This window comes from Rhizobium sp. AN5, from assembly GCF_900215255.1.
Taxonomy (GTDB): Bacteria; Pseudomonadota; Alphaproteobacteria; order Rhizobiales; family Rhizobiaceae; genus Agrobacterium; species Agrobacterium tumefaciens.
On record NZ_OCMJ01000003.1, the window covers coordinates 1,801,237 to 1,856,960 of the forward strand.

Sequence of the window (55,724 nt, forward strand, 5' to 3'; positions counted from 1 at the left end):
ACAGCCATGTTGCTTAATCACACCGACGAAAAACTGGTGAGAATGGCGAACCAGATCGCGACTTTTTTCCTTTCCCAGCCGGAGGATATCCGCGTTGAGGGTGTCGCCACCCACATTAACAAATTCTGGGAACCCCGTATGCGAAAACGGTTTTTCGAGATGGTGGACGCCGGTGCCGGCGAGTTTCTGCCGCTGGTGCTCGCGGCAGCGCTCAAGATCAAGAGGCCCGGGGTGCCCGCCGCCGATGCGGTCGGGCTTGGCGAGGATGCCACGGGAACGCCGGAGGGCAAGGGCGTTGCTGCCGGCGAGTCCTTGTCTGAACCGAGCATTCCCGAAACCACGTAAAGCCAGGCGGTAACACGCCGCAAACAGGTATTGCCGGATGGGGGACATCCGGCGATCTCGGTAACGCCCGGTCGATGCGGCCAATGGGGGCGTATCATGGTTGTCCAGACATTCACGAGGGAGGTAGTGTCGATGGCAGTAGCAGGCGTATCTGCGGGAGGGCCGGCGCAAGCCGGGCTTCTGGACCGCGAACGGATTATAGCGAAACCGGGCTTCAACCGCTGGCTGGTGCCGCCGGCGGCTTTGGCCATTCACTTGTGTATCGGCATGGCCTACGGCTTCAGCGTCTTCTGGCTGCCGCTGTCGAAGGCATTGCCGGCAACGGACCCCAGTTGCTCCAGCCTCACCCTTGTCGGGGCGCTGTTCACCACCGAGTGCAACTGGCGTGTGGCCGATCTTGGCTGGATCTATACGCTCTTCTTCGTCCTGCTCGGATGCTCGGCGGCGATCTGGGGCGGTTGGTTGGAAAGGGTCGGGCCGCGCAAGGCCGGCTTCGTTTCCGCCTGCTGCTGGTGCGGCGGCATTCTGGTTGCAGCGCTTGGCGTGATGACGCACCAGCTCTGGCTGATGTGGGTCGGGGCAGGTGTCATCGGCGGTGTTGGTCTTGGCCTCGGTTACATCTCGCCGGTCTCGACATTGATCAAATGGTTTCCGGACCGGCGCGGCATGGCGACCGGCATGGCCATCATGGGCTTCGGCGGCGGCGCTATGATCGGCGCACCGCTTGCCAATCTGCTCATGAATACCTTCAAGACGGATACATCAGTCGGCGTCTGGCAAACTTTCGTCGTCATGGCATTGATCTATTTCGTCTTCATGATGGCGGGTGCCTTCGGCTACCGTATTCCACCGGCGGGCTGGCGTCCGGAAGGCTGGACGGCCCCGGCGGCCAAAAGTGCCATGATCACCAATCGTCACGTTCATCTGCGTGATGCGCACAAGACGAAGCAGTTCTGGCTCATCTGGGCGGTTCTGTGCCTCAACGTGTCAGCGGGTATAGGCGTGATCGGCATGGCATCGCCAATGTTGCAGGAGATTTTCGCCGGTTCGTTGATCGGTCTGCCCGGCGTTGGCTTTGCGGACCTCAATATCGAACAGAAAGCATCGATCGCCGCCATCGCGGCCGGGTTCACGGGCCTGCTGTCGCTGTTTAACATCGGTGGCCGCTTCTTCTGGGCTTCCATGTCCGACAAGATCGGCCGCAAGAACACTTACTTCTGCTTCTTCGTGCTTGGCATCATTCTTTATGCGCTGGCCCCGACGCTGGCGACGATGGGTTCCAAGGCGTTCTTCGTTCTTGCCCTCGGCATCATCCTGTCGATGTATGGCGGTGGCTTTGCAACCATTCCCGCCTATCTTGCCGACATCTTCGGCACGCAGTTCGTTGGCGCGATCCATGGCCGTCTGCTGACGGCATGGGCAACGGCGGGTATCGCCGGACCTGTTGTCGTCAACTACATCCGCGAAGCACAGATTGCGGCCGGTGTCGCGCCGGGTCCCGCACTCTATACCAGCACCATGTACATCCTGGCGGGGATGCTCGCGATCGGCCTCATCGCCAACGCGTTTGTCCAGCCGTTGCCGGAGAAATGGTTCATGTCGGATGCGGAGGTTGCAGCACTTCAGGCCAAGACCGCCGCCGCCAATGCAGGGCCCACCGGTTCCTTCGGCATCGGCAGGGGCGGCTTGGATGCCAAAGCCGCACTCGCCTGGGCAGCGGTCGGTATACCGCTTCTCTGGGGCGTGTGGGTCACGGTCAAAAGCAGCCTTGTGCTGTTTGGCTGATTGCAACAAGCATCAGATCGTCCGGGCAGCCCTGTGGCTGCCCGGATTTGTTTTCAGGCCTTGAGTGACAGGCGGGCATTCTCGAAGGGCAGGCCGCCATCGTCAGTCGACCTGCGCGAGACTTCGAGGAAGCCGAGCGAACGGTAAAACCGCATCGCCTGTTCATTGGCGGTATAGACCTCAAGCGACAATTCACCCTTGAGACCAAGCGCGTGGGCGATGAGCCTGCGCCCGATACCCTTGCCCTGTTGTGCGGGTGCGACGAACAGACCTCCGATGAAACTGTCGAGCAGGCTGATGAAGCCGACGGGGTCACCGGCCTGCGTCGCGACGAAAGTCTCCGATAGCGGCAGATAGGTATCTTCGATCAGTCTTTGCTGCTCGCGCAAACGCTGCGTACCGATAAAGGGATGCGCCAGCAGCGAGGCATCGAGCCAGATGCGTGACAGGTTTTGCGTATCCGCTGCCGCGTCAAACGGCCGGATGTCGATAGATTTGATATTCATGGAAATTCCGCAGAATTAGACATGCCAAAAGGTCAGCTCCGTTTTCAGAGCCGGCTGAAACCGCGATGGGCGGTCAGATTTTCAACCTCTGCGCATAAATCTCCCTGCTTCGAAACCTGTATTTACCGCTGCTGCGCAGCAGGGTCAACAAAGGGAAAGGCGGGCTTTCCTCAAGCTCCTGCCGGCAGGTTCAGCGAACAGGTAAGCCCGCCATTTTCGCCCCGCTCCAGCCTGATGCTGCCGCCATGAAGCTCGACAAGTTCCTTGACGATGGTAAGACCGAAGCCGTCACCCGGAACGGTCTCGTCCATGCGTCTGCCCGGCTGGAAAGCCTCCGAAATACGGTCGTCCTCGATGCCCGGTCCATCGTCCGAGATCACGATCCAGACGTCGCGCCCGGTCTTTTTCGCGGAAATACGAACCGCGCTTTTGGCCCATTTGAATGCGTTGTCGATGATATTGCCAACGATCTCGTCCATATCCTCAGGCGTGACCAGCAATAGCAACTTGGCGTCCACATCGACTGTAGCGACAATCCCCCGGTCGGCATGAATACGCGACATGATATCAACGATATCGTCGATCCTCGGTTTGACTGCGGTCACCGTGGCCGTGCCGCCTGCTGCGGTCTTGCGGGCTCTTGCCAGATGGTGGCGGATGCGCTGGTCGATCCTGTCCACCAGCGCACGCATTTCGCGATCCGGGTCGTTGGTTTCGTTGAGCGCAAGGTAGAGGCTTGTCACAGGGGTTTTCAGACCATGGGCGAGATTTGCGAAGTGCAGACGTGTTTCCGCAAGCCTCTCGCTATTCTGCTCCACGAGACGGTTGATTTCGCCCGAGGCGGGACGCAGTTCCTCGACATCTGCCTCCGGCAACCTGTCAAGTGTGCCTGCCGAAATCGAGGAAATATCGGCGGTGAGTTGCCGCAGTGGTCGCAGACCATATCGGACCTGCAGGAAAATGCCGCCGACGAGGCTCGCGCCCAAGAGGGTCATGGCGGGTATCAACCACAGAAGCGCGCTGCGGGCGGGTGCAACCAGCGCGAATTGCGGCGCCGTGGCAGTGATTTCGACGAGGCGTTGTCCGACCATGGTTTGAATGGATCTGAGATAGAGCTCCTCGCCATGAAAATCGGCATTCGCGCCGGGACGAGGGCCGTGGCCCATCATTTTCCGCCATTCGAACGGGGAGGGCGGGTTGGTTATGGTTTGCCCCGCGAGCGACCGAGAGGCGATCGCTACACCCTCGCCGGTGATCTGCCAGTACCAGCCGGAGCCGCGCCTGTCGAATGGCGGGCCGTCCAGCGCGGCGTTGAGTGTCACGCCGCCGCTTACGCTGCCGGAGAGCGCGCTCCGCAATCCCTCTATCTGCGTGTCGAGCCGCTGGTCGATCTGTTCACGCACCACGCCGGCAACGATGAGATAGAGTATGATCGAGGCGACGATCACGGTCGCGGTGACGAAAACCACGGAAAAAACCGTGAGGCGGCGCGAGATCGACGAACCCGGAATGGCCGAAAACTCCCTCATGGCTCTGCCTTCAGCATGTAACCGCGCCCGCGAACGGTCTCTATATGCCCGGCGCCGATCTTGCGTCGCAGGCGGGCAATGATCACTTCGATGGAATTGGAATCCACTTCCGCATCGCCCTCATAGACCCGTTCGATGAGTTCACGGCGGTCGACCACCACTTCCTTGCGCAGGATGAGGCAGGAGAGGACCCGCCACTCCAGCGCGGTCAGCTTCAACGGCAAGCCATCCTGTTCGAAAGTTCCGAGCTGCGCATCGAAGATGAGCGAACCGCAGGTGATGGCGGAGGCGGCGTGGCCGGTGGCGCGGCGAACGAGTGCACGCAGCCGCAGCACCAGTTCTTCTACCTTGAACGGCTTGGTGAGAAAATCGTCTGCTCCCGCTTTGAAACTCGCCACCTTGTCCGGCCATCCATCACGCGCGGTCAAAACGAGCACGGGCAGGTTCCGCTGCGCCGCCCGCCATGATTTCAGAACCGATACGCCATCAATTTTCGGTAATCCCAGATCGAGAACGGCCACGTCGTAGAGTTCGGTAAGCCCGGCATGTTCGGCATCCTCGCCATTCTGCGCGATGTCGACGACAAAATTTTCCGCCCGCAGGCTGGTTGCGATGCGCCGGGAAAGATCGGTATCGTCTTCAACGAGAAGTATGCGCATGGTCCTGCCGTTTCGGTTTCGTGGGCGGTGTTTTAACTAGGCCCGGAAGGCTTAACTCAACCTGAACCACAAGGTTCAGGCTGCTGGTGGTGCCTGGCAGGTAAAAAGGCCCTGTCAATCAAACAGGAGACCACCATGTCCCACTCTGAAGAGAATAACGAAATGGCAGCACCGAAGGCCGCTTCTGACACTCCCGTGCCGCCGCACCGGAAACATCGCCGCAAAACCGCAGCGTTCGCCTTTGCGGCCGTTGCCATGCTGGCCGTTGGGGCAGCTGCCGGAGCCGGTGCGGTGAAGCTGACGCGGCCGACGCCCGAGATGGCGCCGATGACACCCGTTGCCATTTCCACCGTCAAGGAAGGAAATCTCGTGACCCTGAAGGGCAAGGTCGCCGAGATTTTCGGCAACAAGTTCATCGTTCAGGATGACAGCGGCCGCGCACTCATCGATACCGGCCCCGAGGGCGATAATGGCAAGGTCGTGACTGTCGATGAGGCGGTCAGCGTTCAGGGCCGTTTCGACAGGGGTGTCCTGCGGGCAAGCTATGTCGTCCGTCAGGATGGTAGTATCGAGGCACTAGGACCGGCAGGCCGTCCGCCGCATCATGGTCCTAAAGAGGATATGATGCGCGGGCCAAAAGGCGACGGCCCGATGGGTGAGATTATGCCTCACCCCAAACCCTGATATCGGGGCCTGATCTGCGCCAGACGGCGCGGGCTAAAAGACGATAACCGTCCCGAGCCCGCGCCGCCGTTTTTTAAGGTTTAGCCCGCACGCTTCAACTGCAGACGCGAGACACCCGCAGCGATGTTAACGCCGGTGCCGACTTCGGCGCTGATCGGCTGAAGCGCGAAGTTCTTGGCATTGCCGCCGATCAGTGCATTGGCGCCCAAGCCTACGCCGACCGATGCGGCAGCGGAGGCACCAACATAGTTGCCGCTCAACGCACCGTCACCCACGCGGCTGGCTGCGGTGTTCAGCACGATCCAGCTCATATAGGTCTTGCCGGTTACGCCGATGTCGAGACCGAGCTTGCCGATCGTGCCGGTATAACGCTCGGTCTTGCCGGAGCGCTGGCGAAACTCGCAGGCCACGCTCTTGCTGGAGCCGACCACAAGGCCGATGCCGCCGGCAATTTCGCACGACAGGGTGCCGACGCGTTCTTTCTGCGCGGTTTCCATGGGGCGCTTTGCATTGTGCTTCGTTTCGGCTGAAGCAATCGGGGCAAGGGCCAGGGTTGCAATCGCGGTTGCGAGAACGAATGTCTTCATTGTTTTTCACTCCTGTTGTTATTCGCTAGATGGATGCGCCGGGACGGCGTTTCCAGATAGATGCAGGGCCGCTGCCGTATCGCCAGATCGGCGATGATGGGCCGCGACGCGAAACATTCTGCGATGATGACCGCATGTTCGAAGGCAGAGAGTGTTTCCACCTCGCCGGAGAGCACGATACGGCCCTCAAAGGAGGTGACGGAGATCGAGCTTTTTTCCTGCCCGTCCGCATAGGCGATCACGGCTTGCAACGCGGCGCACAGGCTGACCTCCTGGGGATCGCAGCTTGACACCGGGTTTGCACCGCACGAGAGCATCATCGTGAAACCTCCTGCCTTGAACATAGACGGTTCACTTGAGAACTTTGTTGACGGCGTCCTTTGCCTGTCCGAGCTTCTCCTGCGCCTGGCCAGCCAGTTTCTCGGCCTTGCCTTCTGCCTGAAGCTTGTCGTTGCCAGTGATCTTGCCGGCTGCTTCCTTGATGGTGCCCTTGGCTTGACGGGCGATACCTTCGATACGGTTATTGTCCATGACGAACTCCTTCCATCGTTAGCGGGTGCCGCTGTTGGTAACGGCATGATGGTAAGGTAGTTCGGGAAAATCACGGTTTGCAGAGCATTAGCTACTAGTTGAACTGGTACAAACTGACCTATTTTCGCGTTCGGCTGCGGTTATTTTTCCCTATGGCCGGTAAAACCGCGCTCGCGTGCCCAGATCACGGCGGCAGTGCGGCGGTTGACGCCGATCTTGCCGTAGAGCGAGGCGATGTGGTTGCGGATCGTATGCTTGGAGAGGTTCAGCCTGTCGCTCATTTCCTTGTCGCTGCATCCATCGCAGATCAGTGACAGGATTTGCTCCTCGCGCTCGGTCAGATCCTTGAGGGAGGCGGAAGGCGTTGTGCCGCGGGAGTTCTGGCGCAGCCCCGCCAGCCGCTCGACAACCGTCCGGCTAAACCAGGATGTATCGGTCATGACGCTTTCGATCGCTTCAATCAGTTCGTTTTCGGTTCTGCGCCGCTCAGTCACATCCTGTATCGCCCAGATGACACAGATCTGGTCGTTGATCTCGGCGCGTTCGGCGGAAACGATGCATTCGGCCAAACCGCCACCGGAAAGATTCATGCGCATGTTCTCATCGCGGATGGGGATGTTGTCCTTCAGCCGCTTTTCGAGATCGCGGCGCGCGCCCGCGTCCTCCCATAGCCGCAATTCGCTGGCGGTCTTGCCCACGACTTCGGCCTCGTTGCGCCCGCACAGGACCAGAAACGCGTCATTGACTTCCATCAGCACGAAGTCGTCCAGCCTCGAAATCGCTGCCGGGACAGGCGACAGGCGAAAGGACTTGAAGAAGCGCTCCTCGCTCTGTCGCAGAGCGTTCTGGGCTTTGCGGCGGCCGTCCAGATCGGCGAAGGTGAACAGCATGCAGGGTTCTTCGGCAACGGCGATCGTTTCGCCGGCCACGATAACCAGCCTGTCGCCGCCGGGGATGGGAATGAGCGCCTCGCGCTGACGGATGAGCCGGCCATCCTCCAGCTTTTTCAGGGCGTCCTCACCTGTGTCGCACTCGGAAAACAGGCCGAGTTCCTCGACACTGATGCCGATGATCTCTTCACGGCTGAATCCGGTCATCTCAAGGAAACCCTGATTGACGCGGATGAAACGCTTGTCCTCCAGCCGGCATATCAGCCCCGGCGCCGGATTGGCATTGAAGGCGCTTTCGAAGCGCGCCTCCGCCTCGAAACGCGGCGTTTCGTCCCGGATGATCAGGACCAGAACATCCGGTTTTGCGCCAGCATCTTCAAGAACGAGGCCGCGCACCGTGTGGACCCAGCATTCCGCCTCATCGCCGCTCGGCGATATCTCTACCGTCACATCTTCGAAGGTCTCGCCCGCCAGAAGCCGTTCAAGCGGATATTGCCCCTCGTCGAGCAGATGGTTGTTGCGGTATCGAAGCGTGAAATTTCGCCGATAGGCAGCGGCATCCTCCCCAAGCTCAGGCATCGCTTCTATACGGTGCATCTGAAGGGCGGCCTTGTTGGCCCAGGCTATCGTTCCGTCGTTTTCGAGCAGGATCAACCCGTCGCTGAGGCCCGCTATGAGGTTTTGCAACACGAGCCGGTTGATCTTGGGAATGTTTACGCTGTCGTCCATGTCGCCCCCGGTATTTCAATGCTTTGTGCCCGCTATAACGCGCGGTTCCGCCAAGCGTTGCAGGGCCGGCGTGTCGCGTGGCCTTCCCGCATGGTTTGCGATGCCGGTTGCTTGCTCTCAGGTCCATTTGAGCTACTATGCGCGGATGGCGGGGAGGCCATTCTACAGGAGGGTTCATGAATTACCGGTCTTTGAAACGGCGTATGGTGTTGAAACTTGCGGCTACGGCTGCTTCTTTTTGCATGATGGGACTGACGGCGAGCGCGCAGGGTTTTCCTGATCGAACGATCACGCTGGTCGTTCCCTTCGCGGCAGGTGGCTCAACCGACGTGGTTGCGCGCGTCATCGCACAGAAAATGGGTGATGAGCTTGGTCACCAGATCGTCGTTGAAAATGTTGCCGGCGCTGGCGGCAATCTCGGTGCCGACCGTGTCGCACGCGCAGAGCCTGACGGTTACACAATCCTGATGGGCACCGTTGCGACACATGCCTTGAACCCGCTCATTCTCAAGACAAAGCCTTACGATCCGCAAAAGGACTTTGCCCCGGTCTCGCTTCTGGTCGTGGTTCCCAATGTGCTTGTTGTCAATCCGAAGCTGAACGTCAACAGCGTCGCGGAATTGATCGCGCTTCTGAAAGCCGAGCCGGACAAATATGCCTATGCCTCTTCCGGCAATGGCACGCCGCTGCATCTTTCAGGGGAATTGTTCAAGAGCATGACCGGTGTGAGCATGCAGCACGTTCCCTATAAAGGTGCCGGCCCCGCGCTCAACGATCTTCTCGGCAACCAGATTTCGATCATGTTCGACAATCTGCCGTCGTCGTCCGGCCACATCAAATCCGGCACATTGCGGGCGCTTGGCGTAACAACTGCCGAGCGCGCGTCATCATTCCCGGATCTGCCGACCATTGCCGAAACCGTACCTGGTTATGAAACCTACACGTGGAACGCGCTGTTTGCGCCTGCCGGCACGCCGGCCGATGTGGTGGATACACTGAATGCGGCGGCCAAGAAAGCGCTTGCCGATCCGGGTGTGGCGGCCCGCATGGCCGAATTCAGCGCCAAGATCGTCGGTTCTTCGCCCGATGAGCTGAAAAGCCACGTTGCGGCCGAAATCGCCAAATGGGAACCGGTCGTCAAGAACGCAAACGTCCAGATGGATTGACCAGATATGTTCTCGCCGCGCACCGGAGCCTGGGTGCGGCGGGAAGCGCCACCACGCAAAAACCGTGGCCGAAGCTTTCATTGGCATCGGCCACGTTCTTTACCGTCACACCAGCTGATGTGTCGTTTTCGCATCACTTGCCATAAGGTTGCAATTACCCGGTTGGCAACGGCGAACAGCTCAGGTACAAATTTCTCACCGCGTCAGATCGAACATAGGGAGGCGTTGCATGACATCATCATTCATCAAGTTCCTCCCGCGTGGAATGAACCGACACTAGGTCATTTACATTCGTGGCCCGCCCCGAGCGCGCCCCACATGCGGTTTTGTTTTCCTTCATAGCCCGATTGATCTGACGGGATCATTTTGTTTCCCGCCCGGGCTGTGCCATCCAACTTCCGTTTTTGAGGACCGGTTGCCGAACGCATGGCGCCGTGCTGGTTAAAATGTCTCGCAAGAAGCTCGATTTCCGCGCCGATGCCTATCGCCATGTGCTCGGCTTTGTTTTCCACCATTGGACCCACCGGCGGGCATTGGTGGGCTTTATTGTCGTGCTGGTGATTGCCAGCACGCTGGCCGAAGTTATGGTGCCGGTTTTCTCCGGCCAGATTGTCGATGCCATTGCCGGCGGCAACGGGGCTGACCGGGCGCTGCGCGCCTTTGTCGTCGTTGTGGCGCTGGGCTTGACCAGCGTAGTCCTGCGCTGGTTCGTGTTCAACGGCATCATCAGGCTGACGCTGAAAACCATGGCGGATGTGGCGAATAACGGTTTCTACCGGGTGCAGCGGTTCTCGACCGACTGGCACGCCAACAGCTTTGCCGGTTCCACGGTTCGCAAGATCACGCGTGGCATGTGGGCGCTTGATTCACTCAATGACGTGCTACTTATCGCCCTGTTGCCCTCCATCGTCATGCTGGTGGGCGCAACCGTCGTGCTGGGTAGTTACTGGCCGATCATGGGCTTAATCGTGGGCACGGGGTCGCTGATCTATGTCGGCGTCACCGTGGTGCTCTCCATGGGCTTCGTATCGCCGGCGGCAAGACTTGCAAACGCCTGGGATACCAAGCTCGGTGGCGCGCTGGCGGATGCCGTCAGCTGCAATTCGGTGGTCAAGGCTTTTGGCGCCGAGAACCGTGAAGAGGCGCGGTTGCGCCATGTGCTGGCCAAATGGGACAACCGTACGCGAAGGACGTGGAAACGCGGCACGCTGAATGGCACGATCCAGGGCTTCATGATGGTGTCCATGCAGGCCGGTATTCTGGGAACAGGCCTTGTCATGTGGCAGCAGGGACTGGCGACGCCGGGCGACATCACCTTCGTGCTGGCGATGTTCTTCGTCCTGCAGGGCTATCTGCGCGATGTCGGTCAACACATCCGTAACCTGCAACGTGCCGTCAACGATATGGAAGAGTTGGTGCTGCTCGACAAGATGCCTTTGGGTGTCGAAGACAGGCCGGATGCCAGGCCGATCAGGATAGAGAAGGGCGAAATCGTTTTTGACAACGTTACTTTTCAATATGGCGCGCATCCCAGCCCGCTCTATGAGGACTTTTCAGTCACCATCAGGTCGGGTGAGCGTGTGGGGCTGGTCGGGCATTCGGGTTCGGGAAAGACGACCTTCGTCAAGCTTATCCAGCGGCTTTACGATGTGAATTCCGGCTCGATCCGCATTGACGGCCAGGACATCGCCAAGGCCAGGCAGGCAAACCTGCGCAGCCAGATCGCCATCGTGCAGCAGGAACCCATCCTGTTCCACCGCACGCTGGCGGAAAACATCGCCTATGGCCGGCCGAGCGCCTCGCGGCGTGAGATCGAGCAGGCGGCGAGGCAGGCGAGCGCCCATGACTTCATCATGTCCCTTCCCAAGGGCTATGAGACGATGGTGGGTGAGCGCGGCGTTAAATTGTCTGGCGGGGAGCGGCAGCGTGTCGCTATTGCCCGTGCCTTCCTCGCGGATGCGCCGGTGCTGATTCTGGACGAGGCGACATCGAGCCTCGACAGCGAAAGCGAAGTGCAGATCCAGGAGGCCATGGAACGCCTGATGGATGGCCGCACCACGCTGGTCATTGCGCACCGGCTTTCCACCGTGCGGGCGCTTGACCGTCTGCTGGTGTTCGACAAGGGCAAGATTGTCGAAGAGGGCGACCACCAGGCGCTGATCCGTCTGAACGACGGCATCTATCGCCGGCTGTTCGAGCGGCAGGCGCTGGAACTGACCAAGGGTCTGGTGGCTTAAAAAATGAAACGCCGGGGCAACGCTCCGGCGTTTTCTTTTGCGCGGACGGCCAACAAATGCTCATGGCCAAACACTTAGCTAATCGACGAAGTTTTCCTTGCGTTAGAGCCGTGCTGCATGATAGTTAGCATTATGACTAAGCATTCGCCCGAACTATCGCTGATCTTTCAGGCTCTGGCCGATCCGACGCGCCGGTCTATTCTGACAAAGCTTGCGGAAGGGCCTGCCCGCGTCATGGAATTGTCCGCTCCCACGGGGCTGCGTCTGCCGACCGTGATGCGGCATCTGTCAGTACTGGAGGAGGCGGGGCTTATCCGCACCTCCAAGGATGGGCGGGTGCGCACCTGCGCTATCGTGCCCGAGGCTCTGGAGCCGGTGCGGACATGGCTCGATGAACAGCGGGCCATTTGGGAGAGCCGGCTCGACCGGTTGGAAGCATTTGCAATGCAGGCTGCGAAGGAGCGCCCGGAATGATGTCGACACTCAATCAGGACGGCACCCGTGCCGAACCCCATCTTGGCGATGGCCGCTTTGCGACATTGAGCTTCGAAAGGGTGGTCGCTGTTCCATTACCGGTCCTCTGGCAAGTGTGGACGTCGCCTGCCGCGCGGGCTGTGTGGGCAGCTCCCACGCCCGCCGTGACCGTGGAGTTTCTGGAGGCCAATACCAGAGTTGGTGGACGCGAAGTTTCGCTCTGCAAGGTCGATGGGCAGCCGGATATTCGCTGCGAATGCGGGTGGCTGGAATTGCAGCCAGCCTTGCGCAGCGTCAATTACGAGGTGGTGTCGTCCGGTGACGTGACGCAGTCTGCGGCGCTGGTGACCGCTGATTTTTCGGAGGCGGAGCAGGGCAGTCGCGTTGTCGTAACCGTGCAGCTTTCCTCATTGGCTGCGGATATGCAGGCGGGTTACCGGCAGGGCTTCGGTGCCGGTCTTAACAATCTGGCCGAGGTGGCCAGACGAACAACGGTGCTGGAGCGAACGATAAGCGCGCCGCGCAACATCGTCTGGAACGCCTGGATGAATTCCGAGACGCTGCCGCAATGGTGGGGTCCGGAAGGGTTTTCGTGTCGCACGAAGAGGATCGATCTGCGAACCGGCGGCGAATGGGTGTTCGACATGATCGGACCTGATGGCACGGTCTTCCCGAACCATCATCGATATATCGAGGTCAGGCCTGAGGAGAGGATTGGCTACACGCTGCTCTGGGGCGAAAACGGGCCGAAACATGCCGACGCCTGGGCTTCGTTCGAGGATCGGGACGGCGCGACGAAGGTCGTGCTCGGCATGGTGTTCAGCACGGAAGCCGAGTTCCAGGACGCGAAGGGTTTTGGGGCTATCGAACTGGGTCAGCAGACGCTCGGCAAACTGGAACGCTTTGTTTTCGCATCGTAATCGCACCGGGACTGAACTTCGACAGGGACGTGATGTCTTCTTGGGGGTAACCGGATTATCACCCCCGCGTTCCTGCCGTCACGGTGATTTTCAGATTGCGTCGACGACAGAAATCATAATTTGCATCACCCGGTTTTCACCGTTCCGCACACAGCAAAAATTAAGGAGATTGCGACACTGATGTCTCGACTACCTTTTGGAGAGTGATGATGCAGTCACGACGTTGGCGTGTGATAACCGTGGGGATATTTCTGGCCATAGTCGGCGCAGCGTTGCCCATTGCCGCCATGGCCTGGACGTCCTGGCGTGTCGCCATTCAAAAAGAACTCTTCATTCTCGACCTCGTCGCCGAAAGATCGCTTGTGCGTGCCGGTAATACGTTCAGGCAAGCGCAAGGGGCATTGGAAGCAATTGAAACCGCGCACCTTCCCGCGTGTTCGGATCAGCATATTGCACAAATGCGGATGGTGACGATCAACGTCCCCTCAATCGAGGAGATTGGCTATTTCGAAAACGGCTTCATCAAATGCACCTCCTGGGGCCGCGCCGCTGGCGACGTAGCCAAATCCCATGTCGACTACGTCACACCGGAGGGCCTTGAAGTGACGTTGCGTATCCAGCCCGGCATCAGCCACGGCGACCAGATGACGAGCCTGCATCTCGGCCACCACAACGCGCTCGTCGCACCTTCCAGATTTGCTGATATTGTGCTTCGGGACGGGATGTCTCTCGCGATCCTCAACGATAAAGCTGCGGTCATCAGCACGCAGAACCTTCCCGACACAGGGGTTCTCGCCACGTTGCCGACAAAAGAGGGGCAGGGCACGACGGACGCATGGCTTTATTCGGTGGTAAAGGAGAACGCGCTGACGGCGGTGGTTCTCGAGCCAAGGGCGGCCTTGCGAACGAGGCTGGTGCGGGAGTTGACTATCCTTTTGCCAATCGGCGCATTCATTGCGCTCTTTATCGTCGGCATCGTCATCTGGATGTCGCGCAAGCGGTTGTCGCCGGAAACGGAACTGGGAATCGCAGTGCAGAACCGTGAATTCATCGTCCACTATCAACCGATCGTCGAACTCAAGACCAATATATGCGTTGGCGCCGAAGCGCTTGTCCGCTGGCGGCGGCCTGATGGCACGCTGGTGAGGCCAGACCTCTTCATTCCGCTGGCGGAAGAAACAGGGCTGATAGAGCCCATCACCGATCAGGTCGTCGAAGCCATTATTGCAGATCTTGGTACCATGCTCGTTGGGGATCGCAGCGCACATATCGCCATCAATCTCTGCGCCGAAGATGTAAAATCAGGCCGGATACTGGACTTCATCGATCAACGCCTTGCCCGCGCGGATATACGCAAGGAGCAGATATGGCTTGAAGCGACCGAGCGCGGTTTCATCGACATCGACGCGGCGCGCGTGACGCTGGATAGAGCACGCAAGGCCGGGCATTCCGTGGCAATTGACGATTTCGGAACCGGCTATTCCAGCCTTCAGTATTTGCAAGGACTGCCGTTGGACGCCCTGAAAATCGACAAGTCCTTCGTTGATACGATCGGCAGGAACACGGCAACCAGCACCGTGACGCTCCATATTATCGAGATGGCGCGCGAGCTTGGATTGTCTTCCGTTGCGGAAGGTATCGAGAGGCCGGAGCAGGCGGCCTATCTGCGGGAACATGGTGTGGATTTTGGTCAGGGCTGGCTGTTTTCCAAGCCGCTTCCAGCCGAGGAATTCATCGTCTTTCACCGTCAGAACAAGGCGACATACGGTTCCGCTCCCGAGGTCATTCAGGTCGCCTCCGTCTAGGTCGAGCGAGACCGGTGCGCCTTGACGCTACCCGTCGTTATCCGGCCAGTTCTTCCGTAATGACTTCGAACCGCTTCAGGATAGCCGGCCCGAAAGCGGTGGACAGGGCGACGTCCGTCGCATCTCGTCCTGTCGCCATCAAGATGCGTCCGATGCGGGGCCTGTTGTGACGGGCATCGACCGTATACCAGCGGCCGCTGAGATAGACCTCGAACCAGGCGCTGAAATCCATCGGATTGGGGTCTTTCGGCACGCCGATATCACCGAGATAGCCGGTGCAATAGCGAGCGGGGATATTCATGCAACGGCAGAGTGTGATCGCAAGATGTGCGAAATCGCGGCAAACCCCGGTCCGGTCGGTGAAGCCGCCATATGCCGTCCTGAGCGGATCGGCTTTCTCGTAGTTGAAGACAATATGGGAATGCACAAAATCGAGTATCGCCTGCACACGGGGCCAGCCGAGCGGTGTTGCCGAGAAGTTTTTCCAGGCGAAGTCTGCCAGGCGGTCGGTATCGCAGTAACGGCTGCCCAGCAGGAACACTAGAACATCGTCTGGTAAATCCTTGATATCGTGCTGGAAAGCGTTTTCAGGAACGGGATCGGGCAGGCCGCCGTCATATATGTCGAACCGCGTCGAGATCGTCGTCACGCCAGGCGGTGCGGTTATGCGGCTGCAGGCGTTTCCGAAGATATCCATATAACCCCAGGCCTCGATCGGCCTGTCGAAGGTCAGCACCTGTTCGGTGAGCAGATCAGCGCGCCGGCTGGGGTGGACGTTGAGAACAAGCAGCATTGCCGTCTCATTCTCGCATTCATAAGCAATATCGAACCCGGCGCGTATCTTCATTCAATACCATCCTGTGTGAGCCATCTTGATGTTGTTCAGGCTGAAACGCTTTCACGCCCTCGGGCGGGCGATCATGCATCATCAAGGCGCGGCATTATTGCCGCGCCCGCCGGTGATTTCATTTTACTGGCGGTGAAGCCTTGCCGAGTTTTACGGAAGGTTCCCGTCCCCAGACACGCAGCTTGCCAAGGTTCGACACGAAGCCAGCGAGGCCTTCCTCACCTGGGAGGATAATCGTGCCCTCGTCAAGGTCGCCTGCGATACCGGCCTTTTCCAGCAATGGCAGCGCCGACTGGTCGTAACCGATGAACTTGCAGTGCTGGAAAGCATCGGCCACGAAGTCACGCGCCGTCGCCTCGTTGACCAGATCGTCTATCCCCTCGGCAGAAGTCAACAGTGCAACCGCATCGAAGAGAACCGATGGCCCGCCGTCGATCATGTGATGGGCCGCAAACCAGCTCCCGTCCGAGGCGGTGACGCCACCGACCTTCGGGGCTATCAATTCGCAGACGGCTTTTTCCTTGGTAATCGCCGACATCAGGCCGTTCAGCAATTTGGCGTCGACACCATCGGTGACGAGTACACCAAGCTTGCGGCCTTCGAAGCGTTTCGGGCCACGCTCGACGATGCTGAGCGCTGGCGAGGGTTCCAGATCCTGACGTGTCGGCATGGCCGCATCCGCCGGCTTCGGCATGGACTTGAAACCTAGCTTCTGCGCAACGGTGTTTGCCAGCGTCTCGTCGATGTTCATGAGATGCGATACCATGCGTTCGCGGATCACGGCTGTTTCCACCTTGCTCAGTTCGAATGTCAGGGCTGCCGCGATATGACGCTGTTCTGGCGGGGTCTGGCTGATATAGAACTGCCGTGCCTGGCTGTAGTGGTCGGCAAAGCTCTCGGGGCGCAGCCGCGCCTTGATCCCCTGTTCTTCTGCCGGAAAATGGCGATAGCCACGGCTCGGCGACTCCCTCGGGCCTTCACCGAACGAGTTCGGCTGGTAATTCACACTGCCAACAGGGTTGCGCATGGCCATGTGGCCATCCTGCTGGAAATGCGCGAAGGGACACTTCGGTGCATTGATCGGCAGATGGGTGAAGTTTGGCCCGCCAAGGCGTTTCAGCTGGGTGTCGAGATATGAAAAGTTGCGGCCCTGCAACAGCGGATCATTGCTGAAGTCGATGCCCGGCGGCACGTTCTGCGTCATGAACGCAACCTGCTCGGTCTCGGCAAAGAAGTTGTCGGGCATGCGGTCGAGCACCAGTCGTCCGACCGGCTGTGGCTTCAGGATTTCCTCGGGGATGATCTTTGTCGGATCGAGCACGTCGAAATCGAAGCTATCAGCAAACTCCTGATCGAAGAGCTGCACCTGCAATTCCCATTCCGGGAAGTTGCCAGACTGGATCGCCTGCCACAGATCGCGGCGATGGAAATCGGGATCGGCGCCATTGATCTTGACCGCCTCGTTCCAGGCGACCGATTGAAGCCCGAGCTTCGGCTTCCAGTGGAACTTGACGAAGGTCGATTCATCCTTGGCATTGACCAGGCGGAAGGTATGAACGCCGAAACCCTCCATGAAGCGGAAAGACCGCGGTATCGTACGATCCGACATTGCCCACATGACCATGTGCATGCTTTCCGGCGTGAGGCTGATGAAGTCCCAGAAATTGTCATGGGCCGTCTGCGCCTGCGGAAAAGCCCGGTCAGGTTCCTGCTTGGCGGCGTGGATCAGGTCGGGAAACTTGATGGCGTCCTGAATGAAGAAGACAGGAATATTATTGCCGACGAGATCCCAGTTGCCTTCCTGTGTATAGAGCTTGACTGCGAAACCGCGCACGTCGCGCGCAAGGTCGGCTGAGCCCTTGTTGCCCGCAACCGTCGAGAAGCGGACGAAGGCTGGCGTTTTTTCGCCGGCGCGCTGCAGGAAATCCGCCTTCGTATATGCGGATAAGGACTCGTAGGTCTCGAAGAAGCCATGCGCGCCGTAACCGCGCGCATGCACGACGCGTTCGGGAATGCGCTCATGGTCGAAATGGAAGATCTTTTCGCGGAAATGGAAATCATCAACGACGAGCGGCCCGCGCGGCCCGACCCTTAGAGAAGTCTGGTCGTCCGCGATCGGCCCCCCTTGAGCCGTCGTCAGCACCGGCGCGTCGTTTTCGGCTGTCTGGTGCAGCTCGCCGCCGGCACCACGCTCCAGCTTCTGGTCGTGGATCGTTACGGTTTCGGTCTTGTCGCTTGGTGATGTGGAGGTGGTCTTGGCCATGGTGTGGCTCCTGAATTGGAAGGGGCCTATCCGACCCGGAAATGAAAAAGCCGCCCTAAAAGGCGGCCTGAGCTTGGAAGGGTCCCCGCACGGTCTTCGGCAGAGCCTTCAGCACTTGCTGTTCGGCGAGACGGATGTCCTTGAGCGTATCGAGGAACAGGTCATGCAATGTAGTTTCCGCAGGCATGTGGGAATCCGATCAACTTTGAATGATGTACTTGGACAACCCCTGAGTGGAGACGATGTTCCTGCTGCGGGAAAAGAATTCACATTCCGGTCTGCGGTGGCATCGCGGTGAAGCCAGTAACCGGTTGAATAGGCGGACGTTCCATATCCGGCAGAGATAGTTCTATGGCGTTTCGACGATGATGGAACGGCAAGGCCTGCAAATTCTATTTTCAGATCGGCGGAACCATGAGGCCCGGCATGTTGTTTCCTTGTCGAGCCTGCACTGAAGGCTACAACGAGGAAAAATCATGAAAAAGCTTCTTTTAGCCGCCGCGCTTCTCGGCGCGTCGACCCTTGGCGCCTTCGCTCAGACGTCCACCGCTCCAGCCACCGATGGCAGCAAGCCTGCCGTCGCTACGCCAGACACCAAGAATGCGACTGCGCCTGTGGAAGGCGCAAACAGCTTTACCGAGGAACAGGCAAATAAACGCCTTATGGACGCCGGATATGCCGATGTGACCGGTCTTACGCTCGACGACAAGGGCGTGTGGCAGGCCAAGGCCTCGAAAGACGGCAAGTCCGTAAACGTGGCGCTCGACTATCAGGGCAATATTGTCGCTAACTAATTCAATCTTTGGGAGAATCCTATGAAGACCGTTACCGGACTTTTCGACGACTACTCCGATGCCAGCGCAGCCGTTAATGCACTGGAACAACGCGGCGTGCCGTCTAAAGATATCAGCATTGTTTCCAACAATGCAGACGAACGCCATGGCAATGATACAAAAGCTGCTGAAGGCGCAGGCACGGGTGCCGGCATCGGCGCTGCCGTCGGTGGTGTCGGCGGCCTGTTGACAGGCCTTGGCATCATGGCAATTCCCGGCGTCGGACCGGTGGTTGCGGCAGGCTGGCTTGCCGCGACGGCGGCAGGCGCTGTGGCCGGTGCCGTTGCAGGCGGCGCCGCCGGCGGCCTTATCGGCGCACTGACGGACGCCGGCGTTTCCGAAGACCACGCCCATGTCTACGCAGAAGGCGTTCGCCGGGGTGGCACGCTCGTGACCGCGAAGGTCGAGGACAGCCTTTACACGGACGCCGAAGAAGTTCTGCGTCAGTCCAACTGGGTCGACCCGGACAAGCGGCGCGCGGCCTATGCCGAAGACGGTTGGTCACGGTTTGACGACACGCTCGATCCTTATGCGCCCACTGAAATCGAACAGGAACGTCTGCGTTACAGACGCTAAGCGTTAGAATCAGGGAAGGTCGGCATGTGCCGGCCTTCTCTTTGAAAGCCTCGGGGGCAGGTGAAAGTGCCGGTCATTGCAACAGCTGGATGGTCGATCCCCAAGACTGTGGCGCACCGTTTTCCCGAAACGGGAAGTGGGCTTAGCCGATATGCTGCCGTATTCAACGGCGTCGAGATCAACTCCACCTTTTATCGCCACCACCGGCCGACGACGTTCGAGCGTTGGGCAAATTCGGTGCCCGATGACTTCCGCTTCGCCGTGAAGCTGCCGCGCGAGATCACGCATGAGCGCCGGTTGCGGGAAATCGAACAAGTCTTCAAGGCATTTGTTGGGGAACTTGCGCCGCTGGATGGCAAGCTTGGACCCCTATTGTGCCAGTTGCCACCCAATCTCACATTTGATGCCTCCGACGCAGAGGCCGCGTTAGATACTATGCGTGAGACCTTTCCCGGCATGCTCGTGCTCGAACCGCGTCACACAAGTTGGGCCACGCAGTCAGCGCAAGAGGTTCTGAAACGCTATGCCGTTGATCGTGTGCTGGCCGATCCTGCACCGGTATGGCCAGCGAGTGATTTTTCCGAGCCGCCCAGATATGTCCGGCTGCACGGCGCTCCCCGGATTTATTATTCCGACTACAGCGCCGCCGAAATCCTCTCGTTTAGAAAACGCCTTTCCGCCGAATCCTGGTGCGTTTTCGACAATACGGCCTCCGGTGCCGCAATAAAGAACGCGCTGGCAATGCTCGACGATTGCGCAACCACGCAAGAGTGCGCGGACTGAAATCATGTTTCAGCAGTTGGCAAAAGCGCAGCAAGACGTGACGCCTTAAAGCTGCCTTCGTGCGGTGCCGATCGCGATAACAGGGCCGGTTGCCTGACCAGTTGGTGAGCCACCGAAGGGTTCCACGCTGATCGCGAAGGTCGTGCCTTCCGAAATGTTGTTACGCATATCCGCCGGGATAATGAGATCGCCATTCGTTCCGGGCTGGAAGACGCCGAGCGAACGGGTCTTGCCGCCATCCATCACTAGCCACAGTTCCAGTGATTTCTCATCGGCCTTGCCGGTCGCAACCGGTACAATGTGCATCCTGCCGGTCTCTGCATCATAGGATGCAAGCAGGTTGACCTGACTGTCCGTTGTCGAAAGTTCGGCTACCAGCGGAGCTGTGCCCTGCCATTTTTCGGGAAATGCGGCGTAAACGATTGCGGCAACGGCAGTCGCGCTCGTGGCGACCGATATCCATCGCCAGAAGGATGCGGAACTCCACAAGCTGCCATTGGCGTTGCTGGTCTTGCTGCCGAACAGGCGTTCTTCGATGCGGGCGAGAATGGCCGCACTCGGCGCCTGTTCTTCGTAATCCACGTTGAAGTCCGAAAATTCGCTTTCCCAGCGGTGGACCAGTTGCGCGAAGACCCTGTCGTCCTGCATGCGCCGCTCGACCTCACGACGCTTTTCGAACGGCAGCACGCCGAGCACATATTCGCCAGCGAGGATTTCGTCGCGCGAATGCATGCCCTCGCTGTTTTCGCTCGTGGTCATCGCTGCATGCACTCTCTGAGTTTGAGAAGGCTTCGCCGCAGCCAGGTTCTGACGGTATTGAGTGGCACCCGCAATTCTTTGGCGAGTTCGATATAGCTCAGCCCTTCGATATAGGCCCGACGCACCGCCTGCGCATGAACGGTTTCAAGTTCCTGCATGCAATTGTCGATCCTGCGACCCTCATCGGCCAGAACGACCTGCTGCTCCGGATTGCGGATGCTGTCATCGGCAAGGTCATAGGCTTCGTCAATGTCGTCGCCCACGGGTTTGCGGGCCCTGATCGTATCGATCGCATGGTTGCGGGCGATTGCGGCAAGCCACGTCGACGGTGTGCCGGCGCTTGCGGCAAATGTGAGGGCTCGTTGCCAGATCTTGATATAGACTTCCTGAAGCGCTTCTTCTGCTTCGGTCCTGTCACGCAGGATTTTCAGGCAGATGGCATAAAGCTTCGGGCTGGTGGCTTGATAGAGGGAAACGAATGCCGAGCGATCGCCCATGCCGACGCGGTTTATGAGCGTTGCTATCTCTGTACCCTGCATTCGAACATCCCTTCTTGCGCCTCCTATATAGGGTTGTCCTTTGTGGGAAGGCAAGGCATGCGCGAAATGAAGTTCACGTCGTCCCGGCCATAAATTGGCCGGGGGAAAGCAGCCGGCAGGGATGGTCGCTGTCATAACACACCTGCCGGATTTTGCAGTGGACCGACCAGCCGTACAGTGACGAGGTAACCGATGATGGCAGCGGCTGCGGAGACGAAGGTGCCCCACAGAAGATCTGCGATGGTCAATGTCGTGGACCAGCTCTTCAACGTTGCCTGATTGGTGAGATCATATGTGGCATAGGCCATGAAGCCGACGGCGGCACCATAAAGCAACGCGGTCGTCCACTGGCCTGATATGAGGGCCGGACGAACCGCAAGAAAGGTCAGTCCGGCCGCGTAGATGAGATAAAAGATGATAGCCGGGGCCAGCCGGAAGTTCTCAGCCAGAAGATCGCCGATCGCCGGGCGATAAAGGCGTGACGCCATGGTGCTCAGCCAGATGAAGTCGATCACCAGAAAGGAGATGAGGGTGAAGAAATAGGCCGAGATATAGGTCTTCATCGGTTTGTCCTTTCCAGAGTCTAGTTGATGCGGGCCCAGGTAATGCCCTTGCACAGGAGACCAGCGACGATGCAGCCCTTGGTGGTCATGCTGTTGCCATCAACCGTCACGGTTATCTTGTAGGATTTGTCGCGTTGCGGATCGAAGGCGGTGCCCGAATAGACGCCTGTTTCATCGGGCTTTATGGTCATGATCAGCCGGTCGCCGGTCTTTTCCTTAGGCGTGCCCGGTTTGATCCAGGTATTGGTGGCGCATATATTGTCGCCGCAGGGCGCAATGAGCACTTTCGCGTTGCCGTCGCCGCGTGCCCAGTTTCCGTCGATGTCGGCTGCTCCGGCACCAGAGGCCGCAAACATCGGACCCAGAACGGATGCGATTATCAAGGGATTGATTTTCATCGTCTTTCTCCGCTGTTGTTGCCCCGCCTCTTATTTGTGCTCGATCGTGTAGAAGCCGACATTGATGGTTCCCTCGGTAAATCCGGCTTCGCAGTAGCAGAGGTAGTAATCCCAGAGCCGCCTGAAGCGGTCATCGAAACCCAGCAGCGAGATTGTCTGCCAGTGCGCATGAAAACGCTGCCGCCATTCCGCCAGCGTGCGGGCATAGGACTGGCCGAAAAGCTCGGTATCGGTGAGGCTGAGGCCCGCTCTGCCGATTGCTCGTTCAAGGGCTTCGTCAGATGGCAGAAAGCCGCCCGGAAAGATGTATTTCTGGATGAAGTCCGCGTTTCGCCGGTAATTGTCGAACCGGGCAGGTTCAATGGAGATGATTTGCAGCACCGCGCGCCCGCCGGGTTTCAGGCAGCGTTTCAGTGTTTCGAAATAGCTCGGCCAATAGGCCTCACCGACCGCTTCGAACATCTCGACGGAAACGATGCGGTCGAACTTGCCTTCGACATCGCGATAGTCCTCGAGCCTGAGATCGATATGCTCCGCCTTGTCGGTTTTTTCCGCTGCCGCCTTTGCCCAATTCAACTGGGAGGGCGAAAGGGTGAGGCCGGTAACGTTGGCATCCGCCTGGGTCGCGAGGTGGATTGCAAGCGCGCCCCAGCCGCAGCCTATCTCCAATACGCTCTCATCGCCGTTCAATTGCAGCTTGTCGACGATGCGGTTGAGTTTTTTGAGTTGGGCCGCCTCAAGCGTTGGCGTCGTATCGTCGAAAATCGCCGACGAATAGAGCATCGAGGAATCGAGCCATTGCCGGTAGAACTCGTTGCCGAGATCGTAATGGGCCTCGATGTTGCGGCGGCTTCCGCGCTTTGTATTGGCGTTCAGCCGGTGGCCAAGGCGATTGATGAGGCGCATGGGCAGGCTGCCGCGCGTCGATCCCCCGAAAGCGTCGTTGTTCTGCGCCGCAAAACGGATCAGGGCCGTCAGATCCGGTGTAGACCAGTCGTCTTCGATGTAACCCTCGGCAAAACCGATGTCGCCATTGAGGATGAGCCGCCGTAGCGCGCGCCAGCGATGGAGAACAAGCGTCGCCTCGGTGCCCTCATGTTCCCCGGATTTCTCAATCATGCCGCCACCGGGCAGCATGACGCGCAGTCTGCCCTTGGAGACGTTGTTCAAGAGCTTGGCCATGAGCCAGCCTTCGGGACCGGTGCGTTGCCGCATCTGCGTGTTTTCCAGCGATAGTTCGTTGAGATTATCAAACGGGGTCATGAAGTTTGGCCTCGATTTGCGATGGTGATGGGTGAATGAAGGAGACAGGGGCAGACGGTGGACGCGGTCGTTTTCTCAGACGCACACCCTTGAGCCATATTTTAAGTGCTTCCCAATGGATGCCGGCAACAACCTTGAGGGTAAGAAAGGGAATGGTGACAAAAGCCTTCAGGAGCGTGCCGTCTGTCAGCTCGACACGCCGCGCCAGATGCCTTGCAGTCAGGACTGGCCCGTCGTCGTCAAATGTATCGATAACGATCTTCAGCTTGTCGCCGGGTGGAATGACCCGAAAGACATAACGGAGATCCATGTCCATGAAGGGCGAGACATAGAAGGCCTTGTCGCAGCGCTGGACGATCTCGGCCGCACCTTCGGTCTCCACCGGGATAAGGTAGGAATGCCGCTCGCCGAACGTGTTGTCGACCTCCCAGAGAATGGCTTTGAGAGACCCGTTCCGGCCGTGGTAGAAAAACACGCTGAGTGGATTGAAGGCCCAGCCGAGGATGCGTGGCATGGTGAGCAGACGGATCGGACCACCATCGACGGTCATGCCTGCGGCCGTCATGGCGTTCTCGATCTGGTTGCGCAATTCCACCTTGCTCCCGTCGCCGCGGTCCCGGCGGTGAAAGGAAAACAGGTTGAAACGATCGACGGAGAACAGCCGCAGCTTACGGTCAAGCGCGTCGAGTTCATCAAGGTCGAGAAGCAGCGAGTAAATGCGATAGGCCAGCCGGTGCGCTTTCGGCTTGAAGCGCGCATGCATCACATGTCCGGGAAAAAGGGCAGAGGAGAAATGAGACGTCATGGGATCGCCTCAACGAGTTTGATCGTTCTTTTCCGCGAAGCCAAATTCAGACGGACGATCCGGCCGCTATCATCGGTAACCTTCCAGGGCCTTGACAGGCCGCCCAGATCCTCGGCGACGGCAAGTCCTGCCTGAATGCCGTCTTCATGAAAACCCGAGCCAAAATAGGCGCCGCAGAACCAGGTGTTTCTCAACCCCTGCAAGGCCCACAGTTCCTGCCTCATCTGCTCGGTGCCGGCATCGAAAACAGGATGGTGGTAGGTTTCCTCGGTGATGATTTTTCCCCTTTCCGGTTCGCGCGTCGGGTTCAGCGTTACGAAGGTGTCAGGGATTTCGCCCAGAGGCTGAAGCTTGTTCATCCAGTAGGTGATGCTCGGCTGCCCCGTTTCGATGCGTGTATCGGCCACATAGTTCCAGCTTGACCAGGCGGCGCGCCTGCGGGGCATGAAACTGCTGTCCGTGTGCAGTACCGCCCTGTTTTTCGTATAGCCAAACGCGCCGAGAATGCGCCGTTCGGCCTGAGTCGCGTCCGTCAGCATCTCCAGCGCCTGATCTGCGTGTGTGGCAATCACCACATCGTCGAAACGTTCGAATTCGCCGTTAGTGTTGGCGATCTCGACCCCGTCCGCCAGCCGGTGGATGCGTGTGACGGGTGTCGAGAGCCGAATGCGATCGACGAATGGCGCAGTGAGGCGTTTCACATATTCCCGGCTGCCGCCGACAACGGTGCGCCAGACGGGCCGGTTGCGCAGCAACAGCAGGCCATGATTGCTGCAGAACTTCACGAAATGTGCTGCCGGGTAACGGCCGACTTCCATGGCCGGGGTAGACCATATGGCTGCGGCCATCGGGTAAAGATGATCGTTGCGAAAGGCGTCGCCATAGTTGTTTTGAGAAAGATACTCATCGAGCGACATATCGCCCATCATCGGCAGATCGCGCGGGGCATTGCGATAAAAGCGCAAGAGGTCGGCAAGCATTGCCCAGAAGCGCGGCCTGAAGGCATTTCTCTTTTGCGCCAAAAGGCCAAAGCCAGAGCCGCCGGAATATTCGAAACCGCCATCATCCAGCGAAACCGCAAAGGACATGTCGGAGGCCGCCGTTGGCACTCCCAGCGTTTTGAACAGTGCCGTCAGATTGGGGTACGTCACCTCATTATAGACGATGAAACCCGTATCGACAGACACCGCCCCCTGTTCAGTTTTGAACGTCACGGTGTTGCTGTGGCCGCCAACGCGGTCCGCAGCCTCGAAAACCGTGACATCATGCCGTTTCGACAAAAGCCAGGCCGCAGACAGACCGGAAATGCCTGTTCCGATCACGGCGATGTTTCGCCGGCTGTCTTTTCTTTTGGCTTCGGTATCGAACATGGTTCCTCGCTATTGCATTCACAATTCAGATTTACGGCTTGCGACAGATACGAAGGAGCGGATCGATAAGTTTCAGCGGCACGCAAATTTTTCAGAATTTTGTCAGGCGCCTGAAACTCTTTTGCCGTCTCGCCCGTAGTTGCCACTGGAAAACCTGGTCTGAAGTCCTTCGAATACAGTGAGCGGAATGGTGATGATGTCTGTTGTGGTGGACCTTGCCGTGCTGATGTCGCTTCTGATGGCGGCAGCCTGGGCGTTGCAGCGTTACACAGGATCGAGTGGCTGGATCGACACCGTCTGGTCTGCGAGTGTCGGGCTCGGCGGCGTGGTTGCCGTCGTTTTTTCCGATGGAGATAGCTGGCGCCGGGGAGCGGTTCTCTTTCTCATAATTGTCTGGTCGCTGCGGCTCGCGGGACACATCGGCATGCGGACGAGGGGAGGTGGCGAAGATCCACGTTACGCGAAGCTTATAGAAGAATGGGGCAGCAATGCCTCGTTGCGGCTTTTCGCTTTTCTCCAGATTCAGGCCGTTGCCGCCTTCGTGCTGGTTCTCTCCGTCTATCTTTCCGCCAGCAATCCTCTGCCATTTCCAAGCATTGTCGATGTGATGGCGTTGATCATCGCGGCTGGTGCGCTTGTCGGGGAAGCGACCTCTGACGCACAGCTTTCACAGTTCAGAAAAACCCCGGAGGCCAAAAACGGCGTCTGCGAGACTGGTCTGTGGCGCTACTCGCGTCATCCCAACTACTTTTTCGAGTGGCTTTTCTGGTGCGGCTTTCCGTTGTTGGCCATCCATGCGCAGCCGTTGTCATGGCTGTCGCTTGCTGCGCCAGCCATGATGTACTGGCTGCTCGTCCACGTCTCCGGCATTCCCCCGCTCGAAGAACACATGCTGAAATCACGCGGAGAGAAATTCCGCGCCCTGCAAAACCGCGTCAACGCCTTCTTTCCGGGGCCACGCAAGAATGAGGACACGCCATGAACATGCTCGCATTCGCCATCAACGCTGCCGAACGCGCACCGCTGAGTGACAATATGACGCTTGCCGGCATCGACATGCTCTGCGCCCGTACCAAACGGCGACTTGCCGGCGTTCCGGCGGCGGAAGAAAACGCTTTTGTGTCTGATATGGCGAAATTTCCCGTCGCCACGCACACCGACGAGGCGAACAGGCAGCACTACGAAGTGCCGGCTGAATTCTTTGCAATCGTCCTTGGCGCGCAAAGAAAATATTCCTGCTGCTTTTATCCCAATGCTCAGACAACGCTGGATGAGGCTGAAACATTGGCGCTGGAAGAGACTGTTTCCCATGCCCGATTGCAGGACGGCCTGAATATTCTCGAACTCGGCTGTGGTTGGGGTTCGCTCTCCCTTTATATGGCCGGCCGGTTTCCCAATGCGCGGATTACGTCAGTTTCAAATTCGGCTTCACAGCGCGAATATATAATCGAACGCGCAAATGAGCGTGGGCTGTCGAACCTCTCGGTGGTGACGGCCGATATGAATGATTTCACAACTGACGAGCGTTTCGACCGTGTCGTATCGGTGGAAATGTTCGAGCACATGTCTAACTGGCAGGTATTGTTCGAGCGCGTCCGCTCGTGGCTGACGCCGGAAGGCAAGTTCTTCCTTCACGTCTTCAATCACCGGGATCGATCCTATCGTTTCGACCATGGCAACCGGGCAGACTGGATCGCGCAGCATTTCTTCACCGGCGGCATTATGCCTGCCTTCGATCTTCCTCACCGTTTCCCGGCGCTTTTCACCGTGGAACAGGACTGGCGCTGGTCGGGATCACATTATCGCCGGACGGCCCTCGACTGGCTTGGAAATTTCGACCGGGAGATCGACCGTATCCGACCGATCCTGCAGCGAGTCTATGGCAACGATGCGCGCTTGTGGGAACGGCGTTGGAGACTGTTCTTCCTCGCGACGGCAGGTCTTTTCGGGCACGAAGATGGCAAGGTCTGGAGCGTTGGACACTACCTCATGGCGCGCGTCTAGATCGCTGCAAACACTCGCATGTGAACCAATCCGGCGCGGCTTCGCCCTTCGGTGAGATGCGGCGAAGGTGTCTCCTTGGTTGGTGCAGGCCGCCGAGGTCGGAGAAGCGGGAACAGTGGATATCAGATTGATTGTGCATGATTTGATCGTGCAAAATTTGTTGATTTCATTCCTGTTTGCTTAACCCCGTTTTTTGAAATCTGCGAAGTTCGACGACCTCGTCTAGCTTCCATTCGGCTTTTGCATCAAGGAGCGGGCTCGCCCCGTAGTCCAAGCCAAGGGTCAGCATGCCTTTTCAGAAAACAAAAGACCGAGAGGAATATTCGCAGCATCTTCTTCTCCTGTGTCGAGTTGCAGCCTGGATGGGCGTGGCGCTGGCGACTGGCTGGTTCGTGTTTTTCATCCTCACGGAACGATGGGGCATTGCGCTCAGCCTCCTCATTCTGGGGGTTGCGATCGTGCCGTGCTGGCTGACTTGTCTGATGGGCCAATTTTCCCTCGGACTCATCCTCGCTCAGAGCGCCTGCATCCTGTTCGTCTGCTGGTATTCCGTCGCTATCGATGTCTCAGACGATACCATACCGAGGACGACGCATCTCTACCTGCTCGTCATTATCTTCGTCGGCTACATGAATTTTCAACGCCAGCGTTCCGCCGCCCAGTTTCTGGTCATCGCGGCAAGTCTCGCGGCCTTTGTTTATTTCTGCGCGTCCGCCGCGCGGTTTTCGTTCAGTACTCCCATGCCGCAGGACGTGCGCAGCATCAGCGCCTGGTTCAACAGCGTTTTCTCCGCGGTGATGCTGTGTGGAGGCGTCGCCGCCATGCAGGCGCAGTTTCGCAATCATACGAAAAAAGCATTGGAGTTGCGTTCCGCGCTTTCGAATGGCCAGTTTGAACTTTTCTATCAGGCGCAGGTCCGCGCAGATGGCACGCTGCTTGGCGCAGAGGCGCTGTTGCGGTGGAACCACCCGAAACGGGGATACATCCCGCCAGCCGATTTCATCGCGCTTGCGCAGCAAACCGGTTTCATGCCGACAATCGGCGCTTGGGTCATTGCCGAAGCCTGCAAGACACTTGCGAGATGGCAGGAGAACCCGGCAACCCAAAATCTCACCTTGTCTATCAACATCACTGCCGATCATTTCGTCGACGCGGGATTTTCCGGGCAGCTTCTTGATGCCGCCTCGTCTCAGGGCATCAAGCCACAGCTTCTCAAGCTGGAGCTGACCGAGAGCGTTTTCCTATTCGACATAGAAGCAGCGATCGCGAAAATGAAGCTCCTTGATCGTTCCGGCTTCACGATTTCACTCGACGATTTCGGCACTGGCTACTCCTCACTAAGCTACCTGCGGCAATTGCCGCTCAAACAGATCAAGATTGATCGCAGCTTCGTGACGGGGGTGACCGAAAGCGGGCGTATGGCGACAATCAAGCGAAACATCGTCCAGATGGGGCACGACCTTTCGCTGGAAGTTCTGGCCGAAGGCGTGGAGACCGAGGCGGAGCTGCGGATGATGATGTCCTACGGCTGCCGATTGTTTCAGGGCTATCTTTTTGCGAGGCCGACGAGCCTTGTCGAATTCGAGCAATATGCCGCCTGTCCATCGTCCTGACCGGACGTTTTGCGATAGGCTGAGGCATCCAGATCGCATGCAGTGGCGTTCTGGCCGGCAGATCCGGGCGTTGAACAATGCACCATTCGTCGGGTAGAGCTATCTTGCCTGTCAGGATCGCAATCGATCCGCATCATTTCGTTGGTTCGCATGATCCCAGTTGCACTCCCCTCCGTCGAAGCGCTGCTTTTGCTTGCCTTCCTTCTTGCCACGACACTGGTCTGGGGTATCTGGACAGTGGTGTTGATTGCACGATACGCAGGAGGCCGCTGGGCGCGCCCGATGATCCTGGCTTATGGGCTGGCCACCGCCATTGCGATTTTTACACTTTGGCAGTTCGGTAATTTCTATCTCCAGATGCGTGCCTATGACAGGGAAATGGCGTCTAGCTATCGGCCGGAGCTTGGAGAGCCGGTGCGCCTTGGCCAGATCGACATGCCCAAAGGCACGAAACTTGAACTGGCCGTGGCCGACACCAGGGAATCCTTCAACCGCGCGGTCTTCCCCCATCCCGTGCGGGTCGCGAATGTCGATGCCGTCGATATCGCCCGCTATATCGCGATAAAAACCAACGGAAATTATGAGACCGTCGGCTTTGTTCCGGAGACGATGCGGGTGACGGGCAACGGCGTGACCCTGCAGAGCGGCTGGCGCTGCGATGCGACACAACCGGTGGAGTTCGACCTGAAGGCTGACGGGGATGTCTCCGCTTTCAGCCGATGTGTCCTTGCCGACGGGAACATCGTCGACGGCATTGTCTTGCCGAAGGGCACGTTTCTGCGTGCCTCCTCCGGCAATGTCTATACCGACGGTTTCATCGATTCCGACAGGTGGGTTCTCGACACGCCCGCGGGCCAGACTATCCGCATTGATGATTTCGCTCTTGAGGATGTCACGCTCGCCCTTGATGGAGAAAGAAAACTCTATGAAATCCGAAGCGCGGTTTTGTCGAAGAAAGCAACAGTGGGCGCGCTCCACTTCGCAGCCGGCAGTGGAATTCGCCTCAATCCCCGGCACATCCGGACTGATTATCCCGGTGCATGGTTGATAACACCATCTTCTGCGTCCACCGGTTCTGAACCGGTGTCGCCTCGGTCAAGCGTGCTGAACAGAGGCGGAAAGCTTCTGGCCACCTTTTCCGACTAGCGCATTGGTGGAACAGATACTCTGAACGATCTCGATGGACGGCTCTCTTGCGATCAGGTGCACGCGACCCCAGATATCGCGCATTATTGAAAGTGCGCATTAATGAACCCTGAGACCTACCTACCGATAAAGACCGACCGGCTGATCCTTCGGAATTTCCAGCCCGCTGATCTCGCATCATATGCCGATTACCACACGCGCGATGACGTCTACCGTTTCCTCTATGCCGCACCCCCTTCGGATGATGCGGTGAAAACCCAATTCGCAGCGCTGCTCGAGGCTCCGTTTGAAGAGGACGGCGATACGCTGCGACTTGCCGTTACGCGCAGTGACGATGACACGTTGATCGGCGAAGTCCTGCTTAAAATCGCGAGCAAGGCAGCTTTGCAGGCGGAAGTCGGTTATGTCTTCAATCCTGATTTTTCAGGCAAGGGATATGCGACGGAAGCTGTCCGGGCCATGATCAGCCTTGGCTTCGAGACGCTCGGATATCACAGGATTTTCGCGCGGCTGGATGCCCTGAACCACGGATCGGTCGGCGTTGTTGAACGCCTTGGCCTGCGCAAAGAAGCGCATTTGATCGAGAATGACCGGTTTGGCGGCACCTGGGGGGACGAATTCATCTATGCCACCCTGAAGAGGCAGTGGGCGTCTGGCCCGTGATCTTGCGCAGGTGATGATTATGTCGGGTTTGAAGGAAATTGTCGGTGTCTCAACTGGTCTTGATCCTCGGCGATCAATTATCTCCCTCCCTATCGTCGCTGGATGGGGTCGACAAGACGCGCGATACGATCCTGCTTTGCGAGGTTATGGCGGAGGCCACCTATGTCGGCCATCACAAAAAGAAGATCGCGTTCATCTTTTCCGCCATGCGCCACTTCGCCGAGGAACTGCGTGGCAAAGGATACCAGGTTCGCTACACGCGGATTGATGATCGCGACAATGCGGGCTCCTTCTCCGGTGAGGTGCAGCGGGCGTTAAACGACCTGACCCCTTCCAGGATTTGCGTCACCGAGGCTGGAGAATGGCGCGTCAAGTCAGAGATCGAGCGCTTCGCCAGCGCCTTCAATATCGAGGTCGATATCCGCCCTGATCGGCGCTTTCTTGCCAGCCATGAGGAGTTCGAGCGCTGGGCGGCCGGGCGCAAAAGCCTGACGATGGAGTATTTTTACCGGGAAATGCGTCGCAAGACTGGGCTGTTGATGAATGGCGAAGAGCCGGTCGGCGGACGCTGGAATTTTGACTCGGAAAACCGCAGCCCCGCCAAGCCGGATTTGCTGAGGCCAAGACACCCGGTCTTCGCACCGGACAGGATAACAAGGGACGTCATCGACACCGTCGAGCGGCTGTTTCCCGACAATTTCGGCAAGCTTGAGAATTTCGGTTTCGCCGTCACCCGCGCCGATGCCCAGCGGGCGCTCAGTGCCTTCATAGACGATTTCCTCATGAATTTCGGCGCCACGCAGGATGCCATGCTGCAGGATGATCCGTATCTCAACCACTCGCTTCTGTCTTTTTACATCAATTGCGGGCTGCTGGATGCGCTGGAGGTCTGCAAGGCGGCGGAGCGCGCCTACAACGAGGGCGCGGCACCGCTCAATGCCGTCGAGGGTTTCATTCGCCAGATTATCGGCTGGCGGGAATATATGCGTGGCATCTACTGGTTTGCCGGGCCGGACTATGTCGACAGCAATTTCTTCCAAAACGACAGGCCGCTGCCGGGCTTTTACTGGACGGGCAAAACCCACATGAACTGCATGGCGACCGTAATTACGGAAACCATCGAAAATGCCTATGCTCACCATATCCAGCGCCTGATGATCACGGGAAACTTTGCCCTTCTCGCCGGCATTGATCCGAAGGCCGTTCATCAATGGTATCTCGAGGTCTATGCGGATGCCTATGAATGGGTTGAGCTGCCGAATGTGATCGGCATGAGCCAGTTCGCCGATGGCGGCTTTCTCGGAACAAAGCCCTATGCCGCTAGTGGCAACTACATCAATCGCATGTCGGATTATTGCAGCCGATGCCGCTATGACCCGAAGGAGCGCTTGGGTGACAAGGCCTGTCCATTCAACGCGCTATACTGGGATTTTCTGGCCCGCAACCGTGAAAGGCTGAAATCTAACCATCGTCTGGCGCAGCCCTACGCCACATGGTCCCGGATGAGCGAAGACGTCCGCCATGACATCAGGGCAAAGGCGGCTCTGTTTTTGAACCGCCTGAGCTGACGCGCAGATAAAGCAAGCGCCCGTGCAGCGGGCCTTTTCTCTGTTTTCACCGAACGGCGGGACACTGGATCAGATCTGGCCCCGCTTATTTCTCAGTCATGGCTCGGCTCGTAAACCCAGCTCCGTGTGGTGCCGACAGCGCCGCCGATCCATGCGGCAATGGCGCCAATGAGGAGAGCGACGAAGGCGAACTATCGGGAGCGAGGTGGGGCCTGTGGCGTTTCTCTGCTTACTTTAAACTATCACTTACCAGCCGTAGCTGAACGTCAGGCCGCTGCCGTTGTCTCCGTTCTGCTCCACGTTCGTTTCGGTGTTCCGCCCATACTGGAAAATGCCATAGGCATTGTTATTGCTGTTTTGCTGCAGCGTTGCGGAATGGCCGTTGCCGCGCTGCCGGATAAAGCCGAGATTGCCGCGACCGTTCTGGGCGATGCCTGCCGCATTTCCCCGGCCCAATTGCCGGATGTCTGCGTCTTTCAGATCGCGATAAAGCGAGTAGGCGCGCAGTCCGGTTGAGAACAGATCCCCATCCCCGGAATTGCCAGGCGCGAGGTCAAAGGAAATGCGGCCACCGGCATGAGCGGGAGCCGTAAATCCGAGCGGCGCAAGGCCTCCAACAAGCAGAGTAACGGTGAGAAGTTTCAACACGTTGCGGGTCATTCTGATCTCCATTTTGTCAGTGCCCTTGCCGATGATCCACTCTCTCATCCTGCAACTGAACCCGAACGGAATTGCTCATTCACATGTCGTTCAGTCGCTGCACTAGGATCAAAGAAAAGGGCGCTCAAACGGCGCCCTCTCTGGTGGAAATGTATAGTTGAGGTCAGCCTAGTCGCCGCCAACCTGCTTCGTGCAGCTGAAGCGCTTGCCATCGATTTCGAGATCCAGCACCGCCTTGTAATGCGCTCCCTTCGCGCCAAGCGTAACCGAACTCAGAAGTTGCGAACGCCCGGCAGCGGCATCAAAGCCGCCGCCCTGGTTGATGACGGAACTCCCGCTGCCTCCTGAATTTTCGACGTGAAAGGCATAGGTACCTCCAGCACCGGTGTTGCCCTTTGCGAAGGCCTCCAGCCTGACCATGCCCGCCTGTGGTGTTGCCTTGATCTCGCAGAGCTGGCCTTCGCTTACGTCATTTGCGGTCGACATGGCTGCAATGGCGCCGAAGGGAAGCAGTGCAACGGCAAGGATAGCCGCCAGGCGGCGTGGATGTGTGACGCTATGGGGCATGGCTAGTCTCCTTGATGATCTGTTGACTTGATCTCGACCAGTTGCACGTCAAGGCCCGCGGCTGCTTACGGGCAGGCCTGCACGAAGGCCGCGACATTATCATTGCCGCCCTGGTTCACGTTGGCGCTGCAGCCACGGCCAACCTGAACGCCGGCCGCGATGTTGCCGTTGCCGTCCTGGGTCAGGATGGTGGTGTGGTTGGAGCCGAACTGGCCGATGCCCGCCACGTTGCGGCTGCCGTTCTGATAGGTGGAGCCGTAATTGTCGTGCCCTTCCTGACCGACAGCCGAAAGGTTGTGACGACCATATTGATGGCCGACGATCCGGTTGTAGCCGCCGTTCTGGTAGGTGCGGATCCGGTTGCCATAACCTTCCTGTGCACCACCGGCAGAGTTCGACCAGCCATATTGTTCGATGCGCACATCGTTGGCCATGGCGGGGGCCGTGGCGGTGAAGCCAACGAGAGCGGAGAGTGCAATTGCAACGAAAGACGTACGGATCATGACTGTCTCCTCAGGCGGATAAGACCGCGGTTGAACGTCTTTGTTGTAGACGGTCCCGTTGGAACGGAAGCTGAAGAGATTATTCAGTCGTGGTTCATTGGCGAGGGATGGTCACCAGCGTCGCAACAATGGTGACGAACAGGATGCCTAAAGTTTTCTTGGCAGGATGAAACCAAATTGGCTCGCCTTTCGTACATGGCTTGCGCCTTCAATGTTCAGGCGAAAAGGGAGACATATCTGGGTCCGATGGAGCTTCAAAGCCGCGATAGCCAGCCCGCAAATGCAGGGTCTGCTGCAAAAGATGATCTGACACGAGCAACCATAACCGTTGCCTGGGTCATCATCCTCAACAAGCCATTTTATCCGCTTTACGTGTGGTATCTGGTCGATGACGGAGCCGTGGCATCGCTTGTAACCCTATTGTCGGTGCCATTCTTTCTTGCGGTACCATTTCTGGCGAAAAAATCCCCTTTGGCCGCGCGCCTCGCTCTCCCCTTGGTGGGAACAATCGACACGCTGTTTGAAACCAAAATATTCGGCCAGCCTTCGGGCACCGAATTTTTCTTCGCAGCCTGCATCATGCTTGCAGCCATGTCGTTCCGCGCAGACGAGAAGCTCTGGCAGTATGCGATGGCAATCCTCGTCTTCATCGCTTTCTTTTTCTCGCGGACGTTTCTGGGCGCGCCGCTGCAATCCTGGTCGGCAGATGATCTTGCAACGCTCCTCAATCTGAATGCGTTCTCCGCCGCCAGCCTCATGGTCTTTATCGCCCTTAGATATGCCGGAATTTCACGGCGAACCGAAATCTGAACAAGAGCCGAGCCATCGACAGGAGGAATTTATGCTTAGAGATCGTAACCGCATGATTGGTGCCCTGACATTTTCGCTGTTTCTGTTCGCCGGTTCTGCGGTTTCCGCAGCCCCCAAACCAGTTGCCGTGGGTCTCGATCATTACCGCGGTACCTGGCTTGAAATCGGCCGTATACCCATGTTGCTGACAGACGGATGTGTTGCAGGATATTCCACCTATCGGCAGGGAGCATCGGCAGATGAAGTGCTGATAGAAGATGGCTGTCGAGCAGGAAATCCGAATGGTCGCCTCAAGACGGTGAACGGCGTCGGCAAGATCGAGGATTTTGGATCAACCAACGCGAAGATGCGCGTTCGCTACCCTCTTTTCATCACATTCAATTATTGGGTTTTCTACAAATCGCCTGATAAGTCCTGGTTCATCAGCGCCAACCCGTCGACCGATGATGTGTGGATCTACGCCCGCAACATTCCGTCCAAAACGAAGCTCAATAAAATGATCATGAAAGCACGTGAGCTTGGCTACGACGTCAGCAAGCTCGAGTTTCCGGTCCAGAAATAACAGCTGTTGGAGCGCATGGATGATGCAGTCGTTTGAAAATGGCTACAAGACGATCGTCTTGGGCGCCTCCGGCGGCATTGGTGGAGCCCTGTTGTCGTACTTCGAGGCCGACCCTCACTGCGCGCTAGCCTTGCCGCTCTCGCGAAGTGTCGATGGTCTCGACATAACGAATGAAACCAGAGTGCGCGAAGTTGCCGCCCGTCTGGAGGCTCAGCGCGGCTCCTTCGACCTGATATTCAATGCAACCGGTGCCTTGACTGTCGATGGTGCCGGTCCCGAAAAGTCGATAAGGGCGATCGACGAAGTTCACATGGCGAGGCAGTTTGCGGTCAATGCCATAGGCCCTGCTTTGCTGCTCAAGTATTTCACCCCGCTTCTGCGCAGAGACAGGCGAAGCATTTTTGCCTCCCTGTCCGCGCGCGTTGGCTCGATTGGCGACAACAGATTGGGCGGATGGATCTCCTACAGAGCATCCAAGGCCGCTCAAAATCAGATCATTCGAACCGCAGCCATCGAAATCGCCCGCACAAACCCACAGGCCATCATCGTGGCGCTCCATCCCGGTACAGTCGAAACAGAGCTGTCTCAGCCATTTTCTAAAGGCAAAGACCGGTTTACCCCGCAGCAGTCTGCCGCGCGCCTGATGGAAACAATCGATGGTCTCACGCCGGCACAAACAGGGCAGTTTTTTGCCTATAACGGTTCAAGGATCGAATGGTGAGTGCCATCGTCTACAAGGGATTATCCGACGATTGTGATGGTGACGACGCCTCTGGTCTAAAACTTTTTGCTGACACCCACTCTTGCACCAGCCGAGGTTTCCCCATCGCCTTCAACGTTAAAAAGGAGGCCGGCGTCAATGGACCAGTTTTCCGCAGTCTCAACTGTTACTCCCGTGCTGATGGAGCCAAATGCGCCTTCTCCATCCAGCCCCGAAACACCAACTGTTCCGCCGAATTTCGGTGTCATGATGGAACCGTTTTCAAGGGAAATCTGGCGGGCAATCTCGGCGCCGAGGCTGACACGCAATTGCTCTTCCTTAAAACCGCGCAGCTCGATCAGGTCACCAACGTCATTGCCTACTGTATAGTTTTCGACAGTCTCGGATAGATAAATACCTCGAAGTCTGGGCGTGAAGGTCGTGACGTCATTGATGTCCCAGCGTCCCGAGATCGACGTGTCGAAAAGCCAACGGTTGGTATCGAAGGAGCCGTCCCAGAAGGGTGTATCGATGTCGTTCGCAGAGCCGCCATACAGCAGGCTGCTGTCCCAGAAAACGCCTCTGGCGATTTCAAACGAGGCATAGGGGCCAAGGAGCCAGCCGTTACCGGTCAATTCGTTGTCACCGTTCGTCGGATCCGTCATGCGGTCGAAATGGAAGGAAAAACCAAGCAGTGCCTTGTCGGAAAGCAGATAGTCCACACCTGCTGAAACCATGGCGAAGCTGCCCCATTTGCTTCCCGATTCATCCCGGTTGTGAACGAGGAACGAGCCGTCAAGCCAGATGTTGAAAAGCGGCATTTCCGTTTTCGTCACGCCATCGGCGTTGTTTCGGGCAGCTTCGATCTGCGCAAGGCTGGTGGCGAAACTCAGAACCATGCCCTCTCCGGAAGGCATTGCACGTGAAGTGACGGCACTGGTGGCGTTTACCATCTGTCGCCGTTCAAGAAGGCCCGGCACCTTGATCGTTGACGCGATGATGTTCTGTCTGGCACGGACAAATCCATGCACGAGATCATTTATCTCGTCTGCCACCTGTGCAGCATCGTAACCGAGATTATAGGTGACGGTCCCCTGGTTGGAGGCACCCAGTGCACTGACGAGACGAAAACCCACCCGGGCTTGACCCGAGAATGCGGGATTGGGGATGAATTTGAGGTACAATCCCGTCGCCTGCGTACCGCCGGCCTGAGCGAATTCGCCGTTCACGATGCTTGCCCGACCGGCGTTGGCAGGACTGACAAAGGTGAGATCGGCGCCGGTGAAGGGACCGCCCGTGGCGCCTGTGGCGAGATTGATATTCGGCGGTGTTGCGCCCGGCGCTACGCTGATCTCCCGGTTGGCGACATTGATTTCGCGGGTCTTCACTTTCAGCGTATAGGCTGCTGCAGCGGTTGCCCCTCGAGCGTCCCGCACCTGAACGGTAAAGCTATAGTCACCCTCGGTTTCGGTCTCCAGCGGACCTGTGAGTTCGCCGGTTGAAAGATTGAGGATCATGCCTTTTGGCAATGTACCGCCGGCAAGGCTGTAGAGCAGCGGGTTGGTGCCGCCGGAAGCCGTGATGGACTGGCTGTAAGCTTCTCCTGCCATCGCTTCCGTCAAAGCTCCGCCTGCGGGTGAAAGGGCAAGGGCGCCCGCTGGCGGTGTAACTGTGATCGTGACCGTGGCGGACGAATTGCCCGAAGAGTTGCTCGCCGAATAGGTAAAGCTGTCGGTGCCGGAATAGCCGCTGCTCGGCGTGTAGGTAACACTGGTGCCGGTCACGCTCACAGTTCCGTGTGATGGGCCGGTGATAACGGCGATTGTGTCCAGCCTGCCTCCCGATATGCTGAGAGGTACGGGATTGCCGGTGCTATCTGCGACGACGGTTACTGTGCTGTCGCTTGCGACAGGCGCGGCAACCAGGACAGCTATGGTGTAGGCAGCTGAAGCAGTAACGCCGTTGGTGTCTCGTGCGGTGATGTTGAAGCTCGCATTTCCTTCCGTCGTCGGATTGCCCGTGATCTCTCCGGTGGCGGAATTCAGGTTGAGGCCATCGGGCAGCGCGCCGCTGCTCGTATATTGATAGGGGGCATTGCCGCCTGATACTGTGACGGTCTGGCTATAGGGCATATCGACGAATGCATCCGTCAGCCGTCCTGCGGAGGGAGAGAAGACGAGTGTCGTCGCCGTGACCAGAACCGTGACGGTTGCAGGCGCAGACACGCCGCTGACATTCGTTGCCGTATAGGTGAAACTGTCCTGACCCGTATATGCCGATCTTGGCGTATAGGTGATCATGGTTCCGGTTGCTGTCGCGTTGCCATTGGACGGAGCCGTGGCGATGGCGACGCTGGCCGGGTCTCCACCCGTCACATTGAGAGCGATGACGTTGTCGGACGAATCAGGCGCAACACTGACCGAGACCGCGTTGGCGACAGGTGCCTGTGGATTGACGGTGAACGACCGCGTGATCTGGCCCGCAGGAAGATAATCGCTGTCGCCGGGCTGATCCGCATTGATCGTACATGTGCCTGTAGAAACAAAGGTCAGAAGGCCACTGCTTGTAATTGTGCAGATGCCGGTCGTGACGGAAGTGAAAATCGGAGTCAGTCCGGAATCGCTGCTAGCCGTCAGCGTGGGCGTCGTTCCAAACGTCTGCGGCCCCGGATTGTTGAACGCGAGCGTCTGTGCCGCTTTCGGAGTGACGCTGTTTGATTGAACGGAGGCAGCACTCTGACCGGCAGCATTTTCGGCGGTAACCGTGAACGTGTAGCTTTGGCCGTTGGTTAGGCCTGTGACAACGATGGGGCTGCTCCCCCCTGCTACCGGCGCGACATCTGCGGGGGTCGCTGTCACGATGTAACCCGTGATCGCCACGCCACCGTTGCGTGGCGGCGGCTGGAAGGATACGGCCGCCTGGGTGTCACCGGCGGTTGCCATCACGCCCACCGGCGCATCGGGCAGAGTGAATGCGACACTGATGGAATAAGCGCGGCTGCCCGTCTGGCCATTTACATCGGATGCGGTGACTGTGAAGTTATAGGTGCCCGACAAGATCGGCGTTCCGGAAAGCTCGCCTGAGCCAGCCAATGAAAGGCCCGGCGGCAGCGAGCCCGTGCTCACTGAGAAGCTGTGTGGTGATGCACCGCCCGAGGCTGTTAGGGTCTGGTTGTAGGCTATGTCATACGTCGCATTGGGGATGGAAGTGGGACTTATATCTATCACGGGTGCCGCGATGGAAACGGAATAGGATTGTTCTCCGGTCGCCCCACCAGAGTCGGTTGCCGTCACGGTAAAACTGAAATTGCCGGTCTGAGTTGGAGTGCCGGTCAGCTCACCGTTGCTGGAAAGAGAAAGCCCGCCCGGCAGCGTGCCTGCTGAGACCGCAAAGCTGTGGGGCGCACTACCGCCGCTCGCGCTCAGGCCCACCGGACCATAGACCTGTTGATAGGCTGGATCGGCAATCGCGACCGGGGTGATTTTGACCGGGTCGTATGAGACCGAATTGTCCGAACTCGTCGACGCCTCGTTTGCGAGGCCGGCCGGTGTCGTGACACTTCCGGCGGGGATCGTTGCAACAACGGTTCCGGCCCGAGTCATGCCCGACACCGCCACCTGATAGGTTGCACCGGAACCAGAAATCGTGACCGTGGTGGCGCCGGCCGTGCCGGACAGCTGCACATCGGCGCCGGAAAAACCAACAATGGGTTTGTCGAAAGCGACGTCGAACAGGATCGGCGACCGGGACGTCGGGTCCGCTTGCGCTGTTGCCTGATTGATCGTCACAGTCGGTTTGGTTTCGACCGTGTGATTGGAGCCGCTTGCGGAAGATGTGCTGCAGCCACTGCCTCCTGTGTAGGAAGCGCTTACCGGATATGTTCCGGATGACAGGCTCGTCGTCCGGAAGGTGGCGGAAGATGCCGGGCTAACCGGCCCGGTCGGCGCCAGACCGAGATTGGCCGATTGGGAACCGATGGAAATGCTGACGCTCCCCGGAGGCGACTGGCCGGCATTGCAGCCCATGGAGGAGACGGTTGCCGTGACTTCCACTTCTTGGCCGGGCAAGGATGGGTTGGGCGAAGACGTTACCGACAGGACGACAGGCCCGCCTGCTACGGCGCGTACGACGAGCGTATTGCTGGTAAAGCTGAAAGAATGTCCGCCCACCCGGGTGCCGGAGAAACTGGCGAAATCCGATAACTGCCCGGCCATGACATCCAGTTCGTCGACGCGGTAAGCCGCAGTACATGTCAGCTTGTTGGGCCATTCAAGACCGCTGCCCACGCTGGGACAGGATACGACTGCACCCTTGATGGACGTGGTTGTGGGATTGATGCTGGTGATGGTGTAGGAGCCGGGATCAATGACGTAATCGAAACGGATGTTATCACCAAGGCCATTGAACGTCGCAGGGACGGCCGAAACCGTGACGGACTGGGCAAGCGCCTGTGTCACTATGACAAGGAGAAGCGAAAGAGCGATGGCGCCCGTTCTGGATATCGTATGAAGACAGGACACCGCACGACCTGCAGCGTCTTTCCACGAGCTCAACCTGCCCCCCATCATGCCCCCCAGCATTAGAATATGCGCATAAACTTTTAGTAGCAGGTATTTAAATAGATCACATGGAGTCAACCATTGGGTGAAAAATATCTCGAGTTAGACACGCATTTCGAACCGGGTGTGCCGTATTTGTGTTTGCCTATGGAAAGAAAGCGAAGACGATGTGGTGCGCGATACGGCAAGACTGAGGGAACTGGTAAGGTGCCGCGGGGACTTATCGGTTCTTTGACGGCGGTGGGTGTATGTGTCAGTGTTATCAATATTTTCGTTGGCTTACGCTCGATCGTTAACGGACGACTGTCATACACCCCAACGATAAGATCTGTTTCCGAATATCTGATCGTCAACATTACCGATTAAATAAAAGAGGCCGGCCCGCACAACCGGACCAGCCGTTTTCTGATAGCGCAAACGCGCAGTCTATGACGCTAAATCACGTCGCGGGAAGGATTGTGATGTCGCGCAAGCCGTTGTCTGCGCCTGTAATCCCGCCGATTTCGGTGGCTGCGCCGGTTTCGAGGTTGACGGTGTATAGCGTGTTGCCGGCGGCCAGGTATGCGGTGTTCTTGCCGCCTTCCTCGCCGTGGATATCGAATGCGTAGGTTGCCGGCGTTTCCTTGAGGCCGAGCTTGCCGATTGCCTTCAGTGTGCCGTCATTCGGCTTCGTCTGCTGAGCCAGAGCGCCGATGGTCGCGTCGATATTGTACATCGCCGTCTTCTCCGGCTTGCCGATCGAGTTGGTATAGGCGGCGCCAACGATGTTTGGCGTTTCTCCCTTGTGCATGTCGCCATCTTCAAAAGCCAGTGTTCCATCAACCGTCACAGCACCAGTATCGGGATGCACGCGGTGATTGGTCGTGCCGGTCATGAAACGCAGACGATCCGCTGCCGGGTTGAAATCGACCACCACCGGCGCTTCGGTCATGGTCAGCATTTTGTCCATCTTGGCCACATCGGATGCCGCGCCGGTCTCGAGGTTGATGGAGATGATGCGATGGTCCGGCGTCACACCGATGACGGTCTTGGTACCGGGGCGAAAATCAATGCCAACGAGCTTGTCGACGCCGGTGACATCCATTGTCTTTGTGACGGCTGGTTTTTCAGTGTCGAACATGACGAGCGTCTTGTCGCCGGTCAGCCCGAGGACCGGTGCTGAGACCGCGATGCTTGTCGATGCTGCGAAAGCGGCGGAGGCGATCAGAATGGAGCGGATGATATTCATTGTGTTTCTCCCGTGCGTTGAACCGTTCGGAAGGCGTCCAGCCTTTGGTTTTCGACGCTTCCACAATTCAAGACACCGGGCGTTGTGCATTTGGATGCAGACAGCGAAAAAATATTTGCGAGATGCATCCATATGCTGTCGCGATGGGTATTATGCCGAAGCCGACCGTGCTGGCGATCAGATGTTGAAAGGTTTCGAATGCAGATGGGCTCCGTGCCGGACGATCTACACAGGGCGCTCACTGCCTGTGCAAAGGGGGACAAAAACGCATTACGTGCGATTTTCGATCGCGAGGCAGGCCGGCTGATTGCGGTGGCAGAGCGCATCGTCAAGCGCAGGGATCTGGCGGAAGAGGTGGTGCAGGAGAGCTTTGTGCGCATCTGGACCCATGCGCACCAGTATCGGGCAGACCAGGGGTCGGCGCGCGGCTGGATTTACGCGATCGTCAGAAACCGGGCGCTTAATCTTCTGCGAGACAGCAGGCGTGAACTCCCCGTGGAGGATGTTGAAACGCTCCGCGATGGCGCGCAGGCAGATGAAGTGATGGCCGCATGGCAGAAGCTCGATCGGAATTCCCGCCTTTATGAATGTCTCGGCGGTCTTGAGGAGACAAAGAGACAGGGCATCCTGATGGCCTACGTGGCCGGATATTCCCACGGCGAAATCGCTGGCCGGTTGCGCATTCCGCTTGGAACGACGAAATCCTGGATCAGGCGCGGCCTTTCTGCGCTTCGGGAGTGCATGGCATGATGTTGGATCGCAAAGATATTCCCGCCATCGCTGATGACTATGTATTGGGTTTGCTGGAGACCTCCGAAGCCACGGCTGTTGAAGCAGCAATGGAATCGGATGGCGAATTGCGGGCGGCAATCGCGGCCAGCCGTGAGCGTTTTCTGCCGCTCGATACCGCCGTCGAGCCGGCAGCCATCAAGGGCGAATTGTGGAGCAACATCGAATCCCGCCTGCCGCTCCAGTCGACATCCGCATCCCTCAGGCCCACCCACACGGCAAACGACAACAGCACAAACCGCTGGCGCGCCATTGCCGTGTCCGCCATTGCCGCAACCGTTGTGCTCGCCGCCGGCCTTACGTTTAGCCTGACACGGACAACGGAGCCGCTGGTGATCGCAGTCCTCGTCAACGAGACGGGTGAGGTTCAGGCCGTTGTAGAGGATTTTGGCAACGAAAGAGCAACCGTGCGGATGCTGGCCGATTTTGCAGTGCCTGGAGACAAGACGATCCAGGTATGGACATTGCCCTCCAGGGAGGTTGGCCCGGTCTCGCTCGGCCTGATCGATGGCGTCCGTTCAGCGCGTCTCGATGGACCGGCTTTGCCGACCCCCAGAAGCGACCAGCTTTACGAGATCACGCTTGAACAGGCAGGCGGATCACCAACGGGCAGGCCAACCGGGCCTATCCTCGCAAAGGGCTTCGCCCGAATGCCGCGATAGATCGCCCAAAGGCAAAACCGATAAGATCGCGGCGAAATTCCTTCGCCGCAATCTATTCGCCGGTTTCGGTAACAACGCCATCGTGCTGTCCCGAAACCGGCCGCAAACCATCAGGCAATCTGCTTATCAGGCGCCAAAGGCGCCATCGATCGTGTGCATCGCGCCCGTCACGAAACCGGCTTCAGGCCCGGAAAGCCAGGCCACCATGCCGGCCACTTCCTCCGGCCGTCCATGGCGCTTGAGTGCCATGAAGCTGTGCATCAGGTCCTTCATCGGCCCGTTTTCCGGGTTCGCGTCGGTGTCGATCGGGCCGGGCTGCACAACGTTGATGGTGATGCTGCGTGGCCCGAAATCGCGTGCCAAACCGCGCGCCAGCCCCTGCAAGGCCGATTTGGAAACGGCATAAGAGGCCATGCCCGGCACCGGCATCCGATCTCCATTGACCGAGCCGATAACGATGATCCTGCCACCGTTAGGCATTTGCCGCGCCGCCTCCACAGAGGCGTGATAAGGCGTCTGGATGTTGATCTGAAACAGGCGGTCGATGGCATCAGGGTCCTGTTCGAGAGCATCGCCAAAAATGGCAATCCCGGAGTTCACGATCAATATGTCCAGAGGACCACTGTCACGCACAACGCCGATAACTTCGTCGCGGTCAGCGCTATCGGCCCGTACGGCAGTGCTGCCCGTCGCCTTCGCCAGCTCTTCCGCCGCACCTTGAGATGCACCATAGGTGAACGTTACCTTTGCACCTTCGTCTGCAAACCGCCGCACGATGGCTGCGCCTATGCCTCGGCTGCCGCCGAGAACCAGAACGGATTTTCCTTCAAACATGAGCATTCTCCATGATCTTGAAAATTAATTTAATGATCGATACATAAATACCGAATAACTCACTCGTCAAGATATTATGTAATGACCGATACAAAAAACATTCGCACCCGCGGCCGTCCGCGCCGTTTTGATCCTGATCAGGCTGTGGCCACGGCCAAGCAGCTTTTCCACGCGCGTGGCTTTGATGCTGTCGGCGTCGCGGAGATCACCTCGGTGTTAGGCATCAACCCGCCGAGCTTCTATGCCGCCTTCGGTAGCAAGATGGGCCTCTACAAGAGGGTTCTTGATCTCTACGCCGGAACGGAAGCAATTCCTCTTGCCGATATCCTGCGGCCGGATCGTCCGGTTGGCGAGTGCCTTGCCGCGTTGCTGGAAGATGCGGCAAGGCGTTATGCCGCTAATTCCGCAGCCCCTGGCTGCCTCGTTCTGGAAGGTACGCGCTGCGATGATGAAGAGGCGCGTACCGCAGCCAGCGTTTTTCACACGGCGGCAGAGGGCGTGATCCGCTCCTATATTGCCGCGCGCCATCCGGAAGAGGCTGAGCGTCTGGCGGATTTCGTGAGTTCGACCATGGTCGGTCTCTCCGCCATGGCGCGGATTGGCCGCGACGTGGAGCGACTCCTGAGTATTGCGCGCGTTGCGGGGGGAGCGGTGAAGCAGGAGCTTTCCAAGGCTTGAATCTCGGAGCAGTCTCAATACTTCTTATTAGTGAAGGAAGCTGGCAGGTTTCGTAAACCCGGCTCATTCTCACCAGAGATCGATCAGGCCACCTGATGCTCCGTGCACTGGATCGGTTGTCGGCTTTGGCAAAGACTTTATCTGTGCAAGCATCGCACTGGTTGGTGCAGACGTCTGAACATCGGCCTCCTGGCCGGGTGGATAAGCGCCGACAACCTGAAAATGCGCAGAGGATTTCAGCTCCATGTGGCCCGTACCGGCTGGCAACACCAGACAGTCACCTTGCGTAACGTGCAAGGTTTGCCCATCCGGCCCGCCAATCTGCAACGTCGCTTCACCGCCCCCCACGCCCAGAACTTCATGCGCGCCGCTGTGGTAATGGTGATAGGCAAACACACCATTGCGCCAGATGCCGCGCCATCCGTTTCGTGCGAACAGTGCCTCGAAAGCAGCGGAATCGAATGGCGAGCCGACTTGTCGATAGATGATGACAGGGAAGGTCTGGTTGTTGGGAATCTGATCGCCTGGATTTAAAGTGATTTTTTCAACTTTCATGTGAATGCTCCTGGCCATCTGGTCGGGCCTGCCAAACCGTGTCTGGTTTGCTGCGCAGCCAGTGCTGGCGACCAGCCGATCCTCGTCCGCACTTCGGCGGAACCGGAGTGGCACCGGCAGATTTCCGCCACCGACACTCCTTCATCACCCTGCTTCAGAATGAACGCCTTCTGTGCGTCCGAAAACTGCGATGCTTTCATCGTCTTCCGTTCCTTTCCCAGCCAGGAAAATGCACCGGAACACTCTAACCAAAAACGGTCCAGTTTGAAGGGTTCAGATCAACAGGGTGCCGTATCCGTATCGAGGGGACCGGGAGGGGAAGGGCCGAAGGCGGTTCCTCTCGCCATAATCGACGCTAATCGCGCTGCACGTCAGCGCCCTCTCTCCTATCACGCCACCTGTCTTGCTGACACCATCATCATATCGACATGAATATTATCGAACGGGCAGCTTAATGCACCGCGCTCGTCCTTCTCAATCAGTCCCAGCTCGACTAGCGCCGCAGCATCTTCATGGACGCGCTTGACGTCCCGGTTCAGTCTGCGCGCAAGCTCTCGCACGCCAACCGTTCCACTTCCCAGAAGGACGTTCAGTAGCTCCCAACGGCGCTCGGTGAGACGCGAAAAGAATTTGCCGGGTGTCTCAAAGTTTAGCGTTTCACCCTGATACTCACCGCTTTCGAGGCCAATAGCAGCGCGCTTACCTGCTACGCGTAATGCCGATTTCCAGTCGGCATCTGTCGTGATGGTCAAAGTTCTCATGACTGCCTCCGTTTTTCGACCTCAGACAAAAAGTCCTCAATCAGTTGGTGGATTGTTGTGAACCGGTAAGGAAACTCTTGGCCGTCCAGATGTATGTGATCGCCTTTATCCCGCTCATTGTCGAAGCCCACAACCCTAATGCCGTTCTGAACATAGACCATGCGATATTTTAACCCATGTTCGGTTGGGGGAACAGGCGATGGAACTTTCCAAATAACGAACTGGATAATGCTGCCGTCGGCACCAACGCTTTTGTGTTCTGTGATCTTGAGCGCCTTCATGTTGTCAATAATGCCAACATCTTACGGCGTTGTCAATCCCGCCAACACATGATTAATTAGCAAACCCCGCCGCGGCGGCGAGACGTTGCCGCGGCGACGGCTAATTTTGCTCAGCCGCCTCGGGGAACTGCATCAGGTCCCCTTCGGTCTTATCAGCCTATTCAGCATCATCGAGCATCTGCCACCTCGTCGGCGCTTTGGTCATGGCTGTTTCCTGCTCATGTGAGAGTGCAGTTACCCGAGAACGGATGACAGGAACTCGCGGGTCCGATCTTCCTTTGGTGCGCCGAAGATTTCTTCTGGCGTTCCTTGCTCACAAATACGCCCTTTGTCGAAGAAGCAGACCCGGTCCGACACTTCCCGAGCGAAACGCATCTCGTGGGTAACAAGTAGCATGGTCAAATCGTGCTCGTGGGCCAGGCCACGGATGACGGAAAGCACTTCGCCGACCAGCTGGGGGTCTAGGGCCGAGGTTGGTTCGTCAAAAAGCAGGACACGCGGGCGCATGGCAAGAGAGCGGGCAATCGCGACACGCTGCTGCTGGCCGCCGGAAAGCTGCACTGGATAGTGATCCTTCTTGTCGGCCAGGCCAACCATCTTCAGGAGTTCAATTGCCCGTGCTTCTGCCTCCGGACGGGCAATGCCCAGTACACGCACCGGCGCCTCCACGATGTTGCGCAGCACCGTCATATGAGGGAAGAGGTTGAAGCTCTGAAAAACCATGCCGACGTGGTTACGGATCTGGCGAAGGTGTTTTTCCGAGGCTTGGAAGGGGCCTTTACCGCCGGGCTGATGGTAGGAGATGTCGGCTAGCGTCAGCTTTCCCTCCTGGAACGGTTCCAGCGTCATGAGAATGCGTAGAACCGTCGACTTTCCGGAGCCGGAAGGACCGATAAGAGTGACTTTTTCACCTTTTGCCACGCTGAAATTGAACTGGTCGAGGACCGTCAAAATGCCGAACCGCTTTGTGACATCGGAAAATTCGATCAGCGGCTGATTGGTGTTGTTTGTCATCGCAAGGGTATTCCTGCTTTTGGAAGCGCCCTTTGCAGGCGGCTGAGGCCTGCTGAGCAGATTATGGTCAGAAGAAGGAAGATCAGGCCGACAAGCGTCAGCGGCACCAGATATTCGAAGGTGCGCTCGCCGATCATGTTTGCCAGCCCCATCATCTCTAGAACAGTGACGACGGAAAGCACCGGCGTTTCCTTGATCATGGCGACAAGATAGTTGCCCATGGCCGGAACGATGCGCGGGATGGCCTGCGGGATGATGATATCCCGATACGTCTGCATGCGCGTCAGATTAAGCGCAGTCGCGGCTTCCCACTGGCCGTGATGCACCGCCTCCATGCCGCCGCGATAGACCTCGGACGTATAGGCGGCATATTGAAGGCCGAGCGCCAGCGCGCCGGTGAGAAACGCTGGCAGAACAATGCCGAATTCCGGAAGAACGTAATAGAGGAAGAAAAGCTGCACCAGAAGCGGAGTGTCGCGAAGGAATTCGACAACAACCGCGGTCGGCCAGGAAATCAATTTCACCCGACTGCGGCGCAGCAGCGCAAAAACCAGCCCCAGAATAAGCGCGATGGCAAAGCCGGCGGCGGCTGCTTTCAGCGTTACCGTCAGGCCGATCAAAATGATGGGCAGGATCGAGGTCGTGTAGGTGATCCAGGTGGTCGTGTCCCATTCGTAACCATACATCATGACTGAATATCCTTACGAATGGCGAGTGCGCGGAAAGACATTGCCGCGCCGCACGACATGTTCGATCACCCGGATGATTGCCATCAGGATCAGCGACATCGCGAAATAACAGAGCAGTGTGATCGAATAGATGCTGGTGCTATCGAGCGTCAGGTTGCGGATCGACTGTGCCGCGAAGGTGAGGTCGGCAATCGAGATCAGCGATACGAGTGAGGAAAGCTTCAGCGTTTCGATGGCCAGATTGCCGAAGGCCGGCATCATCTCGACGATCGCCTGCGGCAAGGAAATGCGAAACAGCGTCTGCATCCGCGTGAAGTTCAGCGCTCGTGCGGCTTCCAGCTGCTGCACCGAAACGGAAGATAACGCGCCGCGAACGATCTCGGCACCATACCCACCCGCATGGGCTGCGAGCACCATGACGCCGGTGGTGACCGGATCGAAACTCAGACCGACGAGCGGCAGCGCGTAATAGAACCAGAAAAGCTGGACCAGCAGCGAGGTGCCGCGAAACACCTCCGTGTAGCACAATGCGACAGTCGAGAGGATTGGTCCACCCTCGACGCGAAGAATGCCGAAGAAAAAGGCGAGTACCGTGCCGACAACAAGGGCTGCGAGCGTAATCGTCATGGTGACGACGGCGCCTTGCCACAACATCGGCAGGTAGGCGGTCATGTCCATCTGGAGTGTTCCCGAGTTCCTGGTAATCGGCGCCCGGTTTTGCCCGGGCGCCAGAGGGCGTCATTTTCCGGCGCAGAGATCGGCAACCTTCTTTTCGGCCGTGGCCGCGATACTCTGTTCGGAGAGGCCGTATTTTGCGAGGATTTTCTTGTAGTCGTCGGTCTTGCGGAATTCGACGAGCGCGGCGTTGAAGGCATCACGCAATTCCTTGTCCTCCGGCCGGAATGCGAAACCGCCGTAGTTGCGCACAGGCGCATCCTTTACGACAGGATCAACGAAGGGCTTTACCTGCTCGACATTGGCCTGGCCCTTGGCCAGTTCTGACACGGTCAGTTCCGTGGCTGCATAGGCATCGGCGCGGCTCTGGACAGTGGGGATGGCATCTGCATTGGCCGGGATGAAGACGATCTGATCTTCCTTGACGCCGACGGCGCGCAGGAAGTCTACATTGTTGGCGCCGGATACGACGGCGACCTTCAATGCAGGGTCCTTGGCAATATCGGCATAGGTGGTCAGCTTCTTCGGATTGCCTTTTTTCACCAGCAGACCTTCGCCATAGGACGAGTTCGGTTCGGTGAAGGCCACCTGCTTGCAGCGCTCGGGCGAAATGTTCTGTTCGGCGGCTGCGAAATCGAAGCGGCGCGCTTTCAGCCCCGGGATCAGCGTGCCGAATGGGGTCACCGTCCAGTTGACCTCCTCGATGCCCATCGATTTCAGAACTGCATTTGCGACATCGGGGCCGATGCCGGCAGAGGTGCCGTCGGGCTGCATGTAGGAATAGGGCACTTCATTGGCAGTCGCTGCGCGAATGTAGCCTTGTTTCTTCACCTCCTCGAGGGTGAGTGCGCTGACCGCTGTCACGCTGATGGAAAGAGCAAGGGCGGAAAGCCCGGCGAGTTTGGTCATATTCATGTTTTAACTCCTCTGGTTGGGTTCGTGGTCCGTTTTCGGATCTCACTTCATTCTTCTGACTAGGTATTCTCCGTGACCGTGGCGATGACGGAAAGGCAGTCGCCGGCCTTGATGAGGCCGGGAACGTGGCGTGCTGCGAGCACCCCGCTGATGGAGGCGCGGTATTCGACCGGCGCAAGACCGGTTTTTCCAATGAGGTAGACCCTGGCGATGGTTTCACCTGCCGTGACCGCGTCTCCCAGATCGCGGACGAAGACGACGAGGCCGTCATCTTCGGCAAAGGTGAAGCAATCGCTGGAGGGCATGTCCAGCCAGCGGCTCGGCGCCGGCACCGGGGCGCCGGTCAGGATGCCTGCATGGCGCAGCAGGTTGATGGTACCTTTGCGGGCGATGTCGATCGATTTTGCGCTGGCCGTGCCCGCGCCGCCAAGCTCGGTGGTGACAAAGACCTTTCCCAGTTCCTCGGCTGTCGTGTCCAGCATGCCGACGGCGTCAATCTCCAGCATCTTCATGGAATAGGGGGCAGCAAAAGCCGCCACCGCCTCAAAGCACCGGGCTTCCTGTATCTTGTCGGGTAATTCGTGAGCGGCAGCGTAAGGCAGGAAATCAAGCGTCCTGCCGCCGGAATGAAAATCAAGAACTATATCCGCGAGCGGTAACAGATGACGGGTCACGTAATCGGCGATCTTCTCCGTCACCGAACCGTCGGGCCGACCGGGAAAGCTGCGATTGAGGTTCCCGCAGTCGATCGGCGAGGTGCGTGTTCCCGCCCGAAAGGCCGGATAGTTGAGCGCTGGCACGATGATGACACGCCCGCTGATGTCAGCTGGATTGAGTGTGTGGGCAAGTTCGAAAAGTGCGGCCGGCCCCTCATATTCGTCGCCGTGATTGGCGCCGGTCAAAAGGGCTGTCGGCCCCTCGCCGTTGGCGATCACGCAGATCGGGATCATTACCGACCCCCATGCACTGTCATCGCGGCTGTATGGTAGCCGCAGATGACCGTGCTGCACGCCTTTCCTGTCAAAATCGACCGTCGGCGTGATAGGTGAGGGGCGTAGCGCGGTGCTTAACATCTCTCAGCCTTTCACGAACAGTTGCCGCGGCACATTGGAGAGGCATTCGACACCCGTTTCGGTGATGGCAATGCTCTCGGTGATTTCGAGCCCCATGTCGTCCAGCCACAGGCCGGTCATGAAATGGAACGTCATGCCGGGTTTCAGCTCCGTGCGGTCGCCGGGGCGAAGGCTCATGGTGCGCTCGCCCCAGTCCGGCGGATAGGAGAGGCCGATCGGATAACCGGTGCGATTGTCCTTGATGATCCCGTATTTTTTCAGTACCGCGAAAAACCCATTGGCGATATCTTCGCAGGTATTGCCGGGTTTGGCAGCCGCAAGACCGGCCTCCATGCCTTCAAGCGTCGCCTTCTCCGCATCAAGGAACGCCTGCGTCGGCTTGCCGAGAAAGACGGTGCGCGAGAGTGGACAATGATAACGGCGATAAGCACCGGCGATTTCAAAGAAGGTGCCTTCGCCCAAGCGCATCGGCTTGTCGTCCCATGTCAGATGCGGCGCGGACGCATCGGCGCCCGATGGGAGCAGCGGAACGATCGCTGGGTAATCCCCGCCGAATTCCGCGGTGCCACGAATGCCGGCATCGTAGATTTCGGCGACGAGATCGCATTTGCGCATGCCCGGCTCGACCACGTCAACGATACGCTTGTGCATCAGCTCGACGATCTTGCCGGCCTTGCGCATATAGTCGAGTTCGGTCGGGCTTTTGATCGCGCGCTGCCAGTTTACAAGACCGGCGGCATCCTTGAAGCGAGCATTCGGCAGATGTTTCTGCAAGGATGCAAATGCAGCAGCCGAAAAATAATAATTGTCCATCTCGACGCCGATCGACATGTCTGACCAGCCCCGGTCATCGACGATCTGCGACAACAGATCCATCGGATGCCGTTCGGTCGATTGAACGTAGTGGTCCGGATAACCGATGATGTTGTCTTGGGCGACGTAGGCGGTGCGCTTGGCGCCATTGGCATCCTGCTTGCGGCCATACCAGATCGGCTCGCCTTGCGGCGGCACCAGCACGCATTGGTGGACATAGAAGGACCAGCCGTCATAGCCGGTCAGCCAATGCATGTTGGATGGGTCGGTGACGACAAGCAGGTCGATGCCTGCCTTTTCCATGGCGTCGCGGGTTTTGGACAGGCGCGCGGCATATTCCTCGCGCGTAAAGTTCAGCGTTACGCTCACGCTGTGTCTCCCATTTTCACACTGTTTTCGATGATTTGACCGCTGCCGGCGTCTTTTGCGCGGGTAAAGGCGAGATTGGCGATGGCGGTGTCCTGCACTCCGGTGCCGGTCAGATCGGCAAAGGTGATCTCGTCCCTAAATACGCGACCGCGTGCCTTGCCAGCGATGACAGCACCTAGCTCGGTGAATTCTTGATCCGGCGTGACAGGCCCCGCGGCGATAGCGTGGTGCAATTCACCGAGGATTCGGGTCTGCGAAAGCCGGTCTGCGAAATATCGCGCCCTGGAAAATACGGCCGGATCGATCTCGTTCTTGTGTTCGGCATCCGATCCCATGGCCGTCAGATGCTGGCCTTCTTCAAGCCAGGCGGCAAACAGGATCGGCTTTTCGGCTGGCGTCGTGGTCACTACGATGTCTGCGCCCCGGAGAGCGGTCTGCGGATCGGCCGCGGCGATGACCTCTATACCGTGTTCGCGGGCCAGATCGCCTGCGAGCCCCTCGGCCTTCTGATGGTCACGAGCCCAGATGCGTGCGGATTGAATGGGTCGCACCAGTTTCAGCGCATCGAACTGCAGACGGGCCTGCATGCCCGCTCCAAAAATTGCTGCGACGGAAGCATCTTCACGGGCGAGATGCCGTGCTGCGACCGCCCCGGCTGCGGCGGTACGTACATCTGTGAGATAGCCGTTATCGAGAAGAAGGGCCTCCACCAGTCCGGTCCTTGCACTGAAGAGGATCATCAGCCCGTTGAGGCTCGGCAGACCGAGCTTGGGATTGTCGAAAAAGCCGGGGCTGACCTTGATGGCGAAACCGTCGAAACCCGGCACATAGGCCGTCTTCACATCCACCTCGCCACGAAACTCAGGTATATCGAGCCGCAAGATCGGCGGCATGGCGACCGCGTCGGTTGCGAGCGCTGCAAAGGCCAGCTCTACGCACTCGACTGCGGAGAGGTCGAGCTTCACGACAGCGCGCAGATCTTTTTCTGTTAGGATGGTGATTTGGCTCATGCGGCAGGACCTTCGATGATCGTCTTGTGAACCGCCGGATCGATATTTCCACCCGACACGATGATCGCGGTTGGGCCGGTAACGTCTACCTTGCCGAAGAGGATCGCTGCGAAACCGACAGCGCCGGCACCCTCGACCGTCAGACCTTCTTCATGCGTCGCATGGCGGATGGCAGCTGCGATCTCTTCCTCGGATACCAGCACGATCTCATCGAGAAGAGATTGGCAGAGCGCAAATGTGATGCGGTTTTTCAATCCAATCCCGCCTCCCAGTGAATCCGCCAGCGTTTCTTCCTCCTGGATGGTGACGGGCCGCCCGGCAGCGACTGACGCATGCATGGCCGCGCCCCGCTGCATGGAAACGCCGATGACACGTGCCTCCGGCTTCAGCGCCTTCGCCGCAACGGCGATACCACCCGCAAGGCCACCGCCCGATAGAGGAACGAGAATTGTCGCCAGTTCAGGCATGTCTTCGACGACCTCGAGGCCGATAGTGCCCTGGCCGGCCACGACGTCGGCGTGATCGAAAGGCGGGATAGCGGTCAGGCCTCTGCTTTTGGTCAGGCGCTCCACTTCCTCCTGCGCATCATCCTGAGATCTGCCAATGATCCGCATATCCGCGCCGAGCGAGCGGATCGCCTCGACCTTGTTTGCCGGCACCAGCGCCGACATGCAGATTGTGGCGGGAATGCCGAGTTTGTCTGCGGCATAGGCCACGGCCCGGCCATGATTGCCCGTCGAGGCGGTGACGAGGCCACGCCGGCGCGTCGTATCGTCTAGCGAGAGAATGGCGTTCATCGCGCCACGCAGTTTGAAGGCGCCGATGGGCTGAAGGGTTTCAAGTTTGAGATGAACGGGATGACCACAGCGCTCAGAGAGAAAGTCCGAGCGAACCAGCGGTGTGCGCTCCACCTGTCCCGCAAGCCGCGCCGCCGCTCGCTTTATCGCGGCCAGTGAGACTGGAAGCAGGTTGTCGGCGGCGGATATGGACAGGTTTTCGCTCTTCATGATTGTCATGTTGAGAGCGAAATAAAATCATGTCAATTATTATATTGTAATGATTCAATGATTTTCGGCTGGCAGCCTCAGCCGATTGACCCGATATCGTAGACCGGCGGCAGTTGCTCGAATGTTTGCCGTACGGTGGTCAGAGCCCTGGCGAGGCTTGCATGATTGAGGCGGCCGCCGAGGCATATGCGAATGCCGCCGCCATGGCCGGGACCGGCAATAAAGGGTTCTGACGGGGTTACCGCGACGTTCTGGTTCGTGAGCGCGCGCACCAGACCATCCTCCGTCCAGCGCGGCGGAACCTTCAGCCAGGCGCAGAAGGAGAGGGGGTGGGTCGAGCCCATGTGATGGCCCAATATGTCCATGGCAATTTTCTGCCGCGCACGCGCCTCGGAGCGCTGGACATCCAGCAGCCGCCGTGCGGTGCCGTTTTCGACCCAACGCGTGGCGATTTCCGCGGTGAGATAGGTTCCGCTCCAGCTCGACACACGCAGGATGGAGGCGGCGCGGATGGAATAGGCGGGTGGCACGACGAGATAACCGACGCGCAGCCCTGTCAGCACCGTCTTGGTGAAGCTGGTGACGAAGAAGCCGAGATCAGGCAGCATTTCGGTGATAGATGGCAGATCATCCTCGATCATCGGACGATAGACTTCGTCCTCGATGACAAAAATGCCGTGTCGCTCGGCAATTGCGGCGATGGCCTGCCTTCGCGCTGCGCCCGACACATGCCCGGTCGGGTTGTTAAGCGTGGGAATGAGCACCAGTGCGCGGACACCACCTGCTGCGCAGGCGGCCTCCAGCGCGTCGGGCAAAATGCCTTCTTCGTCGGTGGGCAAGCCCTTTAGGCTGAAGCCGAGGATATTAGACAGGCCGATAATGCCGTGGTCGGTCAGGTTTTCACAGAGAACCACGTCGTTGGAGCGGATAATGCAGCTCAGAGCGAGAAAAATGCCGTGCGCCGCGCCATTGGTGACAAGAATGCGTTCCGGGCCGGCTGTCACGCCCATCATGCCAAGCCATGTTCTGGCCGTTTCGCGATGGCTCTCGAGGCCCGCGACCGGCCGGCAGGGGCGCATGAAGCCAGAATTGTCACCATCGGCCATCTCGCGAAGAATGGCGCGCGAGGCATTTTCATGGTCATCGAGATAAACGCCGCGGATGATGGAT

The 55,724-nt window shown here is 58.3% G+C and carries 57 protein-coding genes and 1 pseudogene (1 of these 58 running past the window's edge); 23 read left to right on the plus strand and 35 right to left on the minus strand.

Features of this window, described 5'->3' with window-relative positions; genetic code table 11:
* Positions 1-6: 6 nt before the first annotated feature.
* Positions 7-345, plus strand: coding sequence for a formate dehydrogenase subunit delta (locus tag CRP02_RS11650; RefSeq protein ID WP_097171147.1), 339 nt, complete (start codon positions 7-9; stop codon positions 343-345).
* Between the two features lie 132 nt (positions 346-477).
* A complete protein-coding gene (locus tag CRP02_RS11655; RefSeq protein WP_097171148.1) occupies positions 478-2,130 on the plus strand; it encodes an OFA family MFS transporter in 1,653 nt (550 codons plus the stop codon).
* A gap of 53 nt (positions 2,131-2,183) precedes the next feature.
* Here the strand turns inward: CRP02_RS11655 and CRP02_RS11660 are convergent, their stop codons facing one another.
* The 3 genes from CRP02_RS11660 to CRP02_RS11670 all read right to left on the minus strand — a co-directional run bounded on the left by CRP02_RS11660 (position 2,184) and on the right by CRP02_RS11670 (position 4,824).
* Positions 2,184-2,636 (minus strand): GNAT family N-acetyltransferase, encoded by a 453-nt coding sequence (locus CRP02_RS11660; RefSeq protein WP_097171149.1) that lies wholly within the window; start codon positions 2,634-2,636, stop codon positions 2,184-2,186.
* Between the two features lie 170 nt (positions 2,637-2,806).
* Positions 2,807-4,165 carry a sensor histidine kinase gene (locus tag CRP02_RS11665; protein WP_097171150.1) on the minus strand — a complete coding sequence of 453 codons (1,359 nt, stop codon included), beginning with the start codon at positions 4,163-4,165 and terminating at the stop codon, positions 2,807-2,809.
* A complete protein-coding gene (locus tag CRP02_RS11670; protein ID WP_013761058.1) occupies positions 4,162-4,824 on the minus strand; it encodes a response regulator transcription factor in 663 nt (220 codons plus the stop codon). Before CRP02_RS11670 ends, CRP02_RS11665 begins: the two co-directional genes overlap by 4 nt.
* Positions 4,825-4,959: 135 nt before the next feature.
* Between CRP02_RS11670 and CRP02_RS11675 the strand changes: the two genes are divergently transcribed.
* Positions 4,960-5,508, plus strand: a complete 549-nt coding sequence (locus tag CRP02_RS11675) for a hypothetical protein (RefSeq protein WP_097171151.1) — start codon at positions 4,960-4,962, stop codon at positions 5,506-5,508.
* A gap of 80 nt (positions 5,509-5,588) precedes the next feature.
* On the opposite strand, the gene CRP02_RS11680 is transcribed toward CRP02_RS11675, so the two are convergent.
* The 4 genes from CRP02_RS11680 to CRP02_RS11695 all read right to left on the minus strand — a co-directional run bounded on the left by CRP02_RS11680 (position 5,589) and on the right by CRP02_RS11695 (position 8,245).
* The gene (locus CRP02_RS11680; protein ID WP_097171152.1) at positions 5,589-6,095 is read right to left on the minus strand and encodes a DUF992 domain-containing protein; all 507 of its coding nucleotides are present in this window, start codon (positions 6,093-6,095) and stop codon (positions 5,589-5,591) included.
* On the minus strand, positions 6,092-6,415 hold the full coding sequence (locus tag CRP02_RS11685; RefSeq protein ID WP_323455347.1) for a BON domain-containing protein: 324 nt from the start codon (positions 6,413-6,415) through the stop codon (positions 6,092-6,094). Before CRP02_RS11685 ends, CRP02_RS11680 begins: the two co-directional genes overlap by 4 nt.
* Positions 6,416-6,446: 31 nt before the next feature.
* A complete protein-coding gene (locus tag CRP02_RS11690) occupies positions 6,447-6,626 on the minus strand; it encodes a CsbD family protein (protein ID WP_004431371.1) in 180 nt (59 codons plus the stop codon).
* A gap of 140 nt (positions 6,627-6,766) precedes the next feature.
* The gene (locus CRP02_RS11695) at positions 6,767-8,245 is read right to left on the minus strand and encodes a PAS domain S-box protein (RefSeq protein ID WP_097171154.1); all 1,479 of its coding nucleotides are present in this window, start codon (positions 8,243-8,245) and stop codon (positions 6,767-6,769) included.
* A 176-nt stretch (positions 8,246-8,421) separates the two neighbouring features.
* Here CRP02_RS11695 and CRP02_RS11700 point away from each other — a divergent pair, with 176 nt between their 5' ends.
* From CRP02_RS11700 to CRP02_RS11720, 5 genes are all read left to right on the plus strand, one after another.
* Complete coding sequence (locus tag CRP02_RS11700; RefSeq protein ID WP_025594897.1) at positions 8,422-9,411, plus strand: Bug family tripartite tricarboxylate transporter substrate binding protein; 990 nt, start codon at positions 8,422-8,424, stop codon at positions 9,409-9,411.
* A 446-nt stretch (positions 9,412-9,857) separates the two neighbouring features.
* The gene (locus tag CRP02_RS11705) at positions 9,858-11,648 is read left to right on the plus strand and encodes an ABC transporter ATP-binding protein (protein WP_097171155.1); all 1,791 of its coding nucleotides are present in this window, start codon (positions 9,858-9,860) and stop codon (positions 11,646-11,648) included.
* 132 nt (positions 11,649-11,780) lie between these two features.
* Positions 11,781-12,122: an ArsR/SmtB family transcription factor gene (locus CRP02_RS11710; RefSeq protein WP_174004485.1), complete on the plus strand. Its 342-nt coding sequence runs from the start codon at positions 11,781-11,783 to the stop codon at positions 12,120-12,122.
* Entirely contained in the window at positions 12,119-13,042 is a 924-nt protein-coding gene (locus CRP02_RS11715; protein WP_097171156.1) for an SRPBCC family protein, read from the plus strand. The genes CRP02_RS11710 and CRP02_RS11715 overlap by 4 nt, the downstream gene beginning before the upstream one ends.
* 209 nt (positions 13,043-13,251) lie before the next feature.
* Positions 13,252-14,847: an EAL domain-containing protein gene (locus CRP02_RS11720; protein ID WP_097171336.1), complete on the plus strand. Its 1,596-nt coding sequence runs from the start codon at positions 13,252-13,254 to the stop codon at positions 14,845-14,847.
* 37 nt (positions 14,848-14,884) lie between these two features.
* Here CRP02_RS11720 and CRP02_RS11725 read toward each other — a convergent pair whose 3' ends face one another.
* The 3 genes and pseudogenes from CRP02_RS11725 to CRP02_RS27310 all read right to left on the minus strand — a co-directional run.
* Positions 14,885-15,694, minus strand: a complete 810-nt coding sequence (locus CRP02_RS11725) for a transglutaminase-like domain-containing protein (RefSeq protein ID WP_097099335.1) — start codon at positions 15,692-15,694, stop codon at positions 14,885-14,887.
* 118 nt (positions 15,695-15,812) lie between these two features.
* Positions 15,813-17,957, minus strand: coding sequence for a catalase C (catE, locus tag CRP02_RS11730; RefSeq protein ID WP_097171157.1), 2,145 nt, complete (start codon positions 17,955-17,957; stop codon positions 15,813-15,815).
* Between the two features lie 85 nt (positions 17,958-18,042).
* Positions 18,043-18,144, minus strand: a pseudogene (locus CRP02_RS27310) (DUF892 family protein); the annotation flags it as partial.
* 289 nt (positions 18,145-18,433) lie between these two features.
* Between CRP02_RS27310 and CRP02_RS11735 the strand changes: the two are divergent.
* From CRP02_RS11735 to CRP02_RS11745, 3 genes are all read left to right on the plus strand, one after another.
* Positions 18,434-18,751, plus strand: coding sequence for a PepSY domain-containing protein (locus CRP02_RS11735; RefSeq protein ID WP_097099333.1), 318 nt, complete (start codon positions 18,434-18,436; stop codon positions 18,749-18,751).
* 21 nt (positions 18,752-18,772) lie between these two features.
* Positions 18,773-19,366 carry a general stress protein gene (locus tag CRP02_RS11740; RefSeq protein WP_097171158.1) on the plus strand — a complete coding sequence of 198 codons (594 nt, stop codon included), beginning with the start codon at positions 18,773-18,775 and terminating at the stop codon, positions 19,364-19,366.
* A gap of 66 nt (positions 19,367-19,432) precedes the next feature.
* Complete coding sequence (locus CRP02_RS11745; RefSeq protein ID WP_097171337.1) at positions 19,433-20,149, plus strand: DUF72 domain-containing protein; 717 nt, start codon at positions 19,433-19,435, stop codon at positions 20,147-20,149.
* Positions 20,150-20,194: 45 nt separating this feature from the next.
* Here the strand turns inward: CRP02_RS11745 and CRP02_RS11750 are convergent, their stop codons facing one another.
* The 7 genes from CRP02_RS11750 to CRP02_RS11780 form a co-directional block, all read right to left on the minus strand.
* On the minus strand, positions 20,195-20,908 hold the full coding sequence (locus CRP02_RS11750; RefSeq protein ID WP_097171159.1) for an anti-sigma factor domain-containing protein: 714 nt from the start codon (positions 20,906-20,908) through the stop codon (positions 20,195-20,197).
* A complete protein-coding gene (locus tag CRP02_RS11755; RefSeq protein WP_004431393.1) occupies positions 20,905-21,447 on the minus strand; it encodes a sigma-70 family RNA polymerase sigma factor in 543 nt (180 codons plus the stop codon). Before CRP02_RS11755 ends, CRP02_RS11750 begins: the two co-directional genes overlap by 4 nt.
* Positions 21,448-21,578: 131 nt before the next feature.
* Positions 21,579-22,010, minus strand: coding sequence for a DUF2177 family protein (locus CRP02_RS11760; RefSeq protein WP_097171160.1), 432 nt, complete (start codon positions 22,008-22,010; stop codon positions 21,579-21,581).
* Between the two features lie 20 nt (positions 22,011-22,030).
* Complete coding sequence (locus CRP02_RS11765; RefSeq protein ID WP_097099330.1) at positions 22,031-22,408, minus strand: DUF2147 domain-containing protein; 378 nt, start codon at positions 22,406-22,408, stop codon at positions 22,031-22,033.
* Between the two features lie 30 nt (positions 22,409-22,438).
* Entirely contained in the window at positions 22,439-23,671 is a 1,233-nt protein-coding gene (locus CRP02_RS11770; protein ID WP_097171161.1) for an SAM-dependent methyltransferase, read from the minus strand.
* Entirely contained in the window at positions 23,658-24,476 is an 819-nt protein-coding gene (locus CRP02_RS11775; protein WP_097171162.1) for a DUF1365 domain-containing protein, read from the minus strand. The genes CRP02_RS11770 and CRP02_RS11775 overlap by 14 nt, the downstream gene beginning before the upstream one ends.
* Entirely contained in the window at positions 24,473-25,846 is a 1,374-nt protein-coding gene (locus CRP02_RS11780) for an NAD(P)/FAD-dependent oxidoreductase (RefSeq protein ID WP_097171163.1), read from the minus strand. The genes CRP02_RS11775 and CRP02_RS11780 overlap by 4 nt, the downstream gene beginning before the upstream one ends.
* A gap of 193 nt (positions 25,847-26,039) precedes the next feature.
* On the opposite strand from CRP02_RS11780, the gene CRP02_RS11785 reads away from it, so the two are divergent.
* The 6 genes from CRP02_RS11785 (at position 26,040) to phrB (ending at position 32,840) form a co-directional block, all read left to right on the plus strand.
* A complete protein-coding gene (locus tag CRP02_RS11785) occupies positions 26,040-26,828 on the plus strand; it encodes a DUF1295 domain-containing protein (protein WP_097171338.1) in 789 nt (262 codons plus the stop codon).
* Positions 26,825-27,850 (plus strand): SAM-dependent methyltransferase, encoded by a 1,026-nt coding sequence (locus CRP02_RS11790; protein ID WP_097171164.1) that lies wholly within the window; start codon positions 26,825-26,827, stop codon positions 27,848-27,850. The genes CRP02_RS11785 and CRP02_RS11790 overlap by 4 nt, the downstream gene beginning before the upstream one ends.
* Before the next feature lie 287 nt (positions 27,851-28,137).
* On the plus strand, positions 28,138-29,463 hold the full coding sequence (locus CRP02_RS11795) for a putative bifunctional diguanylate cyclase/phosphodiesterase (protein WP_097171165.1): 1,326 nt from the start codon (positions 28,138-28,140) through the stop codon (positions 29,461-29,463).
* Between the two features lie 150 nt (positions 29,464-29,613).
* Entirely contained in the window at positions 29,614-30,609 is a 996-nt protein-coding gene (locus CRP02_RS11800) for a hypothetical protein (RefSeq protein ID WP_097171166.1), read from the plus strand.
* Between the two features lie 102 nt (positions 30,610-30,711).
* The gene (locus CRP02_RS11805) at positions 30,712-31,272 is read left to right on the plus strand and encodes a GNAT family N-acetyltransferase (RefSeq protein WP_097171167.1); all 561 of its coding nucleotides are present in this window, start codon (positions 30,712-30,714) and stop codon (positions 31,270-31,272) included.
* Between the two features lie 44 nt (positions 31,273-31,316).
* The gene (gene phrB, locus CRP02_RS11810) at positions 31,317-32,840 is read left to right on the plus strand and encodes a (6-4)DNA photolyase (RefSeq protein ID WP_097171168.1); all 1,524 of its coding nucleotides are present in this window, start codon (positions 31,317-31,319) and stop codon (positions 32,838-32,840) included.
* A gap of 246 nt (positions 32,841-33,086) precedes the next feature.
* On the opposite strand, the gene CRP02_RS11815 is transcribed toward phrB, so the two are convergent.
* The 3 genes from CRP02_RS11815 to CRP02_RS11825 form a co-directional block, all read right to left on the minus strand.
* A complete protein-coding gene (locus tag CRP02_RS11815; RefSeq protein WP_179783990.1) occupies positions 33,087-33,500 on the minus strand; it encodes a curlin in 414 nt (137 codons plus the stop codon).
* A 168-nt stretch (positions 33,501-33,668) separates the two neighbouring features.
* The gene (gene csgH / locus CRP02_RS11820; protein ID WP_097171169.1) at positions 33,669-34,067 is read right to left on the minus strand and encodes a curli-like amyloid fiber formation chaperone CsgH; all 399 of its coding nucleotides are present in this window, start codon (positions 34,065-34,067) and stop codon (positions 33,669-33,671) included.
* Between the two features lie 65 nt (positions 34,068-34,132).
* The gene (locus tag CRP02_RS11825; RefSeq protein ID WP_013761025.1) at positions 34,133-34,570 is read right to left on the minus strand and encodes a curlin; all 438 of its coding nucleotides are present in this window, start codon (positions 34,568-34,570) and stop codon (positions 34,133-34,135) included.
* A 246-nt stretch (positions 34,571-34,816) separates the two neighbouring features.
* On the opposite strand from CRP02_RS11825, the gene CRP02_RS11830 reads away from it, so the two are divergent.
* From CRP02_RS11830 to CRP02_RS11840, 3 genes are read left to right on the plus strand one after another with little or no spacing between them, the layout of a single operon-like run.
* Entirely contained in the window at positions 34,817-35,380 is a 564-nt protein-coding gene (locus CRP02_RS11830; RefSeq protein ID WP_097171340.1) for a hypothetical protein, read from the plus strand.
* A 31-nt stretch (positions 35,381-35,411) separates the two neighbouring features.
* Positions 35,412-35,942 (plus strand): lipocalin family protein, encoded by a 531-nt coding sequence (locus CRP02_RS11835; RefSeq protein WP_097171170.1) that lies wholly within the window; start codon positions 35,412-35,414, stop codon positions 35,940-35,942.
* Between the two features lie 19 nt (positions 35,943-35,961).
* A complete protein-coding gene (locus CRP02_RS11840; RefSeq protein WP_179783991.1) occupies positions 35,962-36,663 on the plus strand; it encodes an SDR family NAD(P)-dependent oxidoreductase in 702 nt (233 codons plus the stop codon).
* A gap of 56 nt (positions 36,664-36,719) precedes the next feature.
* On the opposite strand, the gene CRP02_RS11845 is transcribed toward CRP02_RS11840, so the two are convergent.
* Positions 36,720-41,162, minus strand: coding sequence for a putative Ig domain-containing protein (locus CRP02_RS11845; RefSeq protein ID WP_097171171.1), 4,443 nt, complete (start codon positions 41,160-41,162; stop codon positions 36,720-36,722).
* Between the two features lie 478 nt (positions 41,163-41,640).
* On the minus strand, positions 41,641-42,429 hold the full coding sequence (locus tag CRP02_RS11850; protein ID WP_097171172.1) for a DUF4394 domain-containing protein: 789 nt from the start codon (positions 42,427-42,429) through the stop codon (positions 41,641-41,643).
* 204 nt (positions 42,430-42,633) lie between these two features.
* Between CRP02_RS11850 and CRP02_RS11855 the strand changes: the two genes are divergently transcribed.
* Positions 42,634-43,179: a sigma-70 family RNA polymerase sigma factor gene (locus tag CRP02_RS11855; protein ID WP_097171342.1), complete on the plus strand. Its 546-nt coding sequence runs from the start codon at positions 42,634-42,636 to the stop codon at positions 43,177-43,179.
* The gene (locus CRP02_RS11860) at positions 43,176-43,880 is read left to right on the plus strand and encodes a VirB8/TrbF family protein (RefSeq protein WP_097171173.1); all 705 of its coding nucleotides are present in this window, start codon (positions 43,176-43,178) and stop codon (positions 43,878-43,880) included. Before CRP02_RS11855 ends, CRP02_RS11860 begins: the two co-directional genes overlap by 4 nt.
* A gap of 126 nt (positions 43,881-44,006) precedes the next feature.
* On the opposite strand, the gene bdcA is transcribed toward CRP02_RS11860, so the two are convergent.
* Positions 44,007-44,714, minus strand: a complete 708-nt coding sequence (gene bdcA / locus CRP02_RS11865; protein WP_210200299.1) for an SDR family oxidoreductase — start codon at positions 44,712-44,714, stop codon at positions 44,007-44,009.
* 81 nt (positions 44,715-44,795) lie between these two features.
* Between bdcA and CRP02_RS11870 the strand changes: the two genes are divergently transcribed.
* Positions 44,796-45,392, plus strand: a complete 597-nt coding sequence (locus CRP02_RS11870) for a TetR/AcrR family transcriptional regulator (protein ID WP_097171175.1) — start codon at positions 44,796-44,798, stop codon at positions 45,390-45,392.
* Positions 45,393-45,461: 69 nt separating this feature from the next.
* On the opposite strand, the gene CRP02_RS11875 is transcribed toward CRP02_RS11870, so the two are convergent.
* The 12 genes from CRP02_RS11875 to CRP02_RS11935 form a co-directional block, all read right to left on the minus strand.
* Entirely contained in the window at positions 45,462-45,947 is a 486-nt protein-coding gene (locus CRP02_RS11875; protein ID WP_097171176.1) for a cupin, read from the minus strand.
* Positions 45,948-46,336: 389 nt separating this feature from the next.
* The gene (locus tag CRP02_RS11885; protein ID WP_097171178.1) at positions 46,337-46,708 is read right to left on the minus strand and encodes a hypothetical protein; all 372 of its coding nucleotides are present in this window, start codon (positions 46,706-46,708) and stop codon (positions 46,337-46,339) included.
* The gene (locus CRP02_RS27930) at positions 46,705-46,989 is read right to left on the minus strand and encodes a toxin-antitoxin system TumE family protein (protein WP_097171179.1); all 285 of its coding nucleotides are present in this window, start codon (positions 46,987-46,989) and stop codon (positions 46,705-46,707) included. Before CRP02_RS27930 ends, CRP02_RS11885 begins: the two co-directional genes overlap by 4 nt.
* Before the next feature lie 234 nt (positions 46,990-47,223).
* Positions 47,224-48,003, minus strand: coding sequence for an ectoine/hydroxyectoine ABC transporter ATP-binding protein EhuA (gene ehuA / locus CRP02_RS11895; protein WP_097171180.1), 780 nt, complete (start codon positions 48,001-48,003; stop codon positions 47,224-47,226).
* The gene (gene ehuD, locus CRP02_RS11900) at positions 48,000-48,692 is read right to left on the minus strand and encodes an ectoine/hydroxyectoine ABC transporter permease subunit EhuD (RefSeq protein WP_004431448.1); all 693 of its coding nucleotides are present in this window, start codon (positions 48,690-48,692) and stop codon (positions 48,000-48,002) included. Before ehuD ends, ehuA begins: the two co-directional genes overlap by 4 nt.
* 12 nt (positions 48,693-48,704) lie before the next feature.
* Positions 48,705-49,370 carry an ectoine/hydroxyectoine ABC transporter permease subunit EhuC gene (ehuC, locus tag CRP02_RS11905; protein WP_004431449.1) on the minus strand — a complete coding sequence of 222 codons (666 nt, stop codon included), beginning with the start codon at positions 49,368-49,370 and terminating at the stop codon, positions 48,705-48,707.
* Positions 49,371-49,430: 60 nt separating this feature from the next.
* Positions 49,431-50,282 (minus strand): ectoine/hydroxyectoine ABC transporter substrate-binding protein EhuB, encoded by an 852-nt coding sequence (gene ehuB, locus CRP02_RS11910; RefSeq protein WP_097171181.1) that lies wholly within the window; start codon positions 50,280-50,282, stop codon positions 49,431-49,433.
* Positions 50,283-50,341: 59 nt separating this feature from the next.
* Positions 50,342-51,355 (minus strand): N(2)-acetyl-L-2,4-diaminobutanoate deacetylase DoeB, encoded by a 1,014-nt coding sequence (doeB, locus tag CRP02_RS11915; protein WP_097171182.1) that lies wholly within the window; start codon positions 51,353-51,355, stop codon positions 50,342-50,344.
* A 3-nt stretch (positions 51,356-51,358) separates the two neighbouring features.
* Positions 51,359-52,537 carry an ectoine hydrolase DoeA gene (gene doeA, locus CRP02_RS11920; protein WP_097171183.1) on the minus strand — a complete coding sequence of 393 codons (1,179 nt, stop codon included), beginning with the start codon at positions 52,535-52,537 and terminating at the stop codon, positions 51,359-51,361.
* Positions 52,534-53,547 carry an ectoine utilization protein EutC gene (eutC, locus tag CRP02_RS11925; RefSeq protein WP_097171184.1) on the minus strand — a complete coding sequence of 338 codons (1,014 nt, stop codon included), beginning with the start codon at positions 53,545-53,547 and terminating at the stop codon, positions 52,534-52,536. The genes doeA and eutC overlap by 4 nt, the downstream gene beginning before the upstream one ends.
* Positions 53,544-54,563 (minus strand): hydroxyectoine utilization dehydratase EutB, encoded by a 1,020-nt coding sequence (gene eutB, locus CRP02_RS11930; RefSeq protein ID WP_179783992.1) that lies wholly within the window; start codon positions 54,561-54,563, stop codon positions 53,544-53,546. Before eutB ends, eutC begins: the two co-directional genes overlap by 4 nt.
* A 68-nt stretch (positions 54,564-54,631) precedes the next feature.
* On the minus strand, positions 54,632-55,724 hold the 3' portion of the coding sequence (locus tag CRP02_RS11935; RefSeq protein ID WP_097171185.1) for a PLP-dependent aminotransferase family protein. It continues 356 nt past the right edge of the window; 1,093 of the gene's 1,449 nt are visible here — the last part of the coding sequence; its start codon lies beyond the right edge, outside the window; the stop codon is at positions 54,632-54,634.

Excerpts from the sequence above, each read along its gene's own strand:
- CRP02_RS11650 (WP_097171147.1), top strand. The coding sequence starts at position 7 with ATGTTGCTTAATCACACCGACGAAAAACTGGTGAGAATGGCGAACCAG.
- CRP02_RS11655 (WP_097171148.1), top strand. The coding sequence starts at position 478 with ATGGCAGTAGCAGGCGTATCTGCGGGAGGGCCGGCGCAAGCCGGGCTT.
- CRP02_RS11660 (WP_097171149.1), bottom strand. The coding sequence starts at position 2,636 with ATGAATATCAAATCTATCGACATCCGGCCGTTTGACGCGGCAGCGGAT.
- CRP02_RS11665 (WP_097171150.1), bottom strand. The coding sequence starts at position 4,165 with ATGAGGGAGTTTTCGGCCATTCCGGGTTCGTCGATCTCGCGCCGCCTC.
- CRP02_RS11670 (WP_013761058.1), bottom strand. The coding sequence starts at position 4,824 with ATGCGCATACTTCTCGTTGAAGACGATACCGATCTTTCCCGGCGCATC.
- CRP02_RS11675 (WP_097171151.1), top strand. The coding sequence starts at position 4,960 with ATGTCCCACTCTGAAGAGAATAACGAAATGGCAGCACCGAAGGCCGCT.
- CRP02_RS11680 (WP_097171152.1), bottom strand. The coding sequence starts at position 6,095 with ATGAAGACATTCGTTCTCGCAACCGCGATTGCAACCCTGGCCCTTGCC.
- CRP02_RS11685 (WP_323455347.1), bottom strand. The coding sequence starts at position 6,415 with ATGATGCTCTCGTGCGGTGCAAACCCGGTGTCAAGCTGCGATCCCCAG.
- CRP02_RS11690 (WP_004431371.1), bottom strand. The coding sequence starts at position 6,626 with ATGGACAATAACCGTATCGAAGGTATCGCCCGTCAAGCCAAGGGCACC.
- CRP02_RS11695 (WP_097171154.1), bottom strand. The coding sequence starts at position 8,245 with ATGGACGACAGCGTAAACATTCCCAAGATCAACCGGCTCGTGTTGCAA.
- CRP02_RS11700 (WP_025594897.1), top strand. The coding sequence starts at position 8,422 with ATGAATTACCGGTCTTTGAAACGGCGTATGGTGTTGAAACTTGCGGCT.
- CRP02_RS11705 (WP_097171155.1), top strand. The coding sequence starts at position 9,858 with ATGTCTCGCAAGAAGCTCGATTTCCGCGCCGATGCCTATCGCCATGTG.
- CRP02_RS11710 (WP_174004485.1), top strand. The coding sequence starts at position 11,781 with ATGACTAAGCATTCGCCCGAACTATCGCTGATCTTTCAGGCTCTGGCC.
- CRP02_RS11715 (WP_097171156.1), top strand. The coding sequence starts at position 12,119 with ATGATGTCGACACTCAATCAGGACGGCACCCGTGCCGAACCCCATCTT.
- CRP02_RS11720 (WP_097171336.1), top strand. The coding sequence starts at position 13,252 with ATGCAGTCACGACGTTGGCGTGTGATAACCGTGGGGATATTTCTGGCC.
- CRP02_RS11725 (WP_097099335.1), bottom strand. The coding sequence starts at position 15,694 with ATGAAGATACGCGCCGGGTTCGATATTGCTTATGAATGCGAGAATGAG.
- catE (WP_097171157.1), bottom strand. The coding sequence starts at position 17,957 with ATGGCCAAGACCACCTCCACATCACCAAGCGACAAGACCGAAACCGTA.
- CRP02_RS11735 (WP_097099333.1), top strand. The coding sequence starts at position 18,434 with ATGAAAAAGCTTCTTTTAGCCGCCGCGCTTCTCGGCGCGTCGACCCTT.
- CRP02_RS11740 (WP_097171158.1), top strand. The coding sequence starts at position 18,773 with ATGAAGACCGTTACCGGACTTTTCGACGACTACTCCGATGCCAGCGCA.
- CRP02_RS11750 (WP_097171159.1), bottom strand. The coding sequence starts at position 20,908 with ATGACCACGAGCGAAAACAGCGAGGGCATGCATTCGCGCGACGAAATC.
- CRP02_RS11755 (WP_004431393.1), bottom strand. The coding sequence starts at position 21,447 with ATGCAGGGTACAGAGATAGCAACGCTCATAAACCGCGTCGGCATGGGC.
- CRP02_RS11760 (WP_097171160.1), bottom strand. The coding sequence starts at position 22,010 with ATGAAGACCTATATCTCGGCCTATTTCTTCACCCTCATCTCCTTTCTG.
- CRP02_RS11765 (WP_097099330.1), bottom strand. The coding sequence starts at position 22,408 with ATGAAAATCAATCCCTTGATAATCGCATCCGTTCTGGGTCCGATGTTT.
- CRP02_RS11770 (WP_097171161.1), bottom strand. The coding sequence starts at position 23,671 with ATGACCCCGTTTGATAATCTCAACGAACTATCGCTGGAAAACACGCAG.
- CRP02_RS11775 (WP_097171162.1), bottom strand. The coding sequence starts at position 24,476 with ATGACGTCTCATTTCTCCTCTGCCCTTTTTCCCGGACATGTGATGCAT.
- CRP02_RS11780 (WP_097171163.1), bottom strand. The coding sequence starts at position 25,846 with ATGTTCGATACCGAAGCCAAAAGAAAAGACAGCCGGCGAAACATCGCC.
- CRP02_RS11785 (WP_097171338.1), top strand. The coding sequence starts at position 26,040 with ATGATGTCTGTTGTGGTGGACCTTGCCGTGCTGATGTCGCTTCTGATG.
- CRP02_RS11790 (WP_097171164.1), top strand. The coding sequence starts at position 26,825 with ATGAACATGCTCGCATTCGCCATCAACGCTGCCGAACGCGCACCGCTG.
- CRP02_RS11795 (WP_097171165.1), top strand. The coding sequence starts at position 28,138 with ATGCCTTTTCAGAAAACAAAAGACCGAGAGGAATATTCGCAGCATCTT.
- CRP02_RS11800 (WP_097171166.1), top strand. The coding sequence starts at position 29,614 with ATGATCCCAGTTGCACTCCCCTCCGTCGAAGCGCTGCTTTTGCTTGCC.
- CRP02_RS11805 (WP_097171167.1), top strand. The coding sequence starts at position 30,712 with ATGAACCCTGAGACCTACCTACCGATAAAGACCGACCGGCTGATCCTT.
- CRP02_RS11815 (WP_179783990.1), bottom strand. The coding sequence starts at position 33,500 with ATGACCCGCAACGTGTTGAAACTTCTCACCGTTACTCTGCTTGTTGGA.
- csgH (WP_097171169.1), bottom strand. The coding sequence starts at position 34,067 with ATGCCCCATAGCGTCACACATCCACGCCGCCTGGCGGCTATCCTTGCC.
- CRP02_RS11825 (WP_013761025.1), bottom strand. The coding sequence starts at position 34,570 with ATGATCCGTACGTCTTTCGTTGCAATTGCACTCTCCGCTCTCGTTGGC.
- CRP02_RS11830 (WP_097171340.1), top strand. The coding sequence starts at position 34,817 with ATGGAGCTTCAAAGCCGCGATAGCCAGCCCGCAAATGCAGGGTCTGCT.
- CRP02_RS11835 (WP_097171170.1), top strand. The coding sequence starts at position 35,412 with ATGCTTAGAGATCGTAACCGCATGATTGGTGCCCTGACATTTTCGCTG.
- CRP02_RS11840 (WP_179783991.1), top strand. The coding sequence starts at position 35,962 with ATGATGCAGTCGTTTGAAAATGGCTACAAGACGATCGTCTTGGGCGCC.
- CRP02_RS11850 (WP_097171172.1), bottom strand. The coding sequence starts at position 42,429 with ATGAATATCATCCGCTCCATTCTGATCGCCTCCGCCGCTTTCGCAGCA.
- CRP02_RS11855 (WP_097171342.1), top strand. The coding sequence starts at position 42,634 with ATGGGCTCCGTGCCGGACGATCTACACAGGGCGCTCACTGCCTGTGCA.
- CRP02_RS11860 (WP_097171173.1), top strand. The coding sequence starts at position 43,176 with ATGATGTTGGATCGCAAAGATATTCCCGCCATCGCTGATGACTATGTA.
- bdcA (WP_210200299.1), bottom strand. The coding sequence starts at position 44,714 with ATGTTTGAAGGAAAATCCGTTCTGGTTCTCGGCGGCAGCCGAGGCATA.
- CRP02_RS11870 (WP_097171175.1), top strand. The coding sequence starts at position 44,796 with ATGACCGATACAAAAAACATTCGCACCCGCGGCCGTCCGCGCCGTTTT.
- CRP02_RS11875 (WP_097171176.1), bottom strand. The coding sequence starts at position 45,947 with ATGAAAGTTGAAAAAATCACTTTAAATCCAGGCGATCAGATTCCCAAC.
- CRP02_RS11885 (WP_097171178.1), bottom strand. The coding sequence starts at position 46,708 with ATGAGAACTTTGACCATCACGACAGATGCCGACTGGAAATCGGCATTA.
- CRP02_RS27930 (WP_097171179.1), bottom strand. The coding sequence starts at position 46,989 with ATGAAGGCGCTCAAGATCACAGAACACAAAAGCGTTGGTGCCGACGGC.
- ehuA (WP_097171180.1), bottom strand. The coding sequence starts at position 48,003 with ATGACAAACAACACCAATCAGCCGCTGATCGAATTTTCCGATGTCACA.
- ehuD (WP_004431448.1), bottom strand. The coding sequence starts at position 48,692 with ATGATGTATGGTTACGAATGGGACACGACCACCTGGATCACCTACACG.
- ehuC (WP_004431449.1), bottom strand. The coding sequence starts at position 49,370 with ATGGACATGACCGCCTACCTGCCGATGTTGTGGCAAGGCGCCGTCGTC.
- ehuB (WP_097171181.1), bottom strand. The coding sequence starts at position 50,282 with ATGAATATGACCAAACTCGCCGGGCTTTCCGCCCTTGCTCTTTCCATC.
- doeB (WP_097171182.1), bottom strand. The coding sequence starts at position 51,355 with ATGTTAAGCACCGCGCTACGCCCCTCACCTATCACGCCGACGGTCGAT.
- eutC (WP_097171184.1), bottom strand. The coding sequence starts at position 53,547 with ATGAGCCAAATCACCATCCTAACAGAAAAAGATCTGCGCGCTGTCGTG.
- eutB (WP_179783992.1), bottom strand. The coding sequence starts at position 54,563 with ATGACAATCATGAAGAGCGAAAACCTGTCCATATCCGCCGCCGACAAC.